The organism is Shewanella corallii (assembly GCF_023349125.1).
Lineage (GTDB): Bacteria > Pseudomonadota > Gammaproteobacteria > Enterobacterales > Shewanellaceae > Shewanella > Shewanella corallii.
In genome coordinates this window covers 1-56119 of the sequence record NZ_JAKIKT010000008.1, presented here as the reverse complement: position 1 = coordinate 56119, position 56119 = coordinate 1, and the positions used below count along the sequence as shown (strand labels likewise).

The window sequence follows — 56119 nt, the reverse complement described above, 5'->3', positions numbered from 1 at the left end:
CCACTGGCACAACCACAGATCCCGCCAGGCTATCAGTCGCCTGGGCGCAAGGCAGGATGGTGTGCTGCGCAATCACAGAATCACACAAGATGGCATCCGCCGCGATACTGTGGTGTTCTCGATTATCGACAGTGAATGGGCGGCGGTAAAACATGACCTGGAATTCAGATTGCAACGTCACACTTAGCATCGGCAACACTATTACGACAGGGCTGTCCCGGGATGGTACTGAGTCCTGGAGTTGAAGCTTCTTATCAGGGGAAAGATGATGAAATTTAAGATGACACTTTTGGCTGCAGTATTTTGTTCTCCAATTGCTGTGGCGGGTGAGGCTGAGCAAGCCTTTACCGGCGAATTGATGGATTGCGCTGCCTATTATCAGATAGCGTCTGAAGCCATTGCCGCGGTTGACTCTCCGCAAATGGCGGCTGTCTCGTCCAGGCTGAAATCTCAGGCCACGGAAGCCCAGAATCTGGCAGGACAGTACCTTGGTGCTGAAGCCCTGGCTGAGGCGTTGGAGCAAGCAAGACAGAACAAGATTATGACCATGAAGGATGCCAGCGACCTGCGCGGTCTTATGGCAACTTACAAGGATAAATGTAAAGCCATTATGGCGGACCCCAAGGCCAGGCTGGATTACTGGATTATGGCAACAATGTAATTGAGCTGACCACATTAACTGGCAGGAGAAACCTGATGACACCAGGAATATTGGTTGCAGCCTTTTTAGCACTGGCCGTATTGATGATGCAGTTAAAAGAGCTGAGAGGAGAGTCGTTGGAAAACGGCGTCTCCCAGCGTTGGATTGCCGGACTCATGGTCCCTCAGGTGTTGGCTGTTATCGTGTTGGCGGCCGCCGGTTTCGAGCTGCTTAATCTTGGCCAGAATTACACTTTGTTACTCTTTATCGCCCTGCAGTACGCCCTGGCGGCCATCTGGGAAATCTACCGATTGAGCACTGAAGAAAGCCCAGCGAAAAGCCTTTCGCGCTGGCTATGGTTGATGCAGGGGGCAGTAACTGCGGTATTACTCTCAAGTATTTTGTAACTCTTATTAGTTGTGCGGCTTTGCATGGATTGCAAATTAGTTTAAACAGTATTGGCTTGTCTGCCATTGCAAGGCAGACTGCTGAACTGGCAGGGAAAGTTGTGAGCTACATAGAATGATAACAGTAAGCGGGCTGACCAAGTCCTACCGCATGGGAGAGGCAGAAGTTCAGGCCCTTAAAGGGGTCGGCTTCGAGATTAAGGCCAATGAGTTTGTGGCCATTATGGGCCCCTCAGGTTCCGGTAAATCCACTCTGATGAATATTATTGGTTGTCTGGACCGCCCCACGTCCGGCAGCTACCGTCTTAACAACCGTGAAGTCGCTGAACTCAGTGATGATGACCTTTCGGCAGCCCGTAATCGGGATATCGGATTTGTATTCCAAAGCTTCCACCTGTTACCCCGTTTATCTGCACTGGACAATGTACTCTTGCCACTGCGTTTCTCTGACTCTCCTGCGGGTGATGAAACCCACGCTAAAGCCCTGCTTACCAGAGTTGGTCTGGACACACGCATGGACCACAGACCCAATCAGCTGTCGGGTGGCCAGCGTCAACGGGTAGCCATTGCCCGTTCACTGGTCAATCGACCTGCCATTTTGTTGGCTGATGAACCTACCGGGGCGCTGGACAGTAAAACCTCAGTGGAGATTATGGAACTGTTCACCGAGCTGCACCGGGCCGGACAAACCATCATTTTAGTGACCCATGAAGAGGAGGTCGCTGCTTATGCTCAGCGAATCATTCGCATGCGGGATGGTCAGATAGTCAAAATAGAAGAGCGTGATCATCATGCTGCGTAACCTTTATCTCAGTTTAAGTCTTGGCGCACTGTTGGCCATTCCTTTACCAGCGTCGGCACTGGTGCTGTCAGGCCAGATTGCTTCAGCAGAATCCCAGCGTTTTACTGTCCCCAAAGCTGGCAGAGCCTGGCGCTATCAGATCCAGTGGATGCTACCCGAAGGGGAGATAGCCAGTCCGGGACAGACAGTGGTGATATTCGATAAAAGCGAGATCGACAATCAGATTGAACAGTTGGAAGCGACTTTGCTCAGGGTAACGGCCCAGGAGCAAAGTCAGAAAAATGAGCTTCAGGCTGCTTTACTGCAGGCCAGATTCAATCTCAAAAAGGCCAGACTGGAGGTGGAAAAAGCCGGTTTGGATGCCGAGATCCCGGCTGAGTTTATTGCGGCCAAAGAGTACGCCGATAACCAGTTTAATTTGCTGCAAACGAGGGCTGAGTTGAGCAAAGCTAAAAAAGCCCTGGAAGAGGCGGAAGCCAGGCAGAAAGCAACGATGGAAAAGCTTGCTCTGGACCGTGAAGAGGCGCGGCTCAAATTGGAGCGCGCCATGACAGATCTCGACAGTCTTGAGTTGAAAGCCAGATTTGCCGGCCCCTTGCTTTATGCCTATAACTTTCGCTCCAAGCGCAAGACAGAGGTTGGGGATACTGTGCAGGTCGGACGCTTGATTGCAGATATTCCAGCCATGGATGGTTTGCAGGTAAAAGCCTGGGTGAATGAGGTTGATATCGACAAACTGGCCATAGGCGACAGTGCCACACTACGACTGGATGCTCAGTTGGAAAATGAGTTTAACGCCAGAGTGACCCGAATCAGTAGCCAGGCACAGCAGAAGCAGGCCTGGGGGCAAAGTAACTGGTTTGAGGTGGAGCTGAGTATTGATGCTCCGGATCTGGTGTTGCAGCCGGGCATGAGTGTGCAGGTGGTATTGGAGGAAAAATCCAATGGCTGATAACAGAAACCTGTTGGTATTGCTGATGGCGACACTGGTCCTGTCCGGCTGTGAAAAAGCCCCTGTGACTGAGGTAACTCAGGGAGCCTTACCTCAGTCCATTGAAGTGACCGGAGAGTTGGAATCTGCCGGGACAGTATCCATGATGCCCCCGGCACTGAGGCGGGTTTGGCAATATCAGGTGAAGCAGTTGGCACCGGAAGGAAAGCAGGTCAGCGAGGGGACAGTGGTGGCCAGTTTGGACACCTCGGAAATTGCTCAGCGACTGCAGGTAAAGCAGGCAGAGCTGGATGCCACAGTACAGGACATAGAAACCTCTCGACTCAGAAATGCGCAGAAGATAGAGGAACTTAAACTGGATCTTGCCCAGGCTCAAATGGAGCATGAAAAGGCAGATATGAAGTTCAACATCTCTGATGATACGGTTGCCAAAATTGACAGGCTCAAATATCAACGGGATGCGGAAATCGCCAAAGACAGAGTAGCCCTGGTTAAGCGTAAGCTGGAGCTGGAGAAAGCGAGTATCACCCAGCGCGAAGCCATGCTGGAAGGCGACAGACAGAAGTTTGCATCTGAGGTGAGTGCTCTTCAGAACGCGATTAAGGCGATGACGCTTAAGTCCCCCAGAGAGGGGATTCTGGTTTATGGCACAGATCCCGAGGGCAACAAAATTCAGGAAGGTCAGTCTATTTTTGCCGGTGGCACAGTCGTCAGCATCGCTGATTTGACTATGATGCGGGTCAAAATGGAGATACCTGAAGTCGAAGCCCGGCGTTTGGCTCTGGGACAAAAGGTAAGTATTCGTCTCGATGCCAACCCAGAGCGCAGATTTCTGGGGCAGATCACCGAGCTTGGCGCCGTATTCAGGCCCAAGAATCAGGAGATGCCGTTAATGGTATTCGATGCCCTGGCCAGTATTGACGACCCGGATACCGAACTCATGCGTCCGGGAATGACTGCCAAAATCAAAATTGAACTGCCTTCCCGTGCCGATGCGATGTTATTGCCCAGCCGGGCCGTGCACTACGATGCAGGAGAAGCCTATGTATTTGTGCCATCCCTGTTTGGCGACCGACGCCAGCCGGTTGAAGTCGGCGTCAGGGGAGATGGCATGGTAACCATAGTCGACGGCCTGACCCCGGGCGATGAGGTACGCATGCCATGAGACTGATTTATGCAATGTTTACCCTGGGGCTGTTGGCTGGCTGCAGTGATGGTGCGCGCCAGGATGTATTGACCATGACTGTGGCCGACTCCGGGCTGGAAGTCAGGATCCCCGCTCAGGGAGAGCTGGAAGCCAGCCAATCCACGGCGGTTACGGTTCCTCCCCGTCTCAGAGGGCCTCAGTCTCTGGCCTGGATCAGGGACAACTTCAGTGAAGTAAAGGCCGGGGACGTGGTTGCCAGACTCGACCCTTCACGGGAGAGCCACAATCTTGAGCTGGAGCGTTTTGCCTTCGACAAACTGGGTCTGGACAAAGAGATACAGACAGAGAAAGACACCACGGCCAGTCGCCAGCTGAACCTGGATGCTGACGTCAACGATGAAGAGTTGGAGCTGGCCAGACGGTTTTTCAGCGAGGATGAGCGTGTTTACACCAAGATAGACATTATCGATCAGATGCGTAATCAATCCTATCTGGAAGCCCGGCAGGACTATCTGGGCTGGGGACTTGATCAGCATGACAGTCAGGCACAGGCGGAGCAGTCTTTGCTGGAGCTGAAACAGAAAAGCCATTTGAGCAAGATGAACCGATATGAAAACAATCTGGCCTTTATGGAGATTAAGGCTCCCCACGATGGCATTTTTGTCTATCGTCGTGGCTGGAGTGGTGAAGAGCCAGCTATTGGTGACATGGTGTGGTCGGGCATGGAGATCGGCATATTGCCAGATACGTCCAGGATGCAGGCCAGACTCTATGTACTTGAGTCCGAAGCCGCAGGACTGGCGGTGGGCAAACGGGCTGAGGTGAGGCTGGATGCATACCCTGAAAGGGTTTTCACCGGCACAGTATCTCAGGTGGACGCGCTGGCAAAACCCAGAGAGAAAGACAGCCCGGTAAACTACTTTGAGCTGGTGGTCGCGCTGGATGAAACCTTACCCGGGTTGATGAAACCCGGACGTCAGGTCTCTGCCAGCATAGATGTGCTGGATTTGGACACTGGCATTACCGTGCCTAACCAGGCTTTGTTCCAAAAGGATGGTAAATATTGGGTATTTGTTCGCGATGGCGGCGAGTATCGTCAGCAAACAGTGGAACCTGCACAACGCAGCCTTAACCGCACAGTGATTGCCAGTGGACTGCAATCTGGTGATGTCGTGGCACTGACCCGGCCGGGAGAAATAAGATGAGACAGTCGGGGATTTGGCCGGGTATTAATCAGGCTTTTGCTGAAATGCGCCACCATAAACTGCGCACTGCTTTGACGTTGTTGGGGATGATATTCGGTGTCGGGGCCGTAATTGCCATGCTGAGTGTGGGGGAAGGGGCGGAAAAGGAAGCGCTTAAGATGATTGAGTCCATGGGCGTGCGCAACCTGGTGGTGGACAGCCGTCCTCTGACAGGTGAGTCGCTCAAAGCCGTGCGGGAGCACAGTGTTGGTCTCAGCCTGCGGGATGTGGATGCGGTTGGTGATACCTTGCCCTTTATCAACCAGTGGAGTGCAGAGAAGCAGATAAAAACCTATAGCCTGTTCAGCGCCAATGGTACCAGTGATGCCAGAGTCGTGGGTGTCACGACAAGCTATTTTTCTCTCAGTGCCATGAAGCTTGCATCCGGGCGGGCGATCAATGAAGACGATGAACTTCACTATACCCAGGTGGCGGTATTGGGGCCTGAGGCTGCCAGAAGCTTGTTTCCCCGGGGACAGGCGCTTGAGCAACTGATCAAGGTCAATCATCAGTGGTTTACCGTGATAGGTGTGCTGGCCGAGGGGGAGGAGATTAAGTCCAAAATTGAAGGCGTTAAACTCGGCGGTGAGCGTAACCAGGTGTTTATTCCCCTGAGTACCGCACTGAAGAAAATGAATATTGCTCCACTTGAAGATCAGCTGGACAGGCTCAAGTTGGCTCTGGCCGATGGCGTAGAACCGTCTTTGGCCGCTGCATCTTTGAATCATCTGTTGTCACGTCGCCACGGTGGTGAGCAGGATTTCGATGTGGTGGTTCCGGCGGATCTTTTGGCTCAACACCAGCGCACCCAGAATATCTTTAATATTGTGATGGCTTGTGTTGCCGGGATCTCCCTGCTGGTAGGGGGGATAGGCATTATGAATATTATGCTGGCCACCATTCTGGAACGAACCGGGGAGATCGGGTTGCTCCGGGCGCTGGGTGCCAGGCAGAAAGATATTGCCAGACAGTTCCTGCTGGAAAGTGTGGTGATTTCAGCCACAGGCGGGCTTATTGGTATTGCCATGGGCATGTTGTTGGCTATGGTGATTGCAACCGCGGCGGGTTGGCCGGTTGCCTGGTCCCCTTTTGCTATTTTGCTGTCGCTGGGGGTTTGCATGGCGGTAGGCATAGGGTTTGGTCTATACCCTGCCAGAAAAGCGGCGCAGCTGGACCCTATAGTGGCGTTGCAGCGGGATTAGGATTAGAGAAGGGAGCATCTGCTCCCTTCTCTATTTATATGAGTATTGAAATGAAGTATTGGCTTTCAGCACTGGCTCTGGGCTTTTTCGGATTTATTCTTTGGGTGATCTATCTGGCCAATACTGGCCAACAGAGCATCTTTTTCCAGTTTATTGCCGGGATCCCCTATGGCGATAAATTAGGACACTTTGGTTTGTTTGGAACACTGACCCTGGTCGCAAATCTGGCCTTGTCCTGTCGATATTGGCGTATTGGTCGAGTGAAGATATTAAGGGGGACCTTATTGGTTAGCCTATTTGCATTGCTGGAAGAGGGCAGCCAGTCATTTCTCCCTAATCGTACTCTCGACTGGCAAGATTTATTGGCAGATGCTGTCGGGATTATTTTATTCAGCTTTGTGGCTATGAAAATGTATGCCTGGATGAGCCGCCGCTGAACCAGACTATATCTCTGCCACTAAAAGGGTTAACTGCGTTCACTAATGAATTGGGATTAAAGTGAGAGCCAATGAATATTGTCCTGACAAATATCAGGGTTATATCTAAGGTAATAATTGTCCCGTAAGTAAACTAGATAAACTCAACAAAATAAACAGAGTTGCTGTTTTTGTTTATCGTCATGTTTTGCATGGTTAAATGTTATTTTGTTGCCGGCTTGTTCTTTTGTGAAAACAAATAAATGGTCTTAGTGGTTAATATTTGGTCAGTAAATACCTATAGAGAGTAAATATGCAAAGATATGGGTTGTATGTTGCTACTTTGTTGACATTTTATTGTAACTCCTGTCTTGTATATTAGCGTAATCTGGGGTTGAGTCATGCGGTATCAAGTCCCGGCTGAAAACTAAAGGCAAACGTGAAGCTAGTATTGGCTTACACCTTGGTTAATTTGCCAAGAAATAACTGTCAATAGACTTTTAGGGGTTTACCATGTCCAATTCAAGACGTGTGCTGGCGCTCGCTTTGAGCGGGGTCAGTATGATGTCCTATGCTGCCGATGATCTTATTATTACCGAATATGTAGAGGGCAGCTCTCTTAATAAAGCGGTCGAAATATATAATCCAACTTCTGCTTCTATCGATTTATCTGCATATCAACTCGATATCTATTTCAACGGTTCAACCAGTGCTAATACCCGAATTTCACTGAGTGGAAATCTGGCTGCCGGTGACGTTTATGTTGTCGCCGATGATGGTGCTGATCCTGCTATTTTAGCGGTCACTGATCTCACCAGTTCAGCCAGCTTTTTTAATGGTGATGACGCCATTGTGCTGCAAAAGAATGGCACTGTGGTAGACAGTCTGGGCCAGGTAGGCATTGACCCGGGTAGTGAGTGGGGCAGTGGTGACCTGTCTACTGCCAACAATACCCTGCGCCGTACTGAATTGACTGCCGACACGATAGTTGACGATGCCGTGACGCTGGCGGGTTGGGAAGGCTTTGCCAACAATACTTTTGATGATCTGGGCAACTTTGATGGTGGTACGACACCGCCACCTCCTCCGCCGGTAGATTTTGCCTGTGATATTGAAGCAACACCGATTCATGCGGTTCAGGGCAGCGGCGATGCCAGCCCTCTGGTCAATACCACTGCGGACGTTCAGGCCGTTGTCACTGCTGTCATGCCGGGACTGAAGGGCTTGTACGTGCAGACGCCTGATGCGGACGTTGATGCTGACGCCGAGACCTCTGAAGGTCTGTTTATTTATCTGGGGACAACGGATATCAGCTACCAGGCTGGTGACTTGGTACGTTTCCGGGGGCAGGTGACTGAGTTTTTCAATCTGACTCAGTTGGGCAACATCAGTGATGAGCTGCTGTGTGGCAGCGACCAGGTGATGCCTTCATCTGTATCGGTAAGCTTACCGGTAGCGGAAGTCGGTGATCTGGAAGCCTTTGAAGGCATGCTGGTGAAGTTCCCACAGAATTTGATAGTCAATGATGTCTACAACCTTGCTCGCTTTGGTGAAGTGATTCTGGGCTCAAGTCGCCACTATATTGGGACTCAGGTCGCTGAGCCGGGTGCGCCTGCACTGGCGGTATCCGCTGCCAATGCCAAAGACTCGATTGTGATGGATGACAATCAAACCGCGCAGAACCCGGATCCTGTTGTATATCCTGCACCTGAGCTGAGTGCGGCCAACACCCTGAGGGTGGGTGACAGCGTCACGGATCTGGATGGCGTGCTGCATTATTCATTCAGCAAATACCGTGTGATGCCTACCGAAACCGTGAATGTGGTTCACACCAATGCCCGTACAGAGGCGCCTTCACTTGAAGGTAACCTCAAGGTAGCCAGCTTTAACGTACTGAACTACTTCAATGGTGATGGCGTGGGCGGTGGCTTCCCAACCCCACGTGGTGCAGATACTGCTGAAGAGTTCACCCGTCAAAGAGACAAAATCATCAACGCTATGCTGGCAATTAACGCCGATGTGTTTGGTTTGATGGAGATTGAAAACGACGGATATGGTGCTGACAGTGCCATTGCAGATCTGGTTAACGGACTGAATGCTGCTGCCGGCAGTACCGAGTTCGCCTACCTGAACCCGGGTGTATCGCAAATCGGTACCGACGCCATTGCAGTAGGTATTATCTATCGTCCCGCTGTAGTCAGCCCGCAAGGTGCTGCTTCTATCCTGGACAGTGGTAACTCTCCACTTGATGCAGATGGGCAGCCGCTGTTCCTGGATACCAAGAACCGTCCAATGTTGACCCAGACATTTACCCATGTTGCCACTGACGAGTCTATGGTGGTTGCGGTAAATCATCTTAAGTCCAAGGGCAGCAACTGTGACAGCCTGGGTGATCCTGATCAGGGCGACGGCCAGGGCAACTGTAACCTGACCCGTACCCGAGCAGCTCAAGCTATCCACATCTGGTTGGCCAGCGAGTACCCTGAACAGGCTATTGTGGTAATGGGTGACCTGAATGCTTACGCCATGGAAGATCCTGTGACTGAGCTGGAATCAGCTGGGTATGAAAACCTGTTCACCCTGCTTGAGAAGCCAGATGAGTACTCCTATGTGTTCTCAGGTGAAACCGGCAGTCTTGACCATGCATTGTTGAATGCTGCTCTGGCCGAGAAACTGGTGGATGGCGCACATTGGAATATCAATGCCGACGAGCCAAGGGCGCTGGATTACAACACTGAGTTTAAGTCGTCGTCCCAGCAAGTTGATTGGTATGCAGCAGATGCCTATCGCTCATCTGATCATGACCCTGTCATTCTGTCTTTGGATATGACACCTGCCAACGAAGCTCCTGAAGCCTCTTTTGACACAGCAATTCAGGGGTTGCAGGCCAGTTTTACTTCCACCTCCAGTGATACTGATGGTGAAATAGTTGATTGGAATTGGGACTTTGGGGATGGCAGCCAGGGTGTTGGTGAACAGGTGAACCACGCTTATGCGGCATCAGGTGACTATCAGGTGACTTTGACCGTGACTGATAACGCAGGAGCGCAAAATAGTGTAACCGAGACGGTAACCATTGATGCCGGTGATGCCCCGGTAGCTCGCATTTATCATGTAAGCTTCTTCCGCCTGCATTTCTTCCTGTCGCGCAGCTATGACCCTGATGGTCGTGTTGTCAGCCACAGTTGGGAGTTCAACGATGGCACGGTGAGAAACAGCCGCTTTGCCATCTATCGTGGTCGCGATGCCGATGAAGTGACACTGACAGTGACCGATGATAATGGTCTGCAGGACAGCACCAGTGTGAATTTCTGACACTGATTCTGTTGTGATTAAGCCGGCGCTGTCAGCGCCGGCTTTTTTGTTGTTAAAAAGGCCTGCCTCGACAGCTAAGGTTGACTGTGCAAGCATGGTCGGGGTTCAAAGTGAGGGATTTGAGTTTGGCAGGGACAGAGTTGAATACGGGTATAAACCCTAGCGGGCGATTGGAGAGTCTGGATATTATCAGAGGGTTTGCACTGTTGGGCTTGCCCTTTATGAATATTATTAGTTTTGCCATGCCCATGAGTGCCTATTTGAACCCCATGTCATGGGATACTGATAATCCTCTCAATTACCCCTTCTTTGCTGTTTCTTATCTGTTTTTTGACCAGAGGTTTATGGGGCTGTTCGCTCTGCTTTATGGGGCCGGGGCCGCTTTGTTATGCGACAAGCTTAGAACCGAACAGGGCAGTGCAGGCGGCATTTTTATCAGACGCCAGTTGTGGTTATTGGTGATCGGGATAAGCCATGCCTGGTTTCTCTGGAACGGCGATATTCTTACTTTGTATGCCATGCTCGGCTTTATGCTGTTTCCTCTGCTTAACCTCAGAGCGATGAACTTAATGATCGTCGCCGGCCTGTGTTTGGTCGGCGCGGCTTTCCTGGGAACCATGGATGGCGTCAGTCACGAGGTATTGGGCGATGCTGCCTGGCGGGACCTGGGAGCTTTTTTTGCGCCAGATGCCGAGCAGCTAATTGCGATGAAAGCCTTCTACCAAGGTGACTATCAACAACTGATGCATTTTCTGCGAGGGGCTAATTGGGATGGTGGCGAAATGGCTGCCGGAGCTGACTTCGTGTTGTTGAACTGGTTTTTCTCTGTGGCACTCAAGGCATTTGCCATGATGTGTATCGGCGTTGCTCTGCTGCGTTTGGGGTGGCTCAGCGGTAGCGCGCCAGTCCGGCTTTATCAAAGGTTGGCATTTGCAGGAGTGGGCGGCGGTTTTGCATTGTCTTTGTTCGGGCTTTGGTGGAATCATGATATGGGTTGGAGCATGTCCGCCTGGTTCAGTTTTGGGCTGGTGCCCAATATTCTGGCGTCGACACTCATGTCCCTAGGATATCTTGGACTCCTTTGCCTCTGGCTCGGGAGGGGAGACAGGGGGAAACAGCTGCAGAAAGCACTGGCCAATGTCGGACGCATGGCGCTAACCAATTATCTGGGGCAGTCATTGATTATGGCGCTGATCTTTTTCGGCTATGGGCTTGGCTGGTATGCGCAGTTGGGCCGGGAGGCACTGTTTTTGGTGGCTGTGTGTATAGGCTTGATGCAGATTGTCGTGAGTGGATTGTGGCTGGCGGTATTCAGGCAAGGACCTATGGAGTGGCTGTGGCGGGCATTGACCTGGTGGACTCTGCCGCCACTGCTTAAACGCAATTAGGGTTATTTCTTAACCCAGCTACCCTGAGCGCTCTGGATAAATTCTCCTGACTTGGCTGCGGCAATCGCCTTAGCACCAACTTGCTGCTCCACAAAAGCCAGACTTACGCCATTTTGTTTGGCGATTTTTTGGTACTGAGCTTTACGCTTGGTATTCACTTCCAGCATCACAGCGGCGGCGTCACTGTTGGCAACCACCTGGCCCAGATAGCCATTAAGTTGCTCACCCAAATATCCCTGTGACTTGGCTTCCTGCAGTGTCATGGCAAAAGCACTGGCACACAGCATCAGGCTTATCATCAGGCCGGCAAGATATTTCATATCAGGACTCCTTTTAAAACAGGCTTTTATCAGTCAACAAGCTATCCAGCTCCTTGTCGACTTTGATGCGGATGTCGTGTTCAACCTTGACATTAAGGTCTATCACTATGGGCTTGTCCGGGGGCTCAATTTTGACCGTTGGAGTACAGGCTCCCACTGCCAGCAGCAGTAGAACAAGTGTCGACGTCTTGGTGATTACATTCACTGAAATTCCCCTATTCGAGTGAGTCTTGCAGCTGTTGTTGCAGTGTGTTGCCTATTTGCAGGCTTTGCAACAGTTGCAGCAGATTTTCCTCATGGTTGTAGTTGAATTCTATAGGTCTTTCTATGCCGGGACTGCGGCCTTTAACCTGAACCTTCAGCTCGGCTTCCCCCCCGGGTTGCATATCAAAGGTGCTGGCCAGTGTGTTGTACTCCAGATGTTCCAGCGCATTAAATGCAAAATCCAGATGTGGTTGAGATTGTCTGAGTGACAGCACAGTTGGGTTGTCGGTCACCGCAATCAGCCCCCCTGGCGCTCTGGCGGCGAGGCGACCGCCATTAACACTGACTTTGCCCTTTTCAATTTTAGCTGGCAAAACACCATCAAAAATTCCGGTTGCGGTGACCCCTTCCAGTGGTTGTAACGCCAGCAATAGCGGCAAGCTTAATCCCTGCAGTACCAAATAAGCATGGGAGGTATCGTTGCGGCTCAGGTTAAACTGAGGCAATAAAAACTCACCACCCAACAGCTCGCCTCGACCTTTGATATTCAGTTCGCCCCCATCGCCCAGGGTGTCAATATCCATTTTGCCATCGAGTGTAATGTCGTTGATCGGTAGCCCAGGATTCAAGGTTTCCAGTGTCACAGCCAATTGCTGACAGTTAACTGAATTTGAGCCGGAGGAAAGCTGGCATACTGCTGACACTTTGCCATTTTCAGCGCTGACAGCGCCTTTGCTGACTTGAACCAGATTCAGCGTCGGGGCAAGCTTAAGCTGCCATTGGCCAAGCTGCATCTTCCGCGCTTGACGCTCAACCTTATCCTTGCCAAGAAGAGGGCGGCTCAGGATTGGCAGGGTTAAATTCGCCTGGCCTGACACCTGGGTTTCTAGCATGCCACTGAGGCTAAGTTCTCTGGGGCGATACTGCTTCCACATTTCCGCGGGCACAGTGGAGGCCAGCAGCTGCTCCAGCGTGGGCAGCAGGCTCTGGTTTTGCCATTGTCCGTTAAGACGCCAATTCTGTTGGCCCAGACTCTCTAGCTGGTGGTGACTGGTGACAGGCAGGGCGCCAATTTGCCAGCTCTCACTGGTGGTCAGTTGTCCTGCATGGCCTGTCTCTGTGGGTTGCCACTGCAGAGACTGTTTCAGGCTGGTAAGAGGCAGGTTCCAGAGCTCCCCTTGCTGACTGAGCTTCAACTCCCGGGCTGAAATATTCAATGACATGACCTGTGGTGCCTGTTTGTCCAGCGGTTGCCACAGGGCGAGTTGCTCACCACTGGCACTGAGTTCAGCGACGCCGGAAAGTTCCCGGTTTGATGAGATGAATCTAAAACCCTGTGTGGACAGTGCAAACTGAGGCTTATGCAGACTCAGTTTATCGCCATCCATGCCCAGACTCAGCTCAGCTTTCAGAGAGGGGGAGGTGAGTGACAGTCTCTGCTTGTTCTCAGCCATTGCACCATCAAGCTGGTTTGCATCCAGTTGCAGATTTGCACTCAAGAGCAGTTGGGAAGATGCGGGCTGTGGAGTGTCAGCTTGCTTTTGAGCACTCTTCTCTGGGTTAAAACTCGCGGTGACTTTGCCTTCTCCTTCGAGTTTGCCCCGTTTGACAGACCACTGGTTTAACTGTGATGCACTTGCCTGTAATGAATGTGCAGGTGGCTCTGTGCTCTTATTTTTAGCCGAGTTGCTGGCAAAAAAGTAAAGGGGCCAATTGAGTTCCCGGAACTGCATCTTGGTGTACCAGTCTGAGCTCAAACTGCAACCTTGTGCGCAGCTGAGTTCAGTTTGCCTTAGCGACAAAGCTTGTTTGCCTGCACTTAGCCGCAACTCTCCCGGGCTTTGCACTCTGAGGAAAGTGTTTGTCCGGTTATCTTCCTCAACGGCATGGGAAATCTGTATTGGTTGCTGCCAGGTAAGTTGAAGTTCACTGCTGCTATTCAACTCCAGATTGTTAGCGACAGACAGCCAGTTATCTGATTGAGGCAGCAGAGCGAAGGCGTTATTCAGCTTTAGGCTGCCGGGCGATAGCGTGGTGCTGGTACCTGTACCCTTGGCTGAGTCCTGTGAGCTTGAGCCCAGCGAAAATTCGATACTGTCTGAACTGAGGGAGATAACTTCAGCATTTTCCGAGGCGTCTTGGCGGGCACTGGGTTTGTGCTCTTTTCCGGCTATATCTTTGGGTGTACCTGCCCCGGAAAATTTGGCAACCAGAGTATTCAGAGGGGCGGAGACAGACAATGACCTGACTTGTCCTGTTAACAGCAGCTGTTCATCAAACTGATAATCAAGATCCAGATGGGCATCCCCTTCGAGCTGTAATTCACTGACAGCCTCAAGTATTTCCCTTGTTGGTGCCGGGATTAAGGCTGTGAGGAGTGGGTGCTCCTCAAGTTGCTGTAGCGTTTGATTCCACAGGCCAAGGGGACTTTGGGCATCCAGATGCACCGCAGAGCGGCTCAGTTCACCGGTTAATTGTATTAATGGCTGCTGTGGCGCTTGCTGAGAATTTGGTAAGTAGGCTGGATAAAGATCACCTGCAAACCTGATGCTGTTGACAGCGCTGCGCTGAGCTTTGTCTTCCCCTGTATCTGCGGGGCTGCTGTTTAAGCCAACCTCTTCAAATCTAACGTTCTCAAAACTAATGCTTCCAAGTCCAACGTTCTCAAATCTTAGGGGCAATCCAGCGAGATTGAGTCTGGCTTGCTGGAGCTGAATTGAAGGCAGCGGGGGCAAAGGTTCGGATTGGGAACCGGGGGCCGTTTCCGGGTCTGTGCTCTTGCGGGTCAGCAAAGCCTGGGGCAGGCGGATCAGGTTTAAATCCAGCCGTTGCAGTTTAACTTCGGTCTTGCCAAGTTGCTCCATGGAGAACTGGTAGAAGGGGACGGGAAGCTTTAGCTGTAAGCCGGTTAAGGTGAGCTGATTTCCCCGGTTTTCAAGCTGTAACCGGTCAACAGAAATGATATTTGGGTCAGTGAGTTTGAAATCAAGCTGTTGAATTTGGATTTGATGGGGGTCAAGTACCTGATTGACGAGCGTTTTGGTCAGCCACTGATAGTTGAGCAGCAAGATGACAGTGGCTGCCAGCAGTATGCCGGTCAGCCATAGCAGCAGTTTTCTGCCTGTCATCAAAGGGCCTAGAGCCAGCGAATGCTTGTGGTCAGAGAATGTTCCTGTCCCGGCTCCAGTACCAGTTTGTCTTCCAGTACGTTGGCCGCTTCATGGCAAACCATGGTCAGGTAGTCTTCGTCGTTAAAACGACTCAACCACTTTGATTTGTCAATCCAGGGGTTCCACAATACTGCCGACTGACTGTTTTCCCGGCTCACTTCTATGGTGCCGCCCGGTGTATGCAGCAGCTGAACCTGTCCCAGCTCGGTATAAACTCTGTCAGTTTCTCTATCGAATCTGACTTCATCTCCTTCCTGAGGATAGGGACCTTTGGCAAACTCGATATATTTGGCACCGCTGAAACCTGTCGCTTTCAACTGATGAATATCGCCAACAGGGAAGTAAGTATGTAAAGCCTGAGTCAGAGTGACTGTCTCATCGCCAGAGTTGCGGTTGATGAGGCTGACTTTGAGTGTATCTGTCAGTTCAAACTCCACGGCAACCTGAGTGTTGTGGGGCCAGAAAACCTTGTCAGCTTCGTCGATATTAAGGACAAATCTCAGACGCGCCACTTCATTTTGCATTTTGACCGATTCCAGCGACCAGATGCGGGTCCGGGCAAAGCCATGTTGCGGGAATCCCTCTTTATCGCTCATGCCAAACCATGGCCAGCATACTGGAATACCGCCGCGGATCCCGTTCCCCGGCTGATAGTCATCGGCTTCAGAGACCCACAGCAGCGGGCCTTTTTCTGCTGGCTCAAAATAATCGATTTGCGCACCTTGCATAAAGATGCGGGCCTTGCAAAGTGCGGTGTTGATTTCAACGTAATCCAGCCCATTGGGATGGGTTTTGGTCGTCACAGAGCCCATGATAACTCCTTAATGTGTCTCTAATCCGCTTAAGCTTACCCCTTTACGCCAGTTGGTATAAGTCGACTCGGGCAGAAAAGTGTTTCACTTGATGAAAATTCATCAAGGTATTGGCTTAGATAGATTTTTTGAAAACCAACATGCGATTATTGGCTGGCATGGGAAGGTCTTCCATCAGGCTTAGACCTGCGTTATCTGCCAAGTTTGTCAGCTCATCCATTTCCCGCAATCCAGACAGAGGATCCCTGCTTTGCAGAAACTGGTCGAACTCCCTGTTTGACTCCGAAGTGTATTCACCCTGATAGCGAAAAGGGCCATATATAAACAATGTGCCATTTGCATGGAGATGGCTGGAAGCACACAGGAAGAAATCCGGGACAGCTGAGCCAGGCATAATATGCAGGGTATTGGCGCTGAATATTGCATCGTACCTGCACTCACCCCTTGATCGGGTAACATCCAATTCAACCACTGTTGGCAGGTTGGCACGTTCTGTCTGGTTTTGTCTCAGCCTCAGGTGAGGCAGGTTCGCAGCAAGATCTGACATCTGCCATTCAAGCGCAGGCAGATTAGCAGCAAAAAAGGCTCCATGCTGGCCTGTTCCGCTGCCGATTTCCAATAGCCTCAGCGCCTGTTTCAGCCTTGGTTTCAACTCGTCGAGGATCGGCTGTTTGTTGTTTTCACAGGCCTGGGAAAAGGGCAGGGATGAGGCCATTGGGATCTCCTTATTACTCGGCTTGCTCGCTGGCAATCACAGCTTCAATGGTATGGGCATGAACTTTGACGCAGATGCCATCACGCTTGAAGGCAATCGTCGGGTTGGGCAAGCGCTCCTGCTCACCTTTTGGGGAGCTGAGTTTGACCTTGATATCACGCTTACCATCCAGTACCGACTGGATTTCAGGCAACCGGCTAATCAGGGCTTGCGCAAGAGTATCACAGTCTTTGGCATCAACCGTCAGCACCAGTTCAGCATGTTCCCAGCCTTCAACCGGATAGAGCTTGTCGCCGGGGAAGGGCAGTTCGACACAATACACAGACTGGTCGCCAAGTATCAGCGGCTGGTGGAGTTTGATAATCAGTATTGGACGACCGTTGATAATATTGTTGGAGATTATTTCACCCCTGGCTTCGAAGGCATCGGCCAGAGCTTGTGCTGTGTCGGCACTGTTTACCCGCAAAGCGACGTGGTCGCATTCAAGTTCCAGCTCAGCCAATCCCAAATCTGCGGTAAAGGCCTGAATGCGGCCGGCAAAATCCTGCCAGGTCAGCATCAGGGTATCCAGGGTTAACTTTGTGTCGGTCATTATTTTATCTCAGGTGTTCAGGGCCAAATTTCAATGGGGGTGCCGGGCCGAATAAGTTGCCACAGTTCATCCATCTCTTTGTTGGTAACGGCGATACAACCATTAGTCCAGTTGAATGCCTGCTGCTCCTCTGGCGAGCGTTCCGAGTTGGGGTTTTCACCGTGGATCATAATTTGGCCGCCGGGGCTTACACCCAGCGCTTTGGCGCGCAGACGATCTGCTGCGTTGGGGTATGAAATATGAATTGAGCGGTAGTAGGCGCTGTCTTCTTTCTTGTAGTCCAGAATATAGCGGCCTTGAGGGGTTCGCTGATCTCCCTCTTTGATCTTGTGTCCCGCAGGCGAGTCACCCATGGCGATATGGTAGCGTTTTATCTCCCGGTTACCGTCGTACAGCGTCATGGTGCGGTCCGCTTTTTGAACCACCACCAGATCCACTGCCTGCAGCGGCAAACTTACTATCAGGATACACAGGCAAAGCAGTGTGCGCATTTCGTCTCCACGGGGCTGGGCGCGGTATTTTATCGCTGCATCTTACACTAATTAATCCCGCTGACTCTCGTTTCCTGTTGATTTTCTTAACTTGAAGCCTGCAGGGAATTTCCGGACAAAGGTCACATATTCTGTCGTATTGGTTTAAAGTATCGGCAGTTTTTATGACAAAGAAACCATGTAGACAGGTTAAGTGTATGACCAAAGAAGCTGATGACAGTGTGTTACGACTGCGACTCAGAACCATTATTTTTGGCACAGACACCCGGGCAGGCAGGTATTTCGACATTGCGCTGATTATCTGCATTGTGCTGAGTGTGGCCTTGGTATTGCTACAAACCATAGGCCATGTTCAGGTGGAATATGGTGAGCAGATCATGATGTTGGAGTGGTTTTTTACCGTCATCTTCACCATTGAATATGCCCTTCGCCTTTACTGCTCGGCAGCTCGACTGCAATATATGCGCAGTTTCTATGGTGTGGTGGACTTGCTCTCAATTCTGCCCAGCTACCTGGAGCTTATCTTCCCGGGCGCACATATGGCGCTGCTGATCCGGGTACTGAGGCTCTTCCGTATCTTCCGTGTACTTAAGCTGATACGTTATTTGAGTGAAGGTAATATGCTGCTGCGGGCGATGAAGTTGTCCGGCCGCAAAATCTTTGTGTTCTTTTTCTCTATCAGCCTGTTGGTCATGGTCCTGAGCACCATAATGTATGCGGTGGAAGGACCGGAGAATGGCTTTACTTCGATTCCTCAGTCTATGTACTGGACCATAGTGACCATTACCACTGTGGGCTATGGTGACATTACGCCGCATACGGCGCTCGGTCAGGCGATAGCCGCTCTGACCATGCTGCTGGGCTACTCCATTATTGCCATTCCCAGCGGCATAGTAACGGCGGAAATACATCAGCAGATGGTGCACAGACGCGATCTGCGCCGCTGTCCAAATTGTTTGAAAACCGGGCATGACCCCGAAGCTCATTACTGTAATCGCTGTGGTGGTGAGTTACCGGAAGATATCTAAAAAGGGAATTACATGGGCGAAGCCAAGTTTGTCAGTGGCAGCATAATGCGCCATATCTGGGTAATGAGTTCCACCGCCGCAGTGGGGATCTCAGCCTTGTTTATAGTGGATTTGCTGGATATGTTCTTCCTCAGTCTGTTGGGACAGGAAGAACTGGCTGCCGCGGTAGGGTATGCGGGAACCATTTCGTTTTTCACTACTTCAATCGGTATCGGACTCTCTATTGCCCTCGGAGCAGTGGTGTCCAAAGCCATAGGCCAGAAAGACTTTACTGCAGCCAGACGCCTGCTGCTCAACGCAGCGTTGGTGACTCTGGTCACCTCTGTGTGTCTTTCTATCATAGTGACCTGGAACATCCCCCATCTGCTGGAGTTGGTGGGAGCCAGCGGCAAGACCAAGGCGCTGGCGGAGGATTATCTCTATATTCTGGTGCCATCTTTGCCCTTCATCTGTTTGGCCATGGCACTTGGCGCTGCCCTTCGGGCCGTGGGCGATGCCAAACTGTCTATGATGTCGACACTGGCTGGTGGCGGCGTAAACGCGGTACTGGACCCTATCTTTATTTTCCTGTTTGCCATGGGAATAGAAGGGGCGGCAGTGGCTTCCGTACTGGCGAGGCTCTCTGTGCTGCTAGTATCTGCCCGGGGCGTAATATTCAAACACAAGCTACTGGGCCGCTTCTGCTGGCCTGACTTTAAAGCAGACCTCAGACCGATACTGGCTATCGCCATTCCTGCCATTTTCACCAATATTGCTACCCCCATTGGCAATGCCGTGGTGACCCGGGCAGTGGCAGAATATGGCGATGCCTATGTCGCGGGGTGGGCCGTTGTTGGACGGGTTATTCCGGTAGCCTTTGGAATGATATTTGCCCTGTCCGGCGCCATAGGGCCCATTGTCGGCCAGAACTTTGGGGCTCAGTCATTTGACAGGGTGCGGGAAACCCTGACCCGGGCTATTCAGTTTTGTACTGCTTATGTATTGTTGATGTCGCTGATCCTGCTGCTGTGCCGCGGCCCTCTGATTTACGCCTTTGACCTTTCGGGGCAAAGCGCTGATATTGCCAGCTTTTTCCTTACCTATATCGCCGTCTTTTTTATTTTTAACGGGATATTGTTTGTCGCCAATGCGTCATTCAACAATCTCGGCAAGGCTAAATACTCCACCTTCTTTAATGTAGGTAAGGCAACCCTGGGGACCATTCCATTTGTCTATCTGGGTGGCCTTTGGGGCGGAGTGCATGGTGTGCTGCTGGGGCAGGCGCTGGGCTCTGTGGTGTTTGGCCTGGCTGGCGTATATACCGCTTACCGTTTGGTTGAGAAGGTGCGCAAAGCCCATGAGCCGGAAGTGGAGGAGGAGTTTGATGATCTCACGCCTGCCAGTTCCAGTGCCTTGTCTTCATCCTGTGTGCAGATGCAGTTGGCTGATGCCGGTGACGCTGAAGATAAAAAATAGGGAAAGCACAGAAATTCTGAAACAAAAAAGCCCCGGGAACGGGGCTTAATGATCAGAGGTGAACTTATTCCTGCTCTGCAGATGGGGTTGCGTCGGCCTGACCTTGTTCTTCCTGCTGTTTCGCTTCCTCGGCAGCCAAAGCTTCCAGTTTGGCACGCTCCGCTTTGGAGATATATCTTGGCTTTACCTTAGAGCTTGGGTTCGGCTTCTCTTTCTTGTTTTCTCTGGCCTTGGCACGCTTGGCCATCTGTTTCAGTAACTTCTGTTTCTTGTTCACGACGTACTCCTGGACCGGCTTTTCGGGGCGGTCGACTGCGTTGGGCGCGCATTCTACCTTAATGACAGATCATTGTCATATGCGGGACTGAATTGTCGTCATATAATCCAGCTTTGGCACAAACTACAGTGGGTATAACCATGACACAGCCAATGCATAAGATAACATTTTTTGAGCGATTTGAAGCGGACATTCTGGCCGGCCGTAAAACCATTACCCTGAGGGATGAAAGTGAATCCGGGGTGATAGCTGGTCAGACCCTGCCGGTACATACTCTTGAGGCCGACCGTTGGTTTTGCGATATCCGAATTATTGCGGTGCAGGAAGTGGAGTTTGATGGCTTGTCGGATAAGGAAGCGCACCAGGAGAATATGACTCTGGAGCAGCTTAAACAGGTGATTCAGGAGATCTATCCCGGCATCACTCACTTGTATAAGATTAGCTTCGAGCTTTGTTAGTTATCGGACCTTGCTGACTTTAGGCAAGATTGCCAGCAGTATCACCGTCAGCAATGGCCAGCAAAAATCCAGCATTGTCAGGGATGACAATGACATGTCCGCGCTATAGATTACGCTTCCGGTTAGCTGCCCCGATTTAAACAGGCTAATGAGCAGCAAAACAGGGTAAGAGGTGATTATCAACTTCCGGCCAATCGTGTTAATCAGATCCAATTGAGCACCTCCTTTTAGTCGCTCCTCATCATTAACTTTCCTTATTCACATTACGGCGACTCACAGGCTTAAACATAAAACGGCCAACAATCTTGCTGGCCGTAGTACGGTGTCCAGTGCCATTCACACCGGCTTACATGCCGTCAGCGGGTGATGACCCACAGGGAGTGGATGACCCCGGGTACAAAAAACAGCACACACAGGATGATATTAATGATCAGGTCCTGTCCCACACCTTTTTTCACAAATACCGCAACAGGCGGTAGCAAAATAGCCAGAATAATCAGCAAAATCTTGTTCATGGTTTTCTCCTTGTTTTAATTTTGTTAAGCACAGTTATCATAAAGCCCGATTGGTTGCAATTTGCTGACATTGCAGTGAGATGAACCATGTAAAGGTTTTTGGGTAGCGGGGTGTTTTGTTTGATGTGGGTTGGAAAAGGAGATACCGGGGAATTGAACTTTACTGCACTGATGGCGCAATTGGTGGCGGCAGATCCGGATTGGCAATGTTCCGGGCCGCAACCTATGGAAAAAATCAATGAGGTAGCCGCGCAATTTGACCTGAATTTGCCGGACTCCTATATCAGCTTCCTTAACCAGCTTGGATGTGTGGATTACCTTGATTGTCATTACGCCGGGTTGGATGAAGACTATCTGGATCCTGAGTATGGGTTTATGTGGCCAACCCATGTTTTGCGTGAAGAGAGTGATTTACCCCATCATCTGTTGTGTATTGAGTATGATCATGATGCCCATCAATTGCCCTGCATTGATCTCAGCATGCTTGTAGATGGTGAATGTCGGTTGGTTTGGTTCGACATTCACCGCAGGGCGATTGTGGGTCATTGCGCCGATTCATTTGCAGGGTATTTTTTTCAAAGGGTGTCCCCCTGGTTGGATAAAGGATAAATCTGAATATGACGATGATGGGATTTTGGGGAAGGTTTACATTGATCTACGTGGGATTGTCAGCTTTGGTGATGGTCTTGCTGTATTTGACAGAAATTGAGGGTAATTCAGGTGTCAGTGCCGGAATTATGGTGGGCAGCATATTCTGGGCCTATAGCAATTTTTATAATAAGAGTGGACGTCTGTTTACCCCTTCAGAGGTGTGGCTGGCAGTATTGGGAGTGATAACGACTCAGGTACTGCTGAGCTGGATGGGGCTGTTGTTGATGGGTTATGCACAAGGGCTTGAAATAACGGCGACCATGCTCCTGCTTGCATTGGGTCTGGGAGTACTGATATACGGTTTGGGAAGTTATATTTTTATCAGGTTTATTGGCGGCTCAATTGTCAAACAGGCTGAAAAAGCCGCTCAACAAAAGCGATGAAAAAGGATATTCATGGAGCTGAATCAAGTCACTTTGCCTGTCAGGGATATGGACAGGGCAACCACCTTCTATCTGGCACTTGGCTTTACCCAGATAGTCGACACTCCCCACTATGCCAGATTTGTCTGCCCCAATGGCGGCAGCAGCTTTTCTTTGTCGCTGGAGCAGGGAGAATTCAGTAACGGTGCCGTTATTTACTTCGAAGTGCCTGAACTTGAACGCAAGGTTGAGTCACTGATCCACAAGGGGATAGTGTTTGACCAGTTGCCAACTGAGCAAAGGTATCTGTGGACCGAGGCGATTTTGCATGATCCCTCAGGCAACAAAATCAAGCTCTACCGGGCTGGAGAGAACAGGCTTAACCCTCCCTGGCGGGTAGATATCAGAGCAGGAGAAGATGATGATAGCGGCGCTGGTATTGACCGTCAGTCTGTCTCAAGGGACTGAGATAAACACAGGTAATGCTGCGCCTGAATCTGTAGGTTGCTCCTATGTTCATAAGCGCAGCCGGGAGCTGGAGTTAACACAGCAATGTGGTGTGCTGGCAGCTGATGGATTGCTGCAAGTTGATGATGAGGTCCTGAGCCAAATATCCTGGAGTCAATTTGGGGTGGAGTGTATCCACGTGTTCGGCAGCGAAATCCAAAACGGATGGTACTTTATTAATCCGTCCGGTTTGGGGCGTTGGGCACCTTTCTCCCAGGATAATGACTGCGCACCATTTACCCAGGGCGTCGCAGTCGGACTCTCCCGGGGCAAGGTGATATTTTACAATCAGCTGATGCAGATTGAGCAGCTTACCGACTACAGTTGGGCCAGTGGTTTTTATCAGGACGCTGCCAAGGTGTGTCGGGGAGAGCTGGTCAAAGAGTTCGACACTTTTGGAGAGCATTACAGCTACCTTGGTGGAGAGTGCGGTTTTATCAATCGGGACTTTGAGGTTCTGATTCCTCTGGTTCACCCCTATGAATCGACTCCCAGCCCCTGAGTGACTTTAGTTGGTACTGGCACCGAACCTGGTCATATCTGAGTCGCTGGCACCTTCGTTACACTCACCTTTCAGTTCTCCTCTGTCGGCCTCAACCATACGGAAAAGCTCAAGATAGCCATCGCGGCAATAGCCCGTCATTTCAAGCGTTCTGGCCAGGCCCAGATCAAACTGCTCTTCAAAGTCCTCTCTGGCCTGCTGCATCTGTCTGGCCATTTTGATCGCTTCCCGCTTGCTTTGGGGTTGCGCTCTGCTCAAGGTCGGCATCATTGCCAGCGAAGCTCTGTAGGTAAAGAGTTTTAGTCCGTTATCTTTAATGTCTGTGGTGAGTTGATCACGAATTTTCCCTGCATACTTTTCGGGAGAGGGGGAAGAGCTGCAGCCAGACAGGAGTGCAGACATCAACAGGAGCAGGGTAAGGCGATTCGACATCTTAGGGATCTCAATATTATGCTTTTTTATATCATAACCTTATTCGGACATCAGAACCTGTGTCAATTTGGGTTGAGCTGACCACAAGAGCATCTGAAATAGACTGGCAATGGACAACGACAGATCTTGCTGCGTTGTTGATGCTGGTACTTTGGTGGTGGCTGATTTGGCCCAGCAAAGACATGGCGGTGCTGCTGGAAAACCGTTCACTGCAGCGCAGGTTGCTGTGGACACTGATGGTGATCAATCTGCTCTGGATGCTCAATGCCAGTATATACAGCCAGCTGCATGTTCATTTTCTCGGACTCGTGGTATTGATGCAGATGTTCGGCTGGCGACTCGCCAGTATCGGCGTGATCTTCCCTGTGGCGCTGTTTTCCCTGTTGGTACAGGGGCAGGTTGGCTGGATAGCTCCTTATGCTTTGTTTGGTGCGGTTTTACCCCTGTTTATCAGTTTTCTGGTATACAGCCGATGCTTCCACCTGCTGCCCAGAAACATCTTTGTCTATATTTTCTGTGCAGGCTTTTTCAATGCCGCACTGGTGTTGATTGGCCATATGTTGTTCTGGGCTGTTTGGCTTTGGTTGACGACAGATTACCTGTGGGCGGAACTTGTAGACAGATATTTGAATTTGATCCCTTTATTGGCATTTCCTGAGGCTCTGCTCAATGGAATGGCGATTACCCTGATGGTGGTGTACAAGCCGGAGTGGTTGTACGATTTTAGAGACAATCAATACTGGTCTAACAAAAATAATAAAAATTAAATTAATTCAGAATATTAGTTTAATTTCCCTGATGTTTTAGCGATTTCTTGCCAATTGTGGGGCTTGACACTCGATATCAAAGACATAGGCTTAATTGAAAGAAACCGCTTTCATAATCCTATCTTGCCGAACAGGATCATTAACTGAGAGTCGTTTGCAAATAATAGTGCTGATATTCACTCAGCAACCATAATAAAAAAGTAACAGCCGCTGATTTGGACCTCTGGTCCGGGTGACTTCCTTGTGTTCGCATTGGTTTTGACTGGCATTGGTGGGGAAATGACACTTTTTTATTTGGATAGCCACTCTTTTCATGCCCAACCGGGCGAAACCGTACTGGATACCTTGCTCAGGTATGAATATCCAGCCAACTACTCCTGTAAAAAGGGCCGTTGTCGTTCCTGTCTGTTGCAGTTTATCGAAGGGGATTTAACCATGATCTCCCAGCGGGGACTGGAACCTGAGCAGAAGAAAGCCGGATTGGTGTTCGCCTGTCAGTGTATTCCGTCACCGAAAATGGTACTGACCACCCCCGAGCCTAACGACCTGTATCTGGACACCCCAATCATAGAGAAACAAGTACTGACAGATAATATTGTTTCAGTCACTGTCGGTGTCCCCGAAGATCAGAAATATCAGGCCGGGCAGTGCGTTAACCTTCGCCGTCCCGATGGTGTAAGCCGCACTTATGCGATAGCGCGCGTGTCCGCTCCCGGTGCCGTAGAGCTGCATGTCAGACGCAAGGTTAACGGGGATTTCAGCCAATGGCTGTATCAGTCTGCCAGGTCACAGGACCTGTTGCAGATGCAGGGGCCCTGGGGTTTTTGTCACTATTTTCCAGGACTGCCTGATGACACCCTGGTGCTGATAGGAAGTGGCACCGGGCTTGGCGCTGTGGCCGGTATTGCCGAGGAGGCATTGAGCCGTGGACACAGAGGAGAGATCCACCTTTATCACAGCGCCCGCAATCTGGCAGATCTTTATCAGCATAAAGAGATGTTGAAAAAGATGTTGTTACACAGGAATTTCTTCTACCAGGCCTGCATCAGTGCAGAGTCAGAAAAGCATGAGGTCGATGGCAAACGTGTACGCCTGGCGGACCCGCTGGAGTTGGCCGCCGGTCGTCATAATTATGACCGCAGCCACAGGGTATTTTTGTGTGGCGAACCCAAAATGGTGTTGAAGGGACAGGAGCGGGCATTTCTTGGCGGCGTCCCAATAGAGCGAATTCATGTGCTGTCGTTCGATTACCGGGAGCTTCGTAAACATCCCCGTACCTGGGTATAACACCTGAAAATTGGAATCTTACCGGCTGCAGAGTGCAGCCGGTTTCGTTTACAATAGCGACCAGCTTCATTTTACTGATTTGCATGAGGAAGTTTCCTTGAACAAGAGTTTGGTAACCAATCTGCTGGCGGCAGCTCTGGTCGTGGCAGGTTATCTGCTGCCCAACGATATTCTGTTTACCGTGGGCCTGTTCGCCCTTTCCGGTGCTGTAACCAACTGGCTGGCAGTGCATATGCTGTTTGAAAAAGTGCCCGGCCTTTATGGCTCCGGAGTGATTCCTGCCCGTTTTGAAGAGTTTAAAAGCGCCATTGCCCGATTGATGATGGAGCAGTTTTTTACCCGGGAAAATATCGACCGCTTTCTGAGCCAGTCTGACGGCAGTCCGGCGCATCTGGATCTGGGGCCTGTGATTGATAAGGTGGATCTTGAACCTTCGTTTAATGCTCTGGTTGATACTGTGGCGCAATCTTCACTGGGAGGCATGCTGGCCATGTTCGGTGGCACCGATGCATTGCAACCTTTGAAAGAGCCATTTATCGAGAAGATGAAGGCTTCGCTGAAAGATCTGTCAGAGAGTGAGCAATTCTATGAACTCTTGAAACAGGAGCTGGAGCAGCCGGATAAAATGGCTGAGATGCAGAATAACATTGAAGATATTGTGCGCCAGCGTCTGGATGAACTGACACCGCAAATGGTTAAGATTATGGTGCAGCAGATGATACGCGAGCATCTGGGTTGGCTGGTGGTCTGGGGTGGTGTCTTCGGTGGGGTAATTGGATTTGCCGCGGCCTTGATGCAGAGCTAAGCTGAGGTTCTGAGTCCTTCACATGAGTAAGGCAATGGAACATCACAACAGCATTAACTATATCGAGATGCCGGTCAGGGATCTCGATGCCACCAAATCCTTTTTTACCCGGGCATTTGGTTGGCAGTTTGAAGATTATGGTCCTCATTACAGCTGTTTTATCAATGCGGGCATTAATGGCGGTTTCTATCAGGATGCGCTGACATTTAATGTAACCAAAGGCTGCCCTCTGGTGGTGTTGTTCAGTGAAGATCTGGAGAAAACCCAAAGTGGAGTTGAGCTTGCCGGCGGTGAAATCACCAAGGCGATATTCAGTTTTCCCGGAGGTCGGCGTTTTCATTTCGCTGATCCAAACGGCAATGAGTATGCGGTTTGGGGCCACGAGCCGGAATAGCGGAGTAGTCCCCCGGATACGAGAGTAAACAGGCCCCCATAAGCGACAAATTCCAATAAGAAAGCCCCGACCAGCTCGGGGCTTTTGCTTATCTAACTCTGTGCTGATGCCAATGTCTTGAGCTGACGGTCATGCAGTTTACTCAGGGTCGACAGCGCTACAATTGCGCCCATTAAGGCGTATCCCATATCACTCTGCTTGTATGTGAGCCCACTCAATCCCTTACTATTAGCCTGCCTTTAACTGGCTATGACTGGATAATCTTGCCAACTGTCTGTCGTGGATCTTGCTTAAGGTGAGCAGGGCGACGATAGCACCCAGCAGGGCATAGCCCATGTCGCTTTGAGTATCCCACTCGTAACCCTGTGTGCCGAGGAAGGCTTCGGCGCCTTCACCCGTGCCGATAGCAACCCACCACTCGATTAGTTCGTAGAAAGCACTGAAGGCGAGACAGAAGCAGACAATAAAGAAGTTGCGCCAGGCACCAGAGTTAAACACCTGGCGTCTGATGGTTATTTCACGGGCAATCATCACGGGAATAAAGCCCTGGGCAAAGTGCCCCAGTTTGTCGTAGTTGTTTCTGTCGCCCCCGGTGGCGTCTCTTATCCAATCAAACAGTGGCACTTCAGCATAGGTGTAATGACCGCCTACCATAAGGATGACGCAGTGGATCAAAATCAAGGTGTATAGCAGGGGAGTAAAGGGGAAGCGTTTCATTGTGCCTGCCAGCAGCACAAAGCCGATAATGGCGGGCAGCACTTCCAGAAACCAGGTAAATCTGTCAAAAGGATTGATAGCCGACCAGATAAAAACCAACACAAAAATCAGGCTGTAACTGACCAATAAAGGTTTGGATGTCATATGCTTGCTGCCGTTATTGAAAACGACCATTATGTGGCAAATTCCGGCATGACTCCAGTGCATCACTTTGCACTGTCATTAACGAGGTTGACCAGTGGCAGCCCCCATAATGCTGCCACTGAAGGGGTTTAAGCTTGTTGAAGCTTAATTCCAGGTTGGTTTTTACGGCGCAGTAACCAGTACCAGAGCGCCAGAACCAACGCCAGATAGCCAAAGCCCACCAGGAAGGCTTCCGCCTGATAGCCTTTCACCATGGCTATAGGCATCATGGAGATAATAAAGACATCTGTGATACTGCCGGGCACATAGGCGATGGCGTAATCATCCAGCACTGTACCTTTCATCTTGGGGTCGATAACCCGCAGCAGGGCAATACCCATGGCGACAGTACCGGTCAGCCAGCCCCAGGAGAATATGCCCTTTTCAAACCAGTCTTCTCCCAGCATTCGAGGCGCGACCCAAAGCACCAGAAACAGGGTAAAGAGAATGCCTCCTGTAAGCAGCAAAATCATAGGCAACAGGTACTGGGTCAGTACGGTAATCTTGATGGCCGATATGCCAAATACAATCAGAAAGTCTGTGGTGGTGGCGCCTGCGTGGCTGAAAACCTTGTCACACAGGTAACGCTTGCCCCCGGTTCGTTTGGCTATCGCCCTGACCAACATACCGCCAATAAATGCGGTGACAAAGTTGGGGATTTGCATTTGCCCCATAAAAGATGAGAGATAGTTGGCACTGTGATAGGCGAATGCTGTGACGCCCGCGACGATAGCCAGATGAATGGCAAAGGAGTCCACCGACAGGGCGGACAGAGTTTCCCGCATCACCGGCTGCTGTTCAGAGGGGGCTATCAATCCCTTTTGTTGGTAGCTGTCCATTTTGTCGAAGCAGGTAAAGTCCTTCACCAGCCCGAATTTTACCGCAGCCTGAAGAATCACCATGCCCAGGCTGATAGAGATAAATACGCCTGCGGTGGCAAAGGTCAGACCCAGTGTCATGGCATCGGCCCAGCCCAGTTGGCCAAAGATGTTACCGACAACTACTGAGGTGCCGTGGCCACCCATAAAACCGGCCGACAGCACCAGACCAAACCCCGGGTTCAGCTCAGGCCAGATAAAGGTGGCCATTATCAGCCCCATGAGAGCGGCAAAAAGCCATTGAGACACAGTAGCGACCTGATTAAAGGCCCAGAGTGACCCTGCTCTTTGTGCCAATAAGCGGGGTGAGGGCAGATCGGTTGTCAGTCCCAGAGCAGCAAACAGCGCGGCAGTGAGCAAACTTGCGTTGGTGGCGAATCCCTGGCTCCAGGGCAGTATGTTCAGGCCAGATGGGCCCAGAAATAAACCGATAATACCGGCGAGGACGGCAGCGGGAAGATACAGGCGCTGCAGAGGCGGGCAGTATATCCGCAGGATTTTGCCAGCCAGCAACAGGGCACCGGCAAGGGCGAAGTCAGTAAGCATGACCCATTCTGTCATTTAACTGTCCTTATGAGTTGAATTGTGAGAGCAGGGCGATAGCACCCTGATAAATTGATGTCATCGTGATGACAAGGTGTCTGGTCATGGGATCCCAGACTGTGCCCGGTTAAGAATCCGGACAGCAGAGGTTGAAGTGGCACACCTTAATGAAATAAGTGGGATTTAAAATGAATCTAATGGGAATTTGTGATCTTAAGCGGACAATTTAATCTTTGGAGGCAGGCGAACGGCAAAGCCCCTGAGAAGGGGCTTGGGTAACAGGTTTGATTTTACTGTCAGTAGCTGTCCGAATGCACCGAGCGAACTGCGCGACCTGAAGGGTCAATAACCCCACTGAGACTTTCATCCCAGGCCAGCGCTTCAGGTGTTGAGCAGGCGACGGACTTACCACCGGGGACGGTTTCTGCAGCCGATGACAGTGGAAACAGTTCTTCGAAAATGCTGCGATAGAAATACGCCTCTTTGGTTTCCGGCGTGTTGTGACTGAAGCGGAAGTGGGCGTTGGCCAGATCTTTGTCGCTGACATGCTCAGCAGCCTGATCCTTAAGGCCATCAATCCAGGAGTAGCCTACGCCATCGCTGAACTGCTCCTTCTGACGCCATGCCACTTCTGCCGGTAACTTATGTTCAAAGGCTTCACGCAGGATCTGCTTCTCGATTTTGCCCTCCACCGACATTTTGGCCTGAGGGTTAATTCGCATTGCCACGTCCATAAACTCTTTGTCCAGGAAGGGCACTCTGGCTTCCACTCCCCAAGCAGCCATCGCCTTGTTGGCGCGAAGGCAATCAAACAGGTGCAGTTTATCCAGCTTGCGAACCAACTCTTCATGGAATGCCTGAGCGTCAGGCGCTTTGTGGAAGTAGAGATAGCCGCCAAACAGCTCATCCGCTCCTTCACCCGAGAGCACCATCTTAATGCCCATCGCTTTGATTTTACGCGCCATCAAATACATGGGCGTAGCGGCACGAATGGTGGTGACATCATAGGTTTCCAGGTGATAAATCACATCACGAATAGCATCCAGTCCTTCCTGGAAGGTGAAGTGAATTTCATGGTGTATGGTGCCAATCTGATCGGCCACTTTTTTCGCTGCTGCCAGGTCTGGCGCGCCTTCCAGCCCCACAGCAAAAGAGTGCAGTTGAGGCCACCAGGCATCGGATTCACCGTCATCTTCGATTCGACGCTTGGCAAAGGTCTGGGTAATTGCCGAGATAATCGAGGAATCCAGCCCGCCGGACAGCAGCACACCATAGGGCACATCTGACATCAGTTGGCGCTTGACCGCGGCTTCCAGCGCGTCTCTGAGCTGCTCTTTATCTGCCTCGTTGTCTTTGACCTCCTCAAATGTCATCCAGTCTCTGACATAATAACGGCTGGCTTGCTGCAGCTCTGAGCTCTGAAAGCAACCTGGCTGAAACTCGGCGACGGTTTTACACACCGGGGTCAGGGACTTCATTTCAGAGGAGACATAGAAGTTACCATCGGCATCGTAACCTGTGTACAGCGGGATAATACCCATATGGTCGCGGCCGATCAGCCAGCTCTTGTTGCGCTTGTCGTACAACACAAAGGCGAAGATACCATTGAGCATATCCAGAAACTCAGTGCCATATTCCTGATACAGAGCCAGGATCACTTCACAGTCTGAGTTGGTACGGTACCTGTATTTATCACCCAGTTGAGCTTTAAGTTCTTTATGGTTGTAAATCTCGCCATTCACCGCCAGAACCAAAGACTCATCTTCACTCAGCAGGGGCTGAGCACCATGGTCTACGTCGACAATAGCCAGACGTTCATGAGCCAAAACAGCATAGTCATCCGCGTAGATACCTGACCAGTCAGGACCGCGATGACGCATCAACTTTGACATTTCCAGTGCCAGGCTGCGCATGGATTTGGCGTCGGACTGAATATCTAAAATGGCGAAAATGGAACACATAAGGGAAAACTCCAAAGGATCTTCAAAATCTGTTGGATTTACTTTGCCATTCAAAACTCAAATTGCCAAATCGTTAATTGGTGAAAGTGGTGTTATCTTGGGTGTTTTTCTGGTTTATATCTTGATTTTGGTGGGTGATTTTTGGGGATTGTTCAGTGTTTCTGTGTTTTGTTTGAATTTTTTCTGATTGCTTGCCGTCTCTGCGCCGCCTGATTAAGGATCCCTTAACTGACTTGGTGCTTTTGATTTTTTTCGATAATTAAGCCCTTTGTATGACAAAAAGCCCGCATTTATGCAGGCTTTTTCAGAATCCCTTTGTTAACAGGGGTAAAGCTTAAATAGCTTTCATTGTTTTAGCTGTTAATACGCACTGGCAGTTGCAATACGCCGGGACTGTGACAAACACATGCTAAATGACGTCGATATCACCGGCGCAGGCGAAAATATGGTTGGGTCGGAAGGGCTCCTTGTCGATATCTTCCAGTTGACTGACCCCTGAGGTCACCAAAATGGTTTCCAGCCCCGCCTGAAAGCCCGCCAATATATCGGTACGCATATTATCGCCAATAATCACGGTATTCTCTGAGTGAGCATTAATACTGTTGAGGGCAGAACGAATAATCCAGGAGGAGGGCTTGCCGACAAAAAATGGCTTTTTACCTGTGATACGTTCGATGGGCGCGCACATAGCGCCGCAAGCCGGGCTAAACGAAGGGCCATGGGTGTCCGGGTTGGTGGCAATAAACTGTGCGCCCTGAGCCACGAATCTGGCTGCCTTGTGGATCATCTCCCAGTTGTAGGAGCGGGTTTCGCCCACAATCACAAAGTCCGGGTTGATGTCCGTCATGGTAAAGCCTGCATTATAGAGCTCATGGATAAGCGCACCTTCACCGATAACAAATGCCTTGTTACCCTCCTGATGGGTTAAAAAATCTGCGGTGGCCATCGCCGAGGTATAGAAGCAGGATTCGGGAACCTGAATACCGGCAGAGCCGAGTCGGTTTTGCAGGTCTTTGCCGGTTTGCACCGGATAGTTGGTCAGTATCACCAGAGGATTTCCCTGTTCAACCAGGCGGTGAATAAACTTGTCTGACCCGGGAATGAGTTTATTGTTGTGCAGCAACACGCCATCTATGTCGCAAATTACATTTTTCATTACTTTTCATCTCTTTTGCCTTTTGTCTCAATCTATAGCGCATTTGTGATGTGCATCAATGAAAGATTTGTTAATTCCGCTGCTTATTGAAAATAAATCCTGATATATCAGTATTCTTGATTGCGTATCTCAGTGGTTCAAACTGTGAGCGATGTCAGGTCCTTGTGCTTTTTTTCAACTAAATCAGCTGGTAACCTGTGCAACTAAGCAATAACAAAGTGCACAAACTGATTTTAAATCTACCGGAGTGGAACGACAGGGATGCAGAGGTTGAAGTTCGACGAAGATCTTCGGGATATTGAATTGGCCAGACAAATTGCCGAAGTCAGAAAAATCAAAGCCGAAACTGCGGATAATATAGTGAGCTTGCTGATCCTGGTTGCGCTTTATGGCGCGGCAATTACCTGGCTTGGTAACTGGATGTTGGGGTAATGGCAGACGTGATGAAAGATGTCGATCATCTTGCGCCTGACAAGGATGATAAAAACGCAGGCGTAAAAGCCGCCATCGAGCGCCAAAAGTCTTTGATTATCAGAACCAAAGAGCTGGAGATTGCTCAACTGAAGCTGGAAACTCTCAATATATACGCGTCCATCTTTATCAAGTTCCTGCTGTTGCTCTTAATGGTGACCATATACCTTAATTGGGATACGGTCAGCTTACTTTGGAGTGTGGTTGCTGACGTGTAAACACAGTACCGCAGAGGCAGAAATTAATGCATAACAGCAAAAGAAAACCCGCCAAATGGCGGGTTTTTTAATGGAGTTAATCCGGTGCGTAACCGTTGGGACCAATGAGCTCCCCATCCAGCCAGGCCCGGCCGTCCTTCATCTGCAGACGTCCCTGGCTGAACCACTTCACGACCAGCGGGTAGATGGCGTGTTCCTGCTCATGGACACGTTCAGACAGAGTTTCTATGGTGTCGTCGCCATACACTGGCACCTTGGCCTGCAAGATAACCGGGCCGGCATCCAGAGCCGGGATTACAAAGTGCACGCTGGCACCATGTTCGCTGTCGCCGGCCTCCATGGCACGGGCGTGGGTATGTAAGCCCGGGTAGAGTGGCAGCAAAGAGGGGTGAATGTTCACCATGCGGCCTTCGTAACGCTCTACCAAAGCCGGGCTCAGAATCCGCATAAAGCCTGCCAGTACAATCAAATCTGGCTGGTAACGGGAAATAGCGGCATCAAGACGAACGTCATATTCTTCGCGGCTTTCTCCTTCACGAGATATCACGCAGCTGGTGTCGATTTCGTTTTGATGAGCCCGGATCAGGCCATAGGCATCCGGATTGTTACTGATGACGCCGACAACATCGGCGTTTAGATTGTCATAGCAGCTATCAATGATAGCCTGCAGGTTACTGCCATTGCCGGATATAAGGACCAGAATGCGACAGCTTGATTCCATTAGCGGATCTCCACTTGCTCTTCATTGCCGTCGCGGTTGGCGATCTCACCGAACAGCCAGGCCTGTTCGCCTTCGGCATTGAGCAGTGACAGGGCAGCGTCTACCTTGTCTTTTGGCAGTGCGACAACCATACCAACACCACAGTTAAAGGTGCGGTACATTTCGTACTGTTCAATATTTCCCTGCTCCATCAGCCAGTCGAACACTACAGGCCATTGCCAGGAGTTACCGTCGATAACGGCTTTGCAATGTTGAGGCAGCACTCGTGGGATATTTTCCCAGAAACCACCACCTGTAATGTGGGCCATCGCATGAACATCAGATTCTTCAATCAGCTTCAGCAACGATTTGACGTATATCTTGGTAGGTTCCAGCAGGTGGTCTATCAGGGGCTTGCCTGCAAGATCCTGCTGGGGGTCGGCCTGACTCACTTCCAGCACTTTGCGGATAAGTGAATAGCCATTGGAGTGAGGACCACTGGACGACAGAGCAATCAGGGCATCACCTTCGGCGACTTTAGTGCCATCGATAATCTCGGCTTTCTCGACCACACCCACACAGAAGCCTGCCAGATCATAATCTTCACCTTCGTACATACCTGGCATTTCTGCAGTTTCGCCACCGATCAGGGCAGCGCCTGACTGATGACAACCTTCTGCAATACCGTTAACCACAGAGGTGGCGGTATCTACATCCAGCTTGCCAGTGGCATAGTAGTCCAGGAAGAACAGGGGCTCAGCACCCTGAACAATCAAATCATTAACACACATAGCCACCAGGTCGATACCTACGGTGTCATGCTTTTTATAGTCAATGGCCAGACGCAGCTTGGTGCCAACACCATCAGTACCTGATACCAGCACAGGGTGCTTGTATTTGGTTGGCAGTTCGCACAGGGCGCCAAAGCCTCCCAGGTTACCCATAACTTCAGGGCGGTGGGTGCGCTTAACGGCAGATTTGATGTTATCGACCAGTTGGTTACCAGCATCGATATCGACACCGGCATCTTTGTAGCTCAGTGGGGTAGGCGTGCTCACAGAGGTCCTCTCGGGTACATCGTTATAGGATTTTATGCGCGGGTATTCTAGCAGCTTGGAACCTGTGCCGAAAGGCGCCATTTTCCTGTGACAAGAACGGAGTATGTTGAATTGTGTGCCCATAAAAACCAATTTCCGGGAGCAGATTTGCTATTCATGGTGATCAGTTTCTGTCACAGAATCTGAGCCAGAGCCGGTGGCATAAGGGAAGCAGGGCTATATACTCGGATAATTTGACCCGGGGCGCGTACTTTGTGGGCAAACCTGACGGGATGGCGCGATATGCTTCACGATTTGGCGCCCGGGAGAAACTTTATGTTTGATAGCAAAAACAAATGCTCTACACTCGGAACAATTTGCTTTCTGGCTACGCAAAAAATACAGGAGACACCCATGAAAGTCGTTGAGGTTAAGCACCCTTTGGTTCGCCACAAAATCGGTCTGATGCGCGAAGGTGATATCAGCACCAAGCGTTTTCGAGAACTGGCCGCAGAAGTTGGCAGCCTGCTGACTTATGAAGCGACCGCAGACTTCGAAACTGAAACTGTGACTATTGAAGGTTGGAACGGTCCGGTTGAAGTTGAACAGATCAAAGGTAAGAAGGTGACCGTAGTTCCTATCCTGCGTGCCGGTCTGGGCATGATGGATGGGGTTCTTGAGCACATGCCTTCCGCCCGTATCTCTGTTGTGGGTATCTACCGTGACGAAGAGACGCTGGAGCCAGTACCTTACTTTGAAAAACTGGCAAGCAACGTAGATGAGCGTATCGCTCTGATCGTTGACCCTATGCTGGCAACCGGTGGTTCTATGATTGCTACCATCGACCTGCTGAAGAAGCGTGGTTGTAACTCAATCAAGGCTCTGGTGCTGGTTGCTGCACCTGAAGGTATAGCAGCCCTGGAAAAAGCTCACCCTGATGTTGAGCTGTTCACCGCATCTATCGACAAGTGTCTGAACGACAAAGGCTACATCCTGCCTGGTCTGGGTGACGCCGGCGATAAGATTTTCGGTACCAAGTAATTTCACCCTGGCGTGAATGGAAAAGGAGCCTCATTGGCTCCTTTTTGTTATCTGTTGTTTGACAATATCTGTGACGTCAGATTTAAGTGAAACAAAAAAGCCCTCAATCAAGAGGGCTTTTCATGGTATAGCCTTTTCAGGCTTACAGCACCATGGCCGCTATCCAACCAAACACCAGCAGTGGGATGTTGTAGTGGATAAAGGTTGGGATCACACTGTCGCGCATATGGTCATGCTGGCCGTCAGCATTCAAACCCGCAGTCGGGCCCAGGGTGGAATCCGATGCCGGAGAACCAGCATCACCCAATGCCGCTGCCGTACCGACAAGTGCAATGGTCGCGGGAACCGAGAAACCGAAGCTCAGCGCCAATGGCACATATATGGTGGCGATAATCGGAATAGTAGAGAATGAAGAGCCAATCCCCAGGGTGATAAGCAGACCCACCGCCAGCATCAGGAAAGCCGCAAGGGCTTTATTGGGACCGAGCATACCTTCGATAGCCTGTACCAGAGTAGATACTTGGCCTGTCTCTTTAATGACGGCGGCAAAACCTGCAGCGGCAATCATAATAAAGCCGATATTGGCCATCATGCGCACGCCCTGATTAAAGATATCCTGATCCGCCACATGCTTAAGGGCACCGGAGAAGCTGAACACCATAAAGCCGACCAGCGCACCGAAGATCATTGAGTCGGTATATAACTGCACAGACAAGGTGGCAGCAATGGCCACCAGAGCAATAAAGATATTACGCTTGTTGAGTTGCTCTTCCGGCTCTGCGGCCAGGATTTTGCTTTCATTGTACTCGCGCGGTTTGCGATAGCTGATAAACACAGCGGTCAATAACCCGGTCAGCATCCCCAATGCAGGTAACAACATTGCCGGAGGGATCTGGTCCGCGGTCGCACCCAGGCTGTTCTGATTTAGGTTGGCCAGCAAAATGTCGTTAAGGAAGATACCACCAAAACCTACTGGCAGAATCATATAAGTGGTGACCAGACCAAAGGTCAGTACACAGGCTACCAGGCGACGGTCCAACTTGAGTTTGGACATTACGTGCAGCAGTGGCGGCACCAGAATCGGAATAAAGGCGATATGGATAGGTAGCAGGTTTTGAGAAGAGATCGCCATTGCCAGCAGGGCCATCAATAGCCCCCAACGTACCATCTTGGTATTGCTGTCGTTCGGCTCTTTCCCCAAAGAGCGGATCAACTTGTTTGACAGTAGGGTTGTCAGTCCGGAATGACTCAATGCGACGGCAAATGCCCCCAGCAAAGCGTAACTCAAGGCAATTTGGGCTCCCCCTCCCAAACCAGTATTAAAGGCGCTGATTGTCTGATGCAGGTCCAGTCCCGCCACCAAGCCGGCCACCAGAGAACTGATGGTCAGGGCGATCACGACATTGACCCGAGCCAGGCTTAACCCCAGCATCAGAATCACAGCGACAACGACTGCATTCATATTGGATTTCTTATTCTAGGATGACAAAGCCGATAGTTTTTACAGGGTTTTGCCTCAATGTCCAGCTATATAAGTATGTTTGCATAAAAAGTGCGAACTGTTTGAGCGAGCCCGGATAATAAACCCACTGAAATCGCGGGTTTGAATCAAAAATTCGGCAAAACCTTGATATTGATCCTAAATAGGTTGTCACGCCTATTGAAGCTCTTATAATGCCAATTGATTTACAGGAACAATCCAATAGCTCAATCCATAGATGGAGGTAATCAATGAGCGTATTAGTAGGCCGTCCGGCACCAGACTTTACTGCAGCAGCTGTGCTGGGTAACGGTGAAATTGTTGACAACTTCAACCTGACTGCTGCCATCAAGGGCAAGCCAGCGGTTGTGTTCTTTTACCCACTGGATTTCACCTTCGTATGTCCTTCCGAGCTGATCGCATTCGATCACCGTATGGAAGAGTTCAAGAAGCGCGGCGTTGAAGTTATCGGTGTATCTATTGACTCTCAGTTCACCCACAACGCATGGCGTAACACCCCAGTTGATAAGGGTGGTATCGGCCAGGTTCAATACACTCTGGTTGCTGACGTTAAGCACGAAATCTGTAAAGCCTATGATGTAGAGCACCCAGAAGCTGGTGTTGCTTTCCGTGGCTCTTTCCTGATCGACAAAGAAGGTATGGTTCGTCACCAGGTAGTGAACGATCTGCCACTGGGCCGTAACGTTGACGAAATGCTGCGTATGATCGACGCGCTGCAGTTCCACGAAGAGCACGGTGATGTATGTCCTGCAGGTTGGGAAAAAGGCAAGAAGGGCATGTCTGCCAACCCAGACGGCGTAGCTTCTTACCTGTCTGAAAACGCTGACGACCTGTAACAGGGATTCTGCGATAAGTTCCTTTAAAGCTGCCTGCGGGCAGCTTTTTTTATGCCAGTCTTGAACCCGACGCGCTCGTTGATTAGCTTATTCTAAAAAATCGGGAGACAGGGCGGTATGGAAAATAAAAGCTGGTTTCAACAACCTGAGATGATTGTTGGGCTGTCGGCACTTCTGGTCAGTCTGGTGGCCGTGGGGGTAGCGCTGTACTCAGCGTATATCGACAGAGCTTATGCCAGAGCCTCTGTTTGGCCCAGGCTGGAGGTGGGCAGATCATTTAACTCTGACGTCTATGCCTATCTGGTCACCAATAATGGTACCGGACCTGCAGTGGTAAAATGGGCCGAACTGACGCTGAAAGGCAAACCTCAAATTCATTGGGATCAGTACATGGCCAGCATAGCAGGGGACAAAAAGCCGGACGCTGATAAGATTCACTATGGCCAATCCCATATCTCAACCAGTGTTCTGCCAGCGACCAAACAGATTAAGGTGATGTCCAGTGATGAGCCAGAGCTGATTGCCTTACTCCATAAGGCATCATCAGAAACTGAGCTTAAGCTCTGCTATTGCTCCATTTATGATGAGTGTTGGACGACCAGTTGGAAGCAGCCTCAGCCTCTTGCTGTGGACGAGTGCATTACGCCGCAGCAGGCTTTTAGCCAATAAAAAACCGGACTCAAGTCCGGCTCTTTATCACTGCGAATGAATTATTCTGCTGTGTTATCACTGTCACTGCCTGGTGCGTCAGATTCAGCATCAAGGACAGGTATTGGCCAGCCACCCAGGGCTTTCCAACGATTCACGATATAGCAAAACAGCTCAGCGGTTCGCTCTGTGTCGTACAGGGCTGAGTGAGCTTCTTTATTGTCAAAGGGAATGCCCGCCATCATACAGGCTTTGGCCAGCACAGTATGGCCGATAGCCAAGCCTGCCAGTGTAGCGGTATCAAATGTCGCAAATGGGTGAAAAGGTGAGCGTTTCAGGTCATTGCGTTCAATGGCTTTACTGACAAACCCATGATCAAACGCCGCATTGTGAGCCACGATAATGCTACGATGACAGTCTGCTGCTTTCTGGGCTTTTTTCACTTTTTTGAAGATATCCAGAAAAGCTTCTTTTTCGCTGACAGCACCACGCAAAGGGTTGTTTGGGTCGATACCGTTAAAAGCCAGAGCTTCCGGTTCCAGATTGGCACCTTCGAATGGTTCGATGTTGTAGTGCAGGGTTTGATCCAACTCCAGCACGCCCTCATCGTTCATCTTCAGCATAGTCACTGCAATTTCAAGCAACGCATCGGTTTGGGCATTGAAACCTGCGGTTTCCACATCAATCACCACGGGGAAATAACCGCGAAAACGGTGTTTCATTTTATTTGCGTCGCAAATGTCGCTCATAACAAACTCAGGCAGAAAATCGAGCGGGTATTATGCTAAAGATAGATTCGGGTGTCATGCTCGATTGATTGAATTATCGTCTAAAGGTTTCAATAAATTCGCCGATACAAGAATAGTTTCCAGTATCTGCGGGGAGTTGCAAATTACATGACCAGAACACTGCTAAGTTTCCTTTGCCTGACGGTGTCCTTTTCTGCGGCAGCAGAGCTCAGGCACTACCGTGCGGGTTTGGAAAATTCCCAGTGGCAGTTCAGCCAAAGCCCCCGCATAGAGTGTCGGTTGGAACATGATATTCCAGCCTATGGCAAAGCGGTTTTTGTTAGTCGCGCGGGCAAAGATTTGAATATGGCCTTTACCTTGGATATGTGGGTAAAGCCTGACTCAGCAACAAAAGCTGTATTGATGAGTAACGCCCCTCAGTGGCGCCCAGGTATTCCGGCCCGGGAAATCACCTCGTTGACCTACCAAAAATATTTTAATGGCGAAGTCCCGAAAAAGGCGGCCTGGTCGATGCTGACTGAGCTGGAGCGTGGCATGGAACCTACATTTTACTATGGCGATTGGTATGAACAGCGTAATCAGGTTGCCGTAGGTCTGTCCGCCGTTAATTTTGGCAATAAGTACAGTGACTTCAAAGCCTGTCTGTCGTCGCTTCTGCCATACAGTTTTGAAGATATTGCTTTTACTGTACTTAGCTATCACAGTGGTGGCAGTGAGTTGACTGAGTTCTCCAAGCAACAACTGGCAAGAGTACAGGAGTACCTGACCTATGATCCTGAGGTGGAACTGGTGTTGGTTGATGGTTATACCGACAGTCATGGCGGTCGCAGCGTCAATAAGAGGGTATCTGAACGGCGCGCGGGATCGGTTAAAGAGTTTCTGATGGCCAAAGGCATTCCCGAAGAGCGCATTTTGACGACAGGTCACGGTGAAACCCGGCCGGTAGGACCCAATGGAACGCGTGAAGAAAGGGCGCTGAACCGCAGGGTAGTGGTACGAATTAACAAACCTATGTAAGAAAAAGCCCGGTTAAATAAACCGGGCTTTTTAATGTTCTAACTTAGAAAGAATAGGTTACAGATAAAACCGCACTTCGGGGCAAGATATATCTGCCATTGGGGGCGGACGGGTTTCTTGGGTCACCCTCGGTGATCCCCTGTTCGTCCGTCAGGTTGTCTACCGAGAGCTGGACAATGATGGACTCCATAGGTTCAAGCATCAGTCCCAAATCCACCTTTTCATATCCGTCCAACACCACGCTATTGGCGTTGTCGGCAAACCTGTCATCCACTGCTGTCAGGGTGCCATAAACAGAGGCATACATATCGGCAATTTCAAACTCATAGCTGGGAGTAATTCTCAGTTGCCATTGAGGTTGTCTCTGACTTTGCTTGCCTTCGTTGTCAGGACTGTCGGTAATTTCAGTATCCTGCCAGGTGGCGTTCATATTCACAGAGAAGCCGGAGTCATGGTCATAGTTATAATCAAGCTCAAGTCCCAGTGCTTGGTTGGTGAGGGTTTCTACCGGCGCACCGGGACGACGGACAAAGGTATCTCCCTCCACCTCATTGGCAAATAGCGTGGCAAACAGGCTCATTGAATCGCCGATGAACTTGTAACCCAGCTCCGCCTGAGAGACTACTTTGATCAGTTCTTCACCCGCCTCATAGGCGCCGAAGTTGTCTCTGAAGTCGTCAAAGTAAGGCATTTTGTAACCCTTATTGACCCGGGCAAACACACCTGAGCTCGAGTCGAATTGGTAGTTTACGCCGGCCGTCCAGGAGGTTTTGCGGGTATCATAGTCCACATATTTGCTGATTTTGCCATCCAGACCTTCATCGACACTGTATTCCACCTCATGCTTTTCGTTTCGTATTCCAAGGTCCAGCGTAACCGCATCTGTGATATCCCAGGACAAGGTGCTGTATAGTGCGAAGGTATGGGCATCTCCCGTGGAGTTAATGTCATAGTTCCAGGCACACCCCTGAGCTTCATTATTACAGGCGATACCGGCAAGAGCCTCTTTATTGCCGCCAAGCACCATATAAGCGGTATTACCCAGACTCCACCAATCATTGGCTGAAGTGGTCGCCGTGTACAAGCCAAGTGAAGCCTCAATGCTGTCAAAACGCTTGCTGAACGCCATATCATTGGTAAAGGCTTCGATCTCTTTTAATACGACCCAGCGACCATATTGCTGTACCTGAGTATCGCCACCATAGTGATTGCCCGTGACGGCACCGGTTGCGTCAGTACCGTTGTCTGCGACAGAGCTCAAAGCGACCGCGCCGCCATTGGGCACCAAACCAAGAGTGTTGGCATTGCCCTTAATCAGGTTAAATCTATCGATAAACTGCCAGTCGCCCGGCAGGGAATAGCGAATACTGCCACCTGTTATGTGTCCATCCCAGCCTCGACCATCGGCAAGATCGATATCCAGCATCTCATCGTCTGCGCCATAGTAGATACTGGCCTGCCGGTTCAAGGTACCAAGCTGAGTATATGAAGCGTCTATGCCATCAATATTCAGGGGGGTAGGCAGGTACCATGCGCCGGTATCGTCGGTAATTCGGGTATAAAAGTTAATTTCGCCATCAGCCAGTTCCTGCACCAGATTCAGGGTAAATTGCTGGCCTTTTTCTGAAGTGAAGCCCGCATCGCGAATACCGGGAGAGCGTTTGATGTAGCCACCCATCATGTAGTAAAGGCCGTCGCTCACTTCGCCACTCCGCACCATATCGACCCGTTGCAGGTCATAATCTGAGGTGGAGTATTTCACCAAACCTTCGGTTTCTTCCCGGCCTCTTTTCAGCAGAAAGTTGGTGGTTAACCCAGGCTGGCCGTTAGAGACGACAGGGTTAGGGCCTCCTCGCAGTGCTTCTACCATGGCAATGGTTTCATCCAGACGAAACAGTGAAGAGTTTTCCAGAAATGACAGTGTTGGCGCGGGGTAAATTGGAGAACCTTGTAGGCTGACTGTCAGAAAGGGCGCATCGCCACCACCCGGGAAGCCGCGGACAAACACGTTGGCTCCAGACTCTCCACCAGAACTTTCTACCCAAACCCCGGGAACAGCTTTAAACAGATCTGCTGTGCTTTTAGGGGCCAATCTATTGATATCAACAGCATCAATATTGGTGACGGCAAAAGCGGCTTCAGACTTTCTGATACCACTACCGGCAGGCGTGCCGGATACCACGATAGTCTCAATATCTTTATTGGCGGCTTGCTTATTTGAAGCTTCTTCGTTTTCTGCTGCCTGGCCCGCAGTGCCTAAAATTGATGCTATCAGACCGGTGAGCAGTGGTACGGTGAATCTGTTTTTCACAGCGTTTTCCCCATATCTTTTGTTATTTTTCTCCTGTTATCCAGCGAGTTAACAGGGGCTGGATACCCAAACCATAGTCGATATCTGGTTAAGGGCTCGGAAATTAACATAAGACTCTATGCAAACGTTTGCAATGGGTTTGTTACAATAAATTTACAAAGTGTTCTGCTGTGTCTGGGGTATACTGGCGAATCTTCGACAGCTAACTTGCAGATATGCAAGCAGTTAAATGGAATATTTGGATGACTGGAAATAAGCTGACATTGGCCGGACTGGCCAAACTGGCTGGTGTATCTACCTCTACGGCTTCCAGAGCCTTGCACAACAACCCTCTGATTAAAGCGGAAACACGTCAGCGTATTCAGGATTTGGCTAAGACCCACAATTTCAGTCTCAATGCGGCGGCCTCCAGGCTCAGGTCCCAAAAAACCAATGTCATCGCGGTTATCCTTAATCTTGATTATGAGACAGAGCAATCTATTGACGATCCATTTCTGCTCAAGGTGGTTGGCGATATTAATCAAGCGGTTAACCAGCAGGGGTATGAATTGTTGCTGTCCAATTCCCGCATGGCCGGAGAGGATTGGTACGGCTATTTTGTCGCTGGCAGAAGGGCTGATGGTGTGATTGTTGTCGGCCAGGGCAAACAGCAAACCCAAATTGAGCGGGCGTTTGCAGCAGGAACACCTCTGGTTGCCTGGGGCGACCCCAGCTCAGAGTCCGATTACCCGGTTGTGGGCAGTGACAACTTTCGAGGTGGCCAGTTGGCTGCCACCCATTTGTTGGAAAAGGGGGCGGGGAGAATCCTGTTTCTGGGCGACCCCGACCACGCTGAGATAGGTGAACGTTATCGTGGCTGCCTGGGAGAGCTTGAGGCTGCCGAGGCCTGTTTGGAACTCCTGCCAATCGACCTTACCAGCGAGTCGGCGTACAGGGCGATTAATCTGAGGTTGCAAAGCGCCGGCCTTAATTTTGACGGGGTATTTGCCTGCAGTGATATGGTTGCATTTGGTGCCATGAAAGCCTTGAAAGAGCGGTATGTCAGTGTCCCCAATGATGTAAGGATTGTAGGTTTTGATAACATCGCCATGGCTGAAGTGAGCTACCCTTCACTAACGACGATAGCGCAAAACACTCGTATGGCAGCCCAATCTTTGGTCTCTAAGTTATTGATTCAGCTCGAAGGGGATAAGGCCTGTGCAGAGCAATTACCGATTGAGCTTATCTGCCGGCAATCCAGTTGATGAATGTTGATGCCGTGCAAACGTTTGCAAAGTTTTGAGGTGGTTGTTAGGCTGCTTTCCAGAACTAACCCGCTTTGGAGATGCCGATGCACAGGGCAAGGAGTATTGCCGCACTAGTCAGTTGCTACTTTCTGTTTGCAATATTGATGAACAGCGTGGGGACCGTGATTTTACAGTCGACGTTGTCATTTGGGGTATCCAAAGCACAGGCTGCCAGCCTTGAAGGTTTTAAAGATATTCCCATCGCGCTGGTGTCTTTGTTGCTGGCTTCCTTTATTCCGAGAATTGGCTACAAAGTAGCGCTTACAACCGCCTTGTTAGCCCTGTCTATTGTGTGTGTTGTGGTTCCCTCAATTCCCCACTTCTGGATGATTAAGCTGCTGTTTGCAGCCATAGGCAGTAGCTTTGCCCTGGTAAAAGTGAGCGTCTACTCCCAGGTGGGGGAGTTATCCGACAGCAAAGCCGCGCACTCAAGTTTACTCTCTACCATAGAGGGAACCTTTATGCTTGGGGTGCTGTCTGGATACTGGTTGTTCCCTCTGTTTTTTGGTGATGCAGCCCAGTCGTTTGATTGGCTGAATGTCTACTATCTCCTTGGAGGCATGTTGTTATTGACCGGAGGCCTGGTGCTTTTTACTCCCTTGCCTGAGCCCCAGTGTAACAAGGATGGCAGGGTATCCGGCGGATTGAGGGAGAGCTGGATGCAGATGATTCGTCTCGCCATCGAGCCTTTGGTGCTGGTGTTTGTGTTTTGTACCTTTCTGTATGTCCTGATTGAACAAGCGGTAGGAACCTGGTTGCCGACATTTAACCATGAATATCTTGGGTTACCTTTATCGGTCAGTGTTCAGTTAACCAGTGTTTTCGCCGCCAGTCTGGCGCTTGGACGGCTGGCTGCGGGACTGTTGCTGAAGTGGATACCCTGGTTCTCACTATTGACCGGTTGTGTGCTCCTGATGGCGCTGTTGGTATTACTGGCTTTGTCCTTTGAGCCTTCAGTGTCTGGGTCGGTCACAGGCTTAACCGATATTCCCGCCGCAGCCTGGGTGATGCCCCTGATAGGCCTGGTCATGGCTCCTCTGTATCCGGTCCTCAACTCCTTAATCCTGTCGAGTCGTGAAAAGAGTCAGCATGCGTCGATGACAGGCTTGATTGTGGTGTTTTCAGCACTGGGAGGGACAACGGGCTCCTATATCACAGGGTGGCTGTTTCACCATTTCGGCGGGCAGCAGGCGTTTCTGCTGACCATAGTGCCAATGATCATTCTGCTTTTTTGTCTGATTGGCTTTCGCAGATTAACGGCGCCAGCCACAAACCTGCTGCAGGGGTCCTGATATGCCAATTATCAACCATCTATTTATTGCCGTGCAGCAGGCGGGCTTGTTTGAAGACAGCAAGACGTTTGCTGATGCTATCCCTAAAAACAGCTGGGACGCAGCAGAGAGAGCTTTCCTGGCGGAAAAGCCAGAGCAGTCGAGGGAGTCGTTAACCCGGTTTGTTCATCAACACTTTGTTTTTGCAGACTCTCCTGAGCTTCAGGCGCTGCCTGATTGCCATTCGGTCACTGAATATATTCGGGCGCTGTGGCCCCGGCTTGCACGTAAGGCGAGCAAGGGCAATCTTGGCTCTCTGCTTTCTTTGCCCCACGACTATATCGTGCCAGGGGGACGCTTTAATGAAATCTATTATTGGGACTGCTATTTCACGGCGCTTGGGCTTAAAGATGCAGGCTGTTTCCAACAGATAGAGGATATGCTGGATAATTTTCTGCATTTGATTGCCACCCATGGACATGTGCCAAACGGTAACCGGAGTTATTACCTTGGCCGATCCCAGCCACCAATAATGGCTTTGATGATCGAACTGTTGTGGGAGCGGCGCAGCAAGGAGCCTGATTGGCTGGCGGCGTGTTATTCGGGGCTGCGTACAGAATATGACTTCTGGATGGCAGGAGAGGGCGTAGTTTCTGAGCAGCTAACTGGTTTTCGACGGGTAGTCCGCATGCCCTGTGGTGCGATCATGAACCGTTATTGGGACGACAGATCCGGTCCCCGCCCTGAGTCATACCGCGAAGATATTGAGTTGGCCTGCAGAATACCGGAAGAGCGCAGGGACAGCTTCTATCTGGATATCCGTGCAGCCTGCGAATCGGGCTGGGATTTCAGTAGTCGCTGGCTCGATGATGCCGGTGATCTGGCCTCTATCGCCACTACGACCAGAGTCCCGGTTGATCTTAATACCTTTTTGTACCTGACGGAGATGATGCTGCTTAGGTTGGGAGAGGCGCTGAATGCATCTGAGCAGACTGAGTATCGAGTCAGGGCCCAACAGCGGAAAGCCAACATACTTAAATACTGCTGGTCAGCCGAACAAGCCTGGTTTATGGATCTTGATATCCGGGACTGGCAACATACTGGCTCTGTTTCTCTGGCCGGTGTACTGCCGATGTTTGCAAACATTGTCACTGAAGATAAGGCCTGTGGAATGGCCGCAAATCTGCAAAACCGCTTTTTAAAAGCCGGAGGGTTAGTGACGACACTGCATACTACCGGGCAGCAATGGGATAGCCCCAATGGTTGGGCACCTCTGCAGTGGCTTGCCGTAAAGGGGCTGCAGAATTATCAGCATCATTCGCTGGCCGGGTTAATTATGCGTCGGTGGCTGGATATGGTGGAAACTGACTTTAATCTGCATGCCTGTCTGCTTGAAAAATATAATGTATGTGAACCCGGACAGTTGGCTGGTGGCGGTGAGTACAGGGTGCAGCAGGGCTTTGGTTGGACCAATGGTATTACTGCGCAGTTTTATCGTCTTTTGAATGAGGCTTAGGCAGATTTGAGATAAAAAAAAGCCCGCTATCAGGGGTAGCGGGCTGCAAATTAAAGCATTGCAATCAACAAATTGAAGGAAGGAAGTCAAGCATAAGAACCAGGGATAGACAGATGTGAAGAGTTCACACAAGTCTGAAGTTCTTGTTTTCACTGCCCGCAATCGGCGGGAGCTTCCTGAAAACGAGGTGAATTCTAGGCCGATTTTCTCGACTGAACAAACGAGAAAAATTCCAATTTCAGATAAATAAATCTAATGATAAATTCGGTGATCTCAGTCACGCTGAGTCACTCGAATCGCTTTAATCGCGTTGGTTTTCAGCAGATTTGCATAATTATTCGGTTTCCGTTCCCGGATTATGAAAATAGATTGTTAAATGTTGAAATTTCAATTTGTCGAATAAAGATTTTCCCCCTGTTTTCTGACGGCTGTCAGCATTTTTGGACCTGGCTTTATCCGATTGTTTTTGTTGAGCCTCTGCTGATATTACATTTACTCACATTCCCGCCCCGCGTGCGGCGTTGCTTTGTTATCAATTCTTTGTATAGTAGCGAAATCCTGGCGCACAGGGACGCCGGCGAAATAATCGGCATTGATGCTGGGCAAAGCCTGTATTTTTTGCCCTTTCAAGCAGTGCTGATGACATAAGAAAGATAACAAGGAATCACGATGACGACTCTTACAGGAATGAAGCGCAGCGCTCTGGCGTTGCTCTTGGGCGGTGCCTTGAGCGCCTGCCAGTCTACCGACACAGCCAGTGTCGACAATCAAGCCTCTGCAATTACCTACCCAACTACAGCTGCCGATGATCTGGTTGAAACCATTCATGGTGTCGACGTTGCTGATCCCTATCGTTTTCTGGAAGTGAATGATGGGAAAACCAAAGCCTGGGTAACCGAGCAGCAGGAGTTTGGCAACAATTACCTGGCGGCGATTCCAGGTAAGCAGGTGCTGGTGGACCGTATTACCGAACTTTGGAACTACGAGAAGGTCTCTGCGCCATTTGAATATGGTGATAACCAATTCTATTTCCGTAATGATGGCCTGCAGGCACAGTCAGTGCTTTATGTGAAAGGCAAGGATGGCAATGAGCGGGTACTGCTGGATCCCAATAATCTGTCTAAAGACGGTACCATTGCACTTTCAGGCCTGTCTGTCAGCAATGATGGTAACACCCTGGCTTACGGTGTATCCAAGTCAGGTTCAGATTGGCAGCAGTGGTACTTCAAAGATGTTTCGTCCGGTGAAATGCTGAAAGACACACTGGAGTGGATTAAGTTCTCTTCTGCCCAGTGGGACCACGATAACAAAGGCGTCTTTTACTCCCGTTATGATGCGCCGGCCGGCGGTGACAAGCTGGCGGACGTCAACTTCAACCAGAAGGTTTACTACCATAAGCTGGGAACAGATCAGAGCGAAGATATCTTGATCTATGAACGTCCTCAGAACAAAGACTGGGGCTTTTACAGCACGGTATCGGATAAAGGCGATTACCTGCTGATTTCTGTCTCTCAAGGCACAGATTCCCGTAACCGCTTCTTCTATAAGTCGCTGACAGAAAAAGATGCGCCTGTGGTTGAGTTGATTAAGGATCTGGAAGCTGAGTACAGCTTTGTGGGTAACGATGGCTCAGTCTTCTATTTCAAGACCGACCTTAATGCGCCAAAAGGCAAAGTCATTGCTATCGATGTTAACAAGCCTGCCAAGGCTAACTGGGAAACTCTGATCCCGGAAAACGAAGACACCATGCGCTCGGTGGAGATTGTTAATGATCACTTCGTTGTGACCTATATGCACGACGTACTGGGCAAGATGTCCATCTATAGTATGGGCGGCGTGAAGCGTCAGGATGTCAAATTGCCGGGGCAGGGCAATGTATCCGGTGCCAGTGGTAAGCGCAGCAAAGATTACTTCTATTACAGCTTCAACTCTTACGTTCAGCCTTCCACCATCTACAAGTATGACTTCCGCAGCGGCGAGTCCACAGTATTTGCCGAGCCAAAAGTCGCTTTCAACCCGGATGATTATGTCTCTGAGCAGGTGTTCTACACCAGCAAAGACGGTACCCGTGTACCTATGATGGTGTCCTACAAGAAGGGAATGAAGCGTGATGGCGACAACCCGACACTTTTGTACGCCTATGGCGGTTTCTCCATTTCACTGACACCAAGATTCAGCCCGGCCAATATCGCCTGGATGGATATGGGAGGTGTGTATGCAGTTCCTAACCTGCGTGGCGGTGCTGAATACGGTGAAGCCTGGCACAAGGCCGGTATGTTGGATAAAAAGCAGAATGTATTTGATGACTATTATGCTGCCGCCGAATACCTGATTGATCAGGGTTACACCAATTCAGGCAAGCTGGGTGCTTATGGTCGCAGTAACGGTGGCCTGTTGATGGGCGCGGCCCTGACACAGCGTCCTGAACTTTTCTCAGCGGTACTGCCAGCCGTAGGCGTACTGGATATGTTGCGCTTCCACAAGTTCACTATTGGTTGGGCGTGGGCCAGCGAGTATGGCAGTGCGGAAGACCCTGAGCAGTTCAAGACTCTGCTGGCTTACTCGCCATATCACAATGTCACCGAGCGTGAGTATCCGGCAACCATGGTGATGACGGCTGATCACGATGACCGTGTAGTACCGGCTCACAGCTTTAAGTTCGGTGCCATGATGCAGCAAAAGCAGCAGGGCGATGCGCCTGTGATTATGCGTATAGAATCAAAAGCCGGACATGGAGCGGGTAAACCTACTGCTATGCGCATTGATGAGTACGCAGATATCTACCTATTCCTGTGGGAAAACTTTGGTCTGAAAATGCCAAAGAGTCTGTAACAAATGCAAAATAAATAAAAAAGGGGCACTTTTGCCCCTTTTTTGTGTCTGAATGCAAACAAGCCCTGTACCTGTATGCTCCGTGTGCTGCGTGGCATTCACATCACCGAGGATGGCAGGTATAGTTAGGCATCATTTAACGCACTGAATTTGCAGTACCGTACTTATGTTTCATTGGCCTATTTCAGTTTATTACGAAGACACAGATGCGGGTGGTGTGGTTTATCATGCCAATTACCTGAAATTTTTCGAACGGGCCAGAACGGAATGGCTCAAAGCTATGGGTATCGGCCAGACCGAGTTGCTGGCTGAGGATATTGCCTTTGTTGTCAGCCATGCTGATATTAACTTTCGCCGTCCTGCGCGCTTTGAGCAGGAACTCGAAGTGGTATCCGAAATCACCATGCTGAAAAAGGCCACTCTCAAGTTTCATCAGCGTCTGTTGGATACCGACGGCCAGTGCTATTGTGAGGCGGAGATTACGGTCGCCTGCGTTCAGCTCTCTCGCATGAAGCCTCATGCGATCCCACCATTTATTGTTCAGGAGTTTCAAAGTGCACGCTGATATGTCGTTTATCGGGCTGTTTATGCAAGCCAGTTTGTTGGTAAAGCTGGTGATGCTGACCTTGCTGGGGCTGTCCATTATGTCCTGGGCTGTGATTATCCAGCGTCGTAACCTGCTGACATCGGCGAAGCAGCGCCTGCAAAAGTTTGAAGATAAATTCTGGTCCGGTGTGGATCTTAACCGTCTTTACACCGAGCTGCAGGCCAGGGGCGATCAGAACTCCGGTCTGGAAGCCATGTTTGTTGCCGGTTTTAAAGAGTTTTCCCGCCTGAGCCAACTCAGCGGTCGTACTCCGGGTGCTGTGATGGATGGTAGCTATCGCGCCATGCGCGTTACCCTTAACCGTGAGGTTGAGTCCCTGGAGGCAAACCTGCCTCTGCTGGCGACCATTGGCTCTGTCAGTCCATACATAGGTCTGTTTGGTACCGTATGGGGGATCATGAACTCCTTTATCGCGCTGGGCGCGGTGGAAAACGCTACGCTGGCTATGGTCGCACCGGGTATTGCGGAAGCGCTTATTGCGACAGCAATTGGTCTGTTTGCCGCGATTCCAGCGGTGATCGCCTACAACCGTTTTGCCACTCAGGTTGAAAAACTGGAACTGGCCTATGCCAACTTTATGGAAGAGTTCTCCAGCATCTTGCACCGCCAGGCATACAGTGAGAAGGAAGCTGTGTAATGGTGCCTGCATATCAACGCAAGCGCCGCCGGCCGGTCGCTGAAATCAACGTAGTGCCCTACATAGATGTGATGTTGGTACTGCTGATCATCTTTATGGTAACCGCCCCGATTGTGACTCAGGGGGTGAAAGTGGATTTGCCTCAGGGGGAAGCCGAAGCCTTACCGGCTGAAAGCAAGCCGCCTGTGGTTGCCTCGATTGATGAGTTTGGCGATTACTATCTGGATGTGGGCTCAAGTTCCAGTCGTGAAACTCTGGATCTGGAAGAGATTGCTACCCGGGTGGCTGCCATAGTGCAATTGGAGCCAGAACGCCCTGTGGTGGTTAAAGCGGATAAATCTATCGCCTACGAGCGTGTTATCCAGTTAATGGTCACTCTGCAGGGGGCGGGTGTGCCTTCCGTAGGCTTGATGACTGAATCGCCGGAGGATAACTGAGTTGGCCAGGCAGGACTTAACTATGCCCATGCTGATTTCAGCAGGGCTTCATCTTGGCGTGATAGCTATTCTGGTGGCCGGTGTCGATTTTACCAGTGATCCGCCAAAACCAACACCTGCTGCGCAGGAACCTATCGTTCAGGCCGTGGTCGTTGACCAGCAAAAGGTGGCTGCTCAGGTTGAGAAACTTAAACAGCAAAAGCTGGATGAGCAGCGCAGGGAAAAGGCCAGACAGGACGAGCTGGACCGCAAGGCCCGTGAGGCTAAACAGGCCCGTGAACGTGAACAGCAGCGTATCCGTAACCTGGAAGCCGAGCGCAAGCAGCAGGAGATTGAAACCAAACGTGCTGCTGATGCTGCCAAAGCGGCCAAGCTGAAAGAGCAGGAAGAAAAGAAAAAGGCGGCGGCTGCAGAAGCTGACCGCCAACGTAAAGAAGCTGAGCGTAAAGCGTCAGAAGAAGCCGCACGTAAAGCTGAAGAGAAGCGCAAAGCGGAAGAAGCCGCTGCCAAAAAAGCCGCCGAAGAGCGTAAGCGCCGTGAAGAAGCTGAACGTAAGCGTCAGGCTGAAGAGGCTGCTCGCCGCGAGCAGGAGCGTCAGATGGAAGAGGCCATGGCCGCAGAGCAGGCCGCGCTCGCTGCCCGTCGCAATCAGCAGGTTGTATCTGAAGTCTCCCGTTACACCGCCATGATTAAAGCGACTATTCAACGTAATTTGGTGGTGAACGAAGCGATGCGGGGCAAGACCTGTCAGGTGTATATTCGTTTGGCAAAGGATGGCTTTGTGACAGCAAGCCGGGTTCTGTCTGGTGACAGCACAGTATGTCGTGCCACTGAAGCCGCCATCAACCGGGCTGGCAGATTGCCGGTTTCACCTGAAGCGGATGTGTATCAGCAGCTCAAAGAAATCAATCTCACAGTACAACCTGAGTTTAATTAAGGAAGTCTCATGAAAATCCTGGGGAAATTTTTAGCCCTGATGTTGATTGTGTTCAGTCTGCCGTCGAAAGCGGCACTGGACATTGTGATTACTGAAGGGGTGGATACGGCTCGTCCTATCGCCGTGATGCCCTTTGTGTGGGAAGGAGCCGGGCCAGTACCTGAGCAGATTGCCAATGTGGTGATGTCAGATCTCAGCCGCAGCGGTACCTTTAAGCCGGTTGATGTTATCTCGCTGCCACAGCAGGGAATTAGCATGGTGTCGCAATTTGACCCGGCAGCCTGGGCGAATTTTGATGCTGAGGCTCTGGTAATGGGCTCCATCAAGCCCTATGGCACCAACCAGTATCTGGTGAAGTTTGAGCTGGTGGATCTGATCAAGAGTCAGATGCAGGTTGCTCAGGGCAAGATTGATAAAGCTGATTTGTCACTGGACGCCCGTGAAACGGTTATCTCTGCTTCTCAGTTCCGTCAATACGGTCACCGCATCAGCGACATCGTATTTGAAAAGCTGACCGGTATTCGCGGCGCCTTCCTGACTCGTATCGCATATGTGGTGGTGGATCACAATAAGTCCAACCCTTATCAGCTGATGATCTCTGACTATGATGGTTACAACGAGCAGATGCTGCTGAGCTCGCCTGAGCCACTGATGTCGCCGTCCTGGTCGCCAAACGGTCGTGAGCTTGCCTATGTGAGTTTTGAAAACCGTCAGGCTGAAATCTTCGTGCAGGATATCTACACCCAGGCCCGTAAAAAGGTGACCAGCTTCCCGGGCATCAACGGTGCGCCTGTGTTCTCTCCCGATGGTAAAAAGTTGGCGGTCACTCTGTCTAAAGATGGCCAACCGGAAATCTATGTGGTGGATATCGCTACCGGCGCGATCAAGCGTGTTACCAATCACTACGCCATTGATACTGAGCCTTCCTGGTTCCCGGATGGACGCGCCTTGCTGTTCACTTCTGAACGTGGTGGTCGCCCTCAGATATATAAGGTCGATCTGGCCAGCGGAAAAATTACCAGACTGACCTTTGAAGGTGAGTGGAATCTGGGTGGCAATATTACCCCGGATGGCCGCAGCATGGTTTTTGTGAACCGAACCAATGGCAAGTTCAATATTGCACGCATGGATCTGCAAACCGGATTTATGCAGGTACTGACTTCAACCCGTCTGGACGAATCGCCCAGCACTGCACCTAATGGTACCATGGTGATTTACGGTACTACTCATAACGGACGACAGGTATTGGCGGCGGTTTCAATGGATGGTCGATTTAAGGCGCGACTGCCAGCAGGGCAGGGAGAGGTGAAATCACCGTCCTGGTCCCCATTTCTCTGATTAACGATTAAAACGAAAAGGATAAAAACATGGAACTGAACAAATTATTGAAAGCAATGGCTGTGGCTTTGCCTCTGCTTGCTTTGGGCGCCTGTAGCTCAACGTCCGAATCTGAAACCGATGCCAGCGGTAGTCTGGGCTCCAACACTGGTTCATCTTCCGGTGTGGTATCCGGTGGTGTTGAAACCGGCAGTGCAAGCCAGATCCTGACACCAGAAGAACAGCAGCAGTTGAAAGAGCAGGAACTGCGTAAAGAACACATCATCTACTTCGACTTTGACCGCAGCGAAGTTCAGCCACAGTTCCTGGAGATTATTCAGGCTCACGGTAATTACCTGGTTGAGAACCCAAATGTGCGCGTACTGATTGAAGGTCATGCTGATGAGCGTGGAACCCCTGAGTACAACATCGCCCTGGGTGAGCGTCGTGCCAAGGCGGTAGCCAAGTATCTGCAGAGCATGGGCGTACTGCCAAGCCAGATGAGCATCGTCAGCTATGGCGAAGAGAAGCCACTGGATCTGTCCCGCACCAATGATGGTTTTGCCAAGAACCGTCGTGCGGTTTTGGTTTACTGATAACAGGCAGGAACACAACACATGAAAAAAGCGGTTTTGGCCAGCTTGATTTTCATGAGTGCAGGTACAGCAATTGCTGCACCTGCACCGGTTGAAGATCTGGCAGGCGGCAATGCCACCGACAGAGTGGCACGACTGGAACGTATTATTAAAGCCAAACAACAGGCTGATTTTGAACTGCAAAGCCGGGTAGATACCCTGCAGCAGGAAGTACTGGATTTACGGGGGTTGGTAGAGCAACAAAACTACCAGCTTAACCAGATGCTGGAACGTCAACGTCAGCTCTATGATGAAATTGCTCAGCTGCAATCTCAGAAAAACAGCGTGGCGGTTACTCCGGTAGCCACGGCGCCTATATCAACAGGTACCGGTGCAGCGACTTCTACTTTGAATGAAACTGCCAGCTATCAACATGCTTTGGATCTGGTTCGCAAAGAACGTAAGTATGATGAAGCCATCGTTGCCTTTGATAACTTCATCAAGCAATACCCAAATTCCACCTTGATTGCCAATGCCAACTACTGGTTGGGACAGCTTCTCTATAATAAGAGCGATTTCACTGCAGCCAAGCAGGCATTCTCTGCCGTGGTCACCCGTTACAAGGATTCCAACAAAAGAGCTGATAGTCTGTTGAAACTTGGCCTGATCGCTGAGAAGACAGGTGATAAGGTAGAAGCCAAAAACTTCTATCAGCAGGTGCAACGTGAGTACGCTGATACCTCTTCTGCCCGCATTGCTGGTCAACAATTAGCTGGCCTAAAGGGTTAATTAATTAAAAAATATGCGCTTAGTCTGTTTTTCAGGCAAGCGAAATGAAAACAGGATTTTGCACTTGCATGCAAAGCCGAAAAAGGTATTATAGGCGCCCTCGGAGCGGCACAGTCCGCAACGAAGCATGATGAATGGGTCGTTAGCTCAGTCGGTAGAGCAGTTGGCTTTTAACCAATTGGTCGAAGGTTCGAATCCTTCACGACCCACCACTTCAGTGTCTTACTTCATACTTGAGTAGATAGTATGGGCTGAAATCGGGTCCACGCTCTCGCGTGTCTTCATCAATAATACCTGTGGGTCGTTAGCTCAGTCGGTAGAGCAGTTGGCTTTTAACCAATTGGTCGAAGGTTCGAATCCTTCACGACCCACCACTTTCCTTTGGGAAAGGGTTCTTCGGAACACAACACAATACGGGTCGTTAGCTCAGTCGGTAGAGCAGTTGGCTTTTAACCAATTGGTCGAAGGTTCGAATCCTTCACGACCCACCAGTATTTTTGTGATGTTGAAAGAGCAGTTGGCTGCTAATTCAACAGCGCAATTGGTCTAAGGCAAACGCTCAAGACCGCCACTTTCCTTTGGGAAAGCGTTCTTCGGAACACAACACAATATGGGTCGTTAGCTCAGTCGGTAGAGCAGTTGGCTTTTAACCAATTGGTCGAAGGTTCGAATCCTTCACGACCCACCACTT

The 56119-nt window shown here is 50.4% G+C and carries 58 protein-coding genes and 4 tRNA genes (1 of these 62 cut by a window edge); 43 read left to right on the top strand and 19 right to left on the bottom strand.

The window, feature by feature from the left end:
- From L2725_RS18055 to L2725_RS18005, 11 genes are all read left to right on the top strand, one after another.
- Positions 1 to 187: the final stretch of a GNAT family N-acetyltransferase gene (locus L2725_RS18055; RefSeq protein ID WP_249250240.1), read on the top strand. It extends 410 nt beyond the left edge of the window; 187 of the gene's 597 nt are visible here — the last part of the coding sequence; the start codon falls outside the window, past its left edge; it ends in the stop codon at positions 185 to 187.
- A gap of 78 nt (positions 188 to 265) precedes the next feature.
- Positions 266 to 661, top strand: a complete 396-nt coding sequence (locus tag L2725_RS18050; RefSeq protein ID WP_249250239.1) for a hypothetical protein — start codon at positions 266 to 268, stop codon at positions 659 to 661.
- A gap of 35 nt (positions 662 to 696) precedes the next feature.
- Complete coding sequence (locus L2725_RS18045; protein WP_249250238.1) at positions 697 to 1047, top strand: hypothetical protein; 351 nt, start codon at positions 697 to 699, stop codon at positions 1045 to 1047.
- 115 nt (positions 1048 to 1162) lie between these two features.
- Complete coding sequence (locus tag L2725_RS18040; RefSeq protein ID WP_249250237.1) at positions 1163 to 1849, top strand: ABC transporter ATP-binding protein; 687 nt, start codon at positions 1163 to 1165, stop codon at positions 1847 to 1849.
- The gene (locus L2725_RS18035; RefSeq protein WP_249250236.1) at positions 1839 to 2801 is read left to right on the top strand and encodes an HlyD family secretion protein; all 963 of its coding nucleotides are present in this window, start codon (positions 1839 to 1841) and stop codon (positions 2799 to 2801) included. Before L2725_RS18040 ends, L2725_RS18035 begins: the two co-directional genes overlap by 11 nt.
- Positions 2794 to 3966, top strand: coding sequence for an efflux RND transporter periplasmic adaptor subunit (locus L2725_RS18030; protein WP_249250235.1), 1173 nt, complete (start codon positions 2794 to 2796; stop codon positions 3964 to 3966). Before L2725_RS18035 ends, L2725_RS18030 begins: the two co-directional genes overlap by 8 nt.
- Positions 3963 to 5153, top strand: coding sequence for an efflux RND transporter periplasmic adaptor subunit (locus L2725_RS18025; RefSeq protein ID WP_249250234.1), 1191 nt, complete (start codon positions 3963 to 3965; stop codon positions 5151 to 5153). The genes L2725_RS18030 and L2725_RS18025 overlap by 4 nt, the downstream gene beginning before the upstream one ends.
- Positions 5150 to 6394 (top strand): ABC transporter permease, encoded by a 1245-nt coding sequence (locus L2725_RS18020; RefSeq protein WP_249250232.1) that lies wholly within the window; start codon positions 5150 to 5152, stop codon positions 6392 to 6394. Before L2725_RS18025 ends, L2725_RS18020 begins: the two co-directional genes overlap by 4 nt.
- 50 nt (positions 6395 to 6444) lie before the next feature.
- A complete protein-coding gene (locus L2725_RS18015; RefSeq protein ID WP_249250230.1) occupies positions 6445 to 6831 on the top strand; it encodes a VanZ family protein in 387 nt (128 codons plus the stop codon).
- Positions 6832 to 7323: 492 nt separating this feature from the next.
- Entirely contained in the window at positions 7324 to 10125 is a 2802-nt protein-coding gene (locus L2725_RS18010) for an ExeM/NucH family extracellular endonuclease (RefSeq protein ID WP_249250228.1), read from the top strand.
- A gap of 221 nt (positions 10126 to 10346) precedes the next feature.
- Positions 10347 to 11513, top strand: coding sequence for a DUF418 domain-containing protein (locus L2725_RS18005; protein WP_249250227.1), 1167 nt, complete (start codon positions 10347 to 10349; stop codon positions 11511 to 11513).
- Positions 11514 to 11515: 2 nt separating this feature from the next.
- Here the strand turns inward: L2725_RS18005 and L2725_RS18000 are convergent, their stop codons facing one another.
- The 7 genes from L2725_RS18000 to L2725_RS17970 all read right to left on the bottom strand — a co-directional run bounded on the left by L2725_RS18000 (position 11516) and on the right by L2725_RS17970 (position 17817).
- Positions 11516 to 11833, bottom strand: coding sequence for a YdbL family probable chaperone protein (locus L2725_RS18000; protein ID WP_115138206.1), 318 nt, complete (start codon positions 11831 to 11833; stop codon positions 11516 to 11518).
- Between the two features lie 13 nt (positions 11834 to 11846).
- Complete coding sequence (locus L2725_RS17995) at positions 11847 to 12029, bottom strand: YnbE family lipoprotein (RefSeq protein WP_240317127.1); 183 nt, start codon at positions 12027 to 12029, stop codon at positions 11847 to 11849.
- Between the two features lie 19 nt (positions 12030 to 12048).
- The gene (locus L2725_RS17990) at positions 12049 to 15165 is read right to left on the bottom strand and encodes an intermembrane phospholipid transport protein YdbH family protein (RefSeq protein WP_249250226.1); all 3117 of its coding nucleotides are present in this window, start codon (positions 15163 to 15165) and stop codon (positions 12049 to 12051) included.
- Positions 15166 to 15173: 8 nt separating this feature from the next.
- Entirely contained in the window at positions 15174 to 16019 is an 846-nt protein-coding gene (locus L2725_RS17985; protein ID WP_249250225.1) for a D-hexose-6-phosphate mutarotase, read from the bottom strand.
- A gap of 115 nt (positions 16020 to 16134) precedes the next feature.
- A complete protein-coding gene (locus L2725_RS17980; protein ID WP_115138210.1) occupies positions 16135 to 16734 on the bottom strand; it encodes a DUF938 domain-containing protein in 600 nt (199 codons plus the stop codon).
- Between the two features lie 13 nt (positions 16735 to 16747).
- Positions 16748 to 17326, bottom strand: a complete 579-nt coding sequence (locus tag L2725_RS17975) for a VOC family protein (protein WP_249250224.1) — start codon at positions 17324 to 17326, stop codon at positions 16748 to 16750.
- Positions 17327 to 17343: 17 nt separating this feature from the next.
- Positions 17344 to 17817 (bottom strand): L,D-transpeptidase family protein, encoded by a 474-nt coding sequence (locus L2725_RS17970; protein WP_249250223.1) that lies wholly within the window; start codon positions 17815 to 17817, stop codon positions 17344 to 17346.
- Positions 17818 to 18014: 197 nt separating this feature from the next.
- On the opposite strand from L2725_RS17970, the gene L2725_RS17965 reads away from it, so the two are divergent.
- Positions 18015 to 18845: an ion transporter gene (locus tag L2725_RS17965; RefSeq protein WP_249250222.1), complete on the top strand. Its 831-nt coding sequence runs from the start codon at positions 18015 to 18017 to the stop codon at positions 18843 to 18845.
- 12 nt (positions 18846 to 18857) lie between these two features.
- Positions 18858 to 20300: an MATE family efflux transporter gene (locus tag L2725_RS17960; RefSeq protein ID WP_249250221.1), complete on the top strand. Its 1443-nt coding sequence runs from the start codon at positions 18858 to 18860 to the stop codon at positions 20298 to 20300.
- Between the two features lie 64 nt (positions 20301 to 20364).
- On the opposite strand, the gene L2725_RS17955 is transcribed toward L2725_RS17960, so the two are convergent.
- Positions 20365 to 20577 (bottom strand): DUF2986 domain-containing protein, encoded by a 213-nt coding sequence (locus L2725_RS17955; protein ID WP_115138215.1) that lies wholly within the window; start codon positions 20575 to 20577, stop codon positions 20365 to 20367.
- A gap of 152 nt (positions 20578 to 20729) precedes the next feature.
- Between L2725_RS17955 and yqfB the strand changes: the two genes are divergently transcribed.
- Complete coding sequence (yqfB, locus tag L2725_RS17950) at positions 20730 to 21035, top strand: N(4)-acetylcytidine aminohydrolase (protein ID WP_249250220.1); 306 nt, start codon at positions 20730 to 20732, stop codon at positions 21033 to 21035.
- A gap of 356 nt (positions 21036 to 21391) precedes the next feature.
- Here yqfB and L2725_RS17945 read toward each other — a convergent pair whose 3' ends face one another.
- Entirely contained in the window at positions 21392 to 21550 is a 159-nt protein-coding gene (locus L2725_RS17945) for a YqaE/Pmp3 family membrane protein (protein WP_249250219.1), read from the bottom strand.
- A gap of 123 nt (positions 21551 to 21673) precedes the next feature.
- On the opposite strand from L2725_RS17945, the gene L2725_RS17940 reads away from it, so the two are divergent.
- Genes L2725_RS17940 through L2725_RS17925 form a run of 4 tightly spaced genes read left to right on the top strand, consistent with a single transcriptional unit; the run spans position 21674 to position 23572 of the window.
- A complete protein-coding gene (locus tag L2725_RS17940) occupies positions 21674 to 22159 on the top strand; it encodes an SMI1/KNR4 family protein (protein WP_249250218.1) in 486 nt (161 codons plus the stop codon).
- A gap of 8 nt (positions 22160 to 22167) precedes the next feature.
- On the top strand, positions 22168 to 22584 hold the full coding sequence (locus L2725_RS17935; protein WP_249250217.1) for an ABZJ_00895 family protein: 417 nt from the start codon (positions 22168 to 22170) through the stop codon (positions 22582 to 22584).
- A gap of 12 nt (positions 22585 to 22596) precedes the next feature.
- Positions 22597 to 23031, top strand: coding sequence for a VOC family protein (locus tag L2725_RS17930; RefSeq protein ID WP_249250216.1), 435 nt, complete (start codon positions 22597 to 22599; stop codon positions 23029 to 23031).
- Positions 22982 to 23572, top strand: a complete 591-nt coding sequence (locus L2725_RS17925; RefSeq protein ID WP_249250214.1) for a hypothetical protein — start codon at positions 22982 to 22984, stop codon at positions 23570 to 23572. The genes L2725_RS17930 and L2725_RS17925 overlap by 50 nt, the downstream gene beginning before the upstream one ends.
- 6 nt (positions 23573 to 23578) lie before the next feature.
- Here L2725_RS17925 and L2725_RS17920 read toward each other — a convergent pair whose 3' ends face one another.
- Complete coding sequence (locus L2725_RS17920) at positions 23579 to 24004, bottom strand: hypothetical protein (protein WP_249250213.1); 426 nt, start codon at positions 24002 to 24004, stop codon at positions 23579 to 23581.
- A 65-nt stretch (positions 24005 to 24069) separates the two neighbouring features.
- Here L2725_RS17920 and L2725_RS17915 point away from each other — a divergent pair, with 65 nt between their 5' ends.
- From L2725_RS17915 to L2725_RS17900, 4 genes are all read left to right on the top strand, one after another.
- Complete coding sequence (locus L2725_RS17915; protein ID WP_249250388.1) at positions 24070 to 24771, top strand: hypothetical protein; 702 nt, start codon at positions 24070 to 24072, stop codon at positions 24769 to 24771.
- A gap of 279 nt (positions 24772 to 25050) precedes the next feature.
- Positions 25051 to 26058 carry a 2Fe-2S iron-sulfur cluster-binding protein gene (locus L2725_RS17910; RefSeq protein ID WP_248937684.1) on the top strand — a complete coding sequence of 336 codons (1008 nt, stop codon included), beginning with the start codon at positions 25051 to 25053 and terminating at the stop codon, positions 26056 to 26058.
- A 97-nt stretch (positions 26059 to 26155) separates the two neighbouring features.
- On the top strand, positions 26156 to 26863 hold the full coding sequence (locus L2725_RS17905; RefSeq protein ID WP_248937685.1) for a DUF445 domain-containing protein: 708 nt from the start codon (positions 26156 to 26158) through the stop codon (positions 26861 to 26863).
- Between the two features lie 34 nt (positions 26864 to 26897).
- The gene (locus L2725_RS17900) at positions 26898 to 27257 is read left to right on the top strand and encodes a VOC family protein (protein WP_248937706.1); all 360 of its coding nucleotides are present in this window, start codon (positions 26898 to 26900) and stop codon (positions 27255 to 27257) included.
- A gap of 228 nt (positions 27258 to 27485) precedes the next feature.
- On the opposite strand, the gene L2725_RS17895 is transcribed toward L2725_RS17900, so the two are convergent.
- From L2725_RS17895 to L2725_RS17880, 4 genes are all read right to left on the bottom strand, one after another.
- Entirely contained in the window at positions 27486 to 28118 is a 633-nt protein-coding gene (locus tag L2725_RS17895) for a DUF2238 domain-containing protein (protein ID WP_249250386.1), read from the bottom strand.
- A gap of 128 nt (positions 28119 to 28246) precedes the next feature.
- Positions 28247 to 29596 (bottom strand): sodium/glutamate symporter, encoded by a 1350-nt coding sequence (locus L2725_RS17890; protein WP_249250211.1) that lies wholly within the window; start codon positions 29594 to 29596, stop codon positions 28247 to 28249.
- A 278-nt stretch (positions 29597 to 29874) separates the two neighbouring features.
- On the bottom strand, positions 29875 to 31539 hold the full coding sequence (gene asnB, locus L2725_RS17885; RefSeq protein WP_248937687.1) for an asparagine synthase B: 1665 nt from the start codon (positions 31537 to 31539) through the stop codon (positions 29875 to 29877).
- Between the two features lie 409 nt (positions 31540 to 31948).
- Positions 31949 to 32695, bottom strand: a complete 747-nt coding sequence (locus L2725_RS17880; protein ID WP_115138230.1) for an HAD-IIA family hydrolase — start codon at positions 32693 to 32695, stop codon at positions 31949 to 31951.
- Between the two features lie 261 nt (positions 32696 to 32956).
- Between L2725_RS17880 and L2725_RS17875 the strand changes: the two genes are divergently transcribed.
- A complete protein-coding gene (locus tag L2725_RS17875) occupies positions 32957 to 33127 on the top strand; it encodes a hypothetical protein (RefSeq protein ID WP_248937688.1) in 171 nt (56 codons plus the stop codon).
- The gene (locus L2725_RS17870; protein WP_248937689.1) at positions 33127 to 33384 is read left to right on the top strand and encodes a hypothetical protein; all 258 of its coding nucleotides are present in this window, start codon (positions 33127 to 33129) and stop codon (positions 33382 to 33384) included. Before L2725_RS17875 ends, L2725_RS17870 begins: the two co-directional genes overlap by 1 nt.
- Positions 33385 to 33460: 76 nt before the next feature.
- Here L2725_RS17870 and purN read toward each other — a convergent pair whose 3' ends face one another.
- Positions 33461 to 34105 (bottom strand): phosphoribosylglycinamide formyltransferase, encoded by a 645-nt coding sequence (gene purN, locus L2725_RS17865; protein WP_249250209.1) that lies wholly within the window; start codon positions 34103 to 34105, stop codon positions 33461 to 33463.
- Positions 34105 to 35142 carry a phosphoribosylformylglycinamidine cyclo-ligase gene (purM, locus tag L2725_RS17860; RefSeq protein WP_249250208.1) on the bottom strand — a complete coding sequence of 346 codons (1038 nt, stop codon included), beginning with the start codon at positions 35140 to 35142 and terminating at the stop codon, positions 34105 to 34107. Before purM ends, purN begins: the two co-directional genes overlap by 1 nt.
- 393 nt (positions 35143 to 35535) lie before the next feature.
- Here purM and upp point away from each other — a divergent pair, with 393 nt between their 5' ends.
- Positions 35536 to 36162, top strand: a complete 627-nt coding sequence (upp, locus tag L2725_RS17855; RefSeq protein WP_115138233.1) for a uracil phosphoribosyltransferase — start codon at positions 35536 to 35538, stop codon at positions 36160 to 36162.
- Between the two features lie 142 nt (positions 36163 to 36304).
- Here the strand turns inward: upp and L2725_RS17850 are convergent, their stop codons facing one another.
- A complete protein-coding gene (locus tag L2725_RS17850) occupies positions 36305 to 37624 on the bottom strand; it encodes a Na+/H+ antiporter family protein (RefSeq protein WP_115138234.1) in 1320 nt (439 codons plus the stop codon).
- A gap of 269 nt (positions 37625 to 37893) precedes the next feature.
- On the opposite strand from L2725_RS17850, the gene L2725_RS17845 reads away from it, so the two are divergent.
- Positions 37894 to 38499, top strand: a complete 606-nt coding sequence (locus L2725_RS17845; RefSeq protein WP_115138235.1) for a peroxiredoxin — start codon at positions 37894 to 37896, stop codon at positions 38497 to 38499.
- Between the two features lie 117 nt (positions 38500 to 38616).
- Positions 38617 to 39168: a hypothetical protein gene (locus L2725_RS17840; protein ID WP_249250207.1), complete on the top strand. Its 552-nt coding sequence runs from the start codon at positions 38617 to 38619 to the stop codon at positions 39166 to 39168.
- 41 nt (positions 39169 to 39209) lie between these two features.
- On the opposite strand, the gene rnt is transcribed toward L2725_RS17840, so the two are convergent.
- Entirely contained in the window at positions 39210 to 39896 is a 687-nt protein-coding gene (gene rnt / locus L2725_RS17835) for a ribonuclease T (protein WP_249250206.1), read from the bottom strand.
- 147 nt (positions 39897 to 40043) lie between these two features.
- On the opposite strand from rnt, the gene L2725_RS17830 reads away from it, so the two are divergent.
- Positions 40044 to 40913 carry a flagellar protein MotY gene (locus L2725_RS17830; protein ID WP_248937693.1) on the top strand — a complete coding sequence of 290 codons (870 nt, stop codon included), beginning with the start codon at positions 40044 to 40046 and terminating at the stop codon, positions 40911 to 40913.
- A 43-nt stretch (positions 40914 to 40956) separates the two neighbouring features.
- Here the strand turns inward: L2725_RS17830 and L2725_RS17825 are convergent, their stop codons facing one another.
- Positions 40957 to 43224, bottom strand: a complete 2268-nt coding sequence (locus tag L2725_RS17825) for a TonB-dependent receptor (protein ID WP_428985302.1) — start codon at positions 43222 to 43224, stop codon at positions 40957 to 40959.
- 242 nt (positions 43225 to 43466) lie between these two features.
- On the opposite strand from L2725_RS17825, the gene L2725_RS17820 reads away from it, so the two are divergent.
- From L2725_RS17820 to L2725_RS17750, 15 genes are all read left to right on the top strand, one after another.
- Positions 43467 to 44468 carry a LacI family DNA-binding transcriptional regulator gene (locus L2725_RS17820; protein WP_249250205.1) on the top strand — a complete coding sequence of 334 codons (1002 nt, stop codon included), beginning with the start codon at positions 43467 to 43469 and terminating at the stop codon, positions 44466 to 44468.
- 86 nt (positions 44469 to 44554) lie between these two features.
- Positions 44555 to 45802, top strand: coding sequence for an MFS transporter (locus L2725_RS17815; RefSeq protein WP_249250204.1), 1248 nt, complete (start codon positions 44555 to 44557; stop codon positions 45800 to 45802).
- A gap of 1 nt (position 45803) precedes the next feature.
- On the top strand, positions 45804 to 47297 hold the full coding sequence (locus tag L2725_RS17810) for a trehalase family glycosidase (RefSeq protein WP_249250202.1): 1494 nt from the start codon (positions 45804 to 45806) through the stop codon (positions 47295 to 47297).
- A 669-nt stretch (positions 47298 to 47966) separates the two neighbouring features.
- Positions 47967 to 50129 carry a prolyl oligopeptidase family serine peptidase gene (locus tag L2725_RS17805; RefSeq protein WP_249250201.1) on the top strand — a complete coding sequence of 721 codons (2163 nt, stop codon included), beginning with the start codon at positions 47967 to 47969 and terminating at the stop codon, positions 50127 to 50129.
- A 166-nt stretch (positions 50130 to 50295) separates the two neighbouring features.
- Positions 50296 to 50694 (top strand): tol-pal system-associated acyl-CoA thioesterase, encoded by a 399-nt coding sequence (gene ybgC, locus L2725_RS17800; protein ID WP_248937698.1) that lies wholly within the window; start codon positions 50296 to 50298, stop codon positions 50692 to 50694.
- Positions 50684 to 51373, top strand: coding sequence for a protein TolQ (gene tolQ, locus L2725_RS17795; protein ID WP_248937699.1), 690 nt, complete (start codon positions 50684 to 50686; stop codon positions 51371 to 51373). The genes ybgC and tolQ overlap by 11 nt, the downstream gene beginning before the upstream one ends.
- Complete coding sequence (gene tolR / locus L2725_RS17790) at positions 51373 to 51810, top strand: protein TolR (protein WP_115138242.1); 438 nt, start codon at positions 51373 to 51375, stop codon at positions 51808 to 51810. The genes tolQ and tolR overlap by 1 nt, the downstream gene beginning before the upstream one ends.
- A 22-nt stretch (positions 51811 to 51832) precedes the next feature.
- On the top strand, positions 51833 to 52747 hold the full coding sequence (gene tolA / locus L2725_RS17785; RefSeq protein WP_428985301.1) for a cell envelope integrity protein TolA: 915 nt from the start codon (positions 51833 to 51835) through the stop codon (positions 52745 to 52747).
- A 9-nt stretch (positions 52748 to 52756) separates the two neighbouring features.
- Positions 52757 to 54085: a Tol-Pal system beta propeller repeat protein TolB gene (tolB, locus tag L2725_RS17780; protein ID WP_249250198.1), complete on the top strand. Its 1329-nt coding sequence runs from the start codon at positions 52757 to 52759 to the stop codon at positions 54083 to 54085.
- 29 nt (positions 54086 to 54114) lie between these two features.
- A complete protein-coding gene (gene pal / locus L2725_RS17775) occupies positions 54115 to 54660 on the top strand; it encodes a peptidoglycan-associated lipoprotein Pal (RefSeq protein ID WP_115138244.1) in 546 nt (181 codons plus the stop codon).
- A gap of 21 nt (positions 54661 to 54681) precedes the next feature.
- Positions 54682 to 55428 (top strand): tol-pal system protein YbgF, encoded by a 747-nt coding sequence (gene ybgF, locus L2725_RS17770; RefSeq protein WP_115138245.1) that lies wholly within the window; start codon positions 54682 to 54684, stop codon positions 55426 to 55428.
- Between the two features lie 136 nt (positions 55429 to 55564).
- Positions 55565 to 55640 (top strand) — tRNA-Lys (locus L2725_RS17765).
- 86 nt (positions 55641 to 55726) lie between these two features.
- Positions 55727 to 55802 (top strand) — tRNA-Lys (locus L2725_RS17760).
- Positions 55803 to 55843: 41 nt separating this feature from the next.
- Positions 55844 to 55919 (top strand) — tRNA-Lys (locus L2725_RS17755).
- Positions 55920 to 56040: 121 nt separating this feature from the next.
- Positions 56041 to 56116 (top strand) — tRNA-Lys (locus tag L2725_RS17750).
- Positions 56117 to 56119: the final 3 nt, after the last annotated feature.

Excerpts from the sequence above, each read along its gene's own strand:
- L2725_RS18050 (WP_249250239.1), top strand. The coding sequence starts at position 266 with ATGATGAAATTTAAGATGACACTTTTGGCTGCAGTATTTTGTTCTCCA.
- L2725_RS18045 (WP_249250238.1), top strand. The coding sequence starts at position 697 with ATGACACCAGGAATATTGGTTGCAGCCTTTTTAGCACTGGCCGTATTG.
- L2725_RS18040 (WP_249250237.1), top strand. The coding sequence starts at position 1,163 with ATGATAACAGTAAGCGGGCTGACCAAGTCCTACCGCATGGGAGAGGCA.
- L2725_RS18035 (WP_249250236.1), top strand. The coding sequence starts at position 1,839 with ATGCTGCGTAACCTTTATCTCAGTTTAAGTCTTGGCGCACTGTTGGCC.
- L2725_RS18030 (WP_249250235.1), top strand. The coding sequence starts at position 2,794 with ATGGCTGATAACAGAAACCTGTTGGTATTGCTGATGGCGACACTGGTC.
- L2725_RS18025 (WP_249250234.1), top strand. The coding sequence starts at position 3,963 with ATGAGACTGATTTATGCAATGTTTACCCTGGGGCTGTTGGCTGGCTGC.
- L2725_RS18020 (WP_249250232.1), top strand. The coding sequence starts at position 5,150 with ATGAGACAGTCGGGGATTTGGCCGGGTATTAATCAGGCTTTTGCTGAA.
- L2725_RS18015 (WP_249250230.1), top strand. The coding sequence starts at position 6,445 with ATGAAGTATTGGCTTTCAGCACTGGCTCTGGGCTTTTTCGGATTTATT.
- L2725_RS18010 (WP_249250228.1), top strand. The coding sequence starts at position 7,324 with ATGTCCAATTCAAGACGTGTGCTGGCGCTCGCTTTGAGCGGGGTCAGT.
- L2725_RS18005 (WP_249250227.1), top strand. The coding sequence starts at position 10,347 with ATGAATATTATTAGTTTTGCCATGCCCATGAGTGCCTATTTGAACCCC.
- L2725_RS18000 (WP_115138206.1), bottom strand. The coding sequence starts at position 11,833 with ATGAAATATCTTGCCGGCCTGATGATAAGCCTGATGCTGTGTGCCAGT.
- L2725_RS17990 (WP_249250226.1), bottom strand. The coding sequence starts at position 15,165 with ATGACAGGCAGAAAACTGCTGCTATGGCTGACCGGCATACTGCTGGCA.
- L2725_RS17985 (WP_249250225.1), bottom strand. The coding sequence starts at position 16,019 with ATGGGCTCTGTGACGACCAAAACCCATCCCAATGGGCTGGATTACGTT.
- L2725_RS17980 (WP_115138210.1), bottom strand. The coding sequence starts at position 16,734 with ATGGCCTCATCCCTGCCCTTTTCCCAGGCCTGTGAAAACAACAAACAG.
- L2725_RS17975 (WP_249250224.1), bottom strand. The coding sequence starts at position 17,326 with ATGACCGACACAAAGTTAACCCTGGATACCCTGATGCTGACCTGGCAG.
- L2725_RS17970 (WP_249250223.1), bottom strand. The coding sequence starts at position 17,817 with ATGCGCACACTGCTTTGCCTGTGTATCCTGATAGTAAGTTTGCCGCTG.
- L2725_RS17965 (WP_249250222.1), top strand. The coding sequence starts at position 18,015 with ATGACCAAAGAAGCTGATGACAGTGTGTTACGACTGCGACTCAGAACC.
- L2725_RS17960 (WP_249250221.1), top strand. The coding sequence starts at position 18,858 with ATGGGCGAAGCCAAGTTTGTCAGTGGCAGCATAATGCGCCATATCTGG.
- yqfB (WP_249250220.1), top strand. The coding sequence starts at position 20,730 with ATGCATAAGATAACATTTTTTGAGCGATTTGAAGCGGACATTCTGGCC.
- L2725_RS17945 (WP_249250219.1), bottom strand. The coding sequence starts at position 21,550 with ATGAACAAGATTTTGCTGATTATTCTGGCTATTTTGCTACCGCCTGTT.
- L2725_RS17940 (WP_249250218.1), top strand. The coding sequence starts at position 21,674 with ATGTGGGTTGGAAAAGGAGATACCGGGGAATTGAACTTTACTGCACTG.
- L2725_RS17935 (WP_249250217.1), top strand. The coding sequence starts at position 22,168 with ATGACGATGATGGGATTTTGGGGAAGGTTTACATTGATCTACGTGGGA.
- L2725_RS17930 (WP_249250216.1), top strand. The coding sequence starts at position 22,597 with ATGGAGCTGAATCAAGTCACTTTGCCTGTCAGGGATATGGACAGGGCA.
- L2725_RS17925 (WP_249250214.1), top strand. The coding sequence starts at position 22,982 with ATGATGATAGCGGCGCTGGTATTGACCGTCAGTCTGTCTCAAGGGACT.
- L2725_RS17920 (WP_249250213.1), bottom strand. The coding sequence starts at position 24,004 with ATGTCGAATCGCCTTACCCTGCTCCTGTTGATGTCTGCACTCCTGTCT.
- L2725_RS17910 (WP_248937684.1), top strand. The coding sequence starts at position 25,051 with ATGACACTTTTTTATTTGGATAGCCACTCTTTTCATGCCCAACCGGGC.
- L2725_RS17900 (WP_248937706.1), top strand. The coding sequence starts at position 26,898 with ATGGAACATCACAACAGCATTAACTATATCGAGATGCCGGTCAGGGAT.
- L2725_RS17895 (WP_249250386.1), bottom strand. The coding sequence starts at position 28,118 with ATGACATCCAAACCTTTATTGGTCAGTTACAGCCTGATTTTTGTGTTG.
- L2725_RS17890 (WP_249250211.1), bottom strand. The coding sequence starts at position 29,596 with ATGACAGAATGGGTCATGCTTACTGACTTCGCCCTTGCCGGTGCCCTG.
- asnB (WP_248937687.1), bottom strand. The coding sequence starts at position 31,539 with ATGTGTTCCATTTTCGCCATTTTAGATATTCAGTCCGACGCCAAATCC.
- L2725_RS17880 (WP_115138230.1), bottom strand. The coding sequence starts at position 32,695 with ATGAAAAATGTAATTTGCGACATAGATGGCGTGTTGCTGCACAACAAT.
- L2725_RS17875 (WP_248937688.1), top strand. The coding sequence starts at position 32,957 with ATGCAGAGGTTGAAGTTCGACGAAGATCTTCGGGATATTGAATTGGCC.
- L2725_RS17870 (WP_248937689.1), top strand. The coding sequence starts at position 33,127 with ATGGCAGACGTGATGAAAGATGTCGATCATCTTGCGCCTGACAAGGAT.
- purN (WP_249250209.1), bottom strand. The coding sequence starts at position 34,105 with ATGGAATCAAGCTGTCGCATTCTGGTCCTTATATCCGGCAATGGCAGT.
- upp (WP_115138233.1), top strand. The coding sequence starts at position 35,536 with ATGAAAGTCGTTGAGGTTAAGCACCCTTTGGTTCGCCACAAAATCGGT.
- L2725_RS17850 (WP_115138234.1), bottom strand. The coding sequence starts at position 37,624 with ATGAATGCAGTCGTTGTCGCTGTGATTCTGATGCTGGGGTTAAGCCTG.
- L2725_RS17845 (WP_115138235.1), top strand. The coding sequence starts at position 37,894 with ATGAGCGTATTAGTAGGCCGTCCGGCACCAGACTTTACTGCAGCAGCT.
- L2725_RS17840 (WP_249250207.1), top strand. The coding sequence starts at position 38,617 with ATGGAAAATAAAAGCTGGTTTCAACAACCTGAGATGATTGTTGGGCTG.
- rnt (WP_249250206.1), bottom strand. The coding sequence starts at position 39,896 with ATGAGCGACATTTGCGACGCAAATAAAATGAAACACCGTTTTCGCGGT.
- L2725_RS17830 (WP_248937693.1), top strand. The coding sequence starts at position 40,044 with ATGACCAGAACACTGCTAAGTTTCCTTTGCCTGACGGTGTCCTTTTCT.
- L2725_RS17820 (WP_249250205.1), top strand. The coding sequence starts at position 43,467 with ATGACTGGAAATAAGCTGACATTGGCCGGACTGGCCAAACTGGCTGGT.
- L2725_RS17815 (WP_249250204.1), top strand. The coding sequence starts at position 44,555 with ATGCACAGGGCAAGGAGTATTGCCGCACTAGTCAGTTGCTACTTTCTG.
- L2725_RS17810 (WP_249250202.1), top strand. The coding sequence starts at position 45,804 with ATGCCAATTATCAACCATCTATTTATTGCCGTGCAGCAGGCGGGCTTG.
- L2725_RS17805 (WP_249250201.1), top strand. The coding sequence starts at position 47,967 with ATGACGACTCTTACAGGAATGAAGCGCAGCGCTCTGGCGTTGCTCTTG.
- ybgC (WP_248937698.1), top strand. The coding sequence starts at position 50,296 with ATGTTTCATTGGCCTATTTCAGTTTATTACGAAGACACAGATGCGGGT.
- tolR (WP_115138242.1), top strand. The coding sequence starts at position 51,373 with ATGGTGCCTGCATATCAACGCAAGCGCCGCCGGCCGGTCGCTGAAATC.
- tolA (WP_428985301.1), top strand. The coding sequence starts at position 51,833 with ATGCCCATGCTGATTTCAGCAGGGCTTCATCTTGGCGTGATAGCTATT.
- tolB (WP_249250198.1), top strand. The coding sequence starts at position 52,757 with ATGAAAATCCTGGGGAAATTTTTAGCCCTGATGTTGATTGTGTTCAGT.
- pal (WP_115138244.1), top strand. The coding sequence starts at position 54,115 with ATGGAACTGAACAAATTATTGAAAGCAATGGCTGTGGCTTTGCCTCTG.
- ybgF (WP_115138245.1), top strand. The coding sequence starts at position 54,682 with ATGAAAAAAGCGGTTTTGGCCAGCTTGATTTTCATGAGTGCAGGTACA.